Raw genomic sequence first — 56864 nt, 5'->3', positions numbered from 1 at the left:
CGAGCCCAGATGCAGCAGCCCGAAGCTGACCGGCGCGTTGATGCGCAAAGTCCCGCGCGGTGCTGACTGCAACGCGCTGACGGTCTCTTCCGCCTCACGCAGGGCTTCCAGCAATGTGCCCGCCTGCTCGAAGTAGGAGCGGCCCGCTTCGGTCAGGCTCAGCTTGCGGGTCGTGCGATGCAGCAGGCGACTGCCCAGACGCGTCTCCAGGGCCTGCACATGCTTGCTGACCATGGCACGGGACATGCCAAGATCCCTGGCCGCGGCTGCAAAGCTGCCCTGGGCCGCCACGCGCAGGAAGACTTCAATACTCGTCAGACGATCCATGCTTCACGATATACCTGCGTCGCTCGCCGACGAAAGCCTTTCCCTCGCCGTGCGTTCAGGCCTGTGCCGTGGCGGCGTCCACCTTCAGGGACAACGGCGGCGGTTGATTCAGAGTCTGGAAGACGACGCAGTAGCGCTCGGTCAGCTTGGTCAGGGTCGCGATGCGCTCGGCCGGCTCGGGCGTGTCGAGATCGAACGTCAGCCGGATGGCGGAGAAGCCCACCGGTGCGTCCTTGGCAACGCCCAGGGTGCCGCGGAAATCCAGGTCGCCTTCCGCCGTGACCTTGCCGCCGCGCAGGTCAAACTCCAGCGCCGTGGCCACGGCCTTCAGGGTGACACCCGCGCAGGCCACCAGGGCTTCCAGCAGCATGTCACCGGAGCAAGCCTGGCTGCCGCTGCCCCCGGTCGCAGGGTGCAGACCCGCTTCGACGAGGGCCCGGCCGGTGTCGACCTTGCAGGCGATGCCTTCCGCAATGTTGCCTTCGGCCGAGAGCGTGACGACTGCGGCATTCGGCTCGTCCTTGTAGCGGCTCTTCAGGGGGGCTTGCAGGGATTTCAGGTCTTCAGCGTTCATGTCGTTACGCACCTTCTCGAAAATCGGAACTCAGGACAGATCGAGGCTGGCGATGATCTCTTCTTTCAGTCGCTGCACCTCGATCGCCGTGCGCGAACGCGGTCGGGGAAGATCGACTTCCACGCTGCGGTGGATCCGCCCTGGGTGCCCGCGCAGCACCACCACGCGATCCGAGAGCACCACCGCCTCCTCGACATCGTGTGTGACCAGAATGAGGGTGAAACCTTCCCGTTCCCACAGTTCCACGAGATGATCCTGGAGTTTCAGCCGCGTGAAGCTGTCCAGCGCGGAAAAGGGCTCGTCCAGCAGCAGAACCGAGGGCTGGCGCACCAGTGCACGCGCGATGGCGACCCGTTGTGCCATCCCGCCGGAAAGCTGTCGCGGCAGGGCCGAAGCGAAGTCCGCGAGCCCTACCTTCTCCAAGGCATCCGCTATGCGCCGCTCCTGTTCGCGGCGCGGCAGGTCCAGCAGGGCCAGGCGCACGTTCTCGGTCACCGACAGCCAGGGCATCAGCCGCGGCTCCTGGAACACCATGCCCACATTGGGCGAGGGCCCGGTCACCGGCCGGCCTTCGAGGCGAATATCGCCGCCGGTGGGTCGGTCCAGACCACAGACGAGCCGCAACAGGGTGGATTTACCGCAGCCGGAAGTGCCAACCAGGCTCACGATCTCCCTGTCGCCGATGCGAAGGTCCACCCCTTCCAGGGCCGTGTGGGTCAGGCCACCGCCATCGGCGAAGGTCTTGCTGAGTTGCGAGATATCAAGCACGACCGGCCTCCTGGCTGGCGCCATAGCCATCCTGCCAGGCGGTCAGGCGTTTTGCCGTGGCAGCGATCAGTGCGTCGGAGAGCTTCCCGGCCACGGCAAAGAGCAGCAGGGCACCGATGATGATGGCGGGCCGGCCCGTCATCTGGCCGTCGATCATCAGGAAGCCGAGCCCCTGGCTGGCCCCCATCAGTTCCGCTGCGATCACGAACATCCACCCCAGCGCCAGGCCGGAGCGCAGCCCGGTGAGATAGCTGGGCAGCGTGGCTGGAATGAGGATGCGCCGGATCAGGTCGAATCGGCCCAGCCCATTGACCCGGGCCACCTCCACCAGCTTGCGATCGGTCGATTGGATGCCGCTCATCAGATTCAGATACACGGGGAAGAAGACACCGACGCCGATGAGCGTGATCTTGGAGGCCTCGAAGATGCCGAACCAGAGAATGAAGAGCGGCACCCAGGCGAGCGAGGGCACCGCCTTGAGTGCCTGCAGGGTTGGGTCGAGATAGGCGCGCGCGTTGCTTGAGTAGCCGGTCAGAGCCCCGAGAAGCGTCGCGGCAAGTGCACCGGCAGCGAATCCCACCGCAACCCGCCAAACGGTAATAGCAATGTGCTCGGCCAAGACACCGCCGGCGGCAAGCGCCAGCAACTCATTGGCCACGGCAGCCGGCGCTGGCAGCAGATAGTCGGGGAAGACGCCGGCACTGGTCAGGCTCTGCCACAGGAGCAGCAACACCGCCGGAAGAGCGAAAGCACGCAGGCGTGCCAAGCGAGGCAGAGGGACGCGCGGCGTCGCCCTGCCCTGCACGCCGGGCGGAAGATCTGCCCGGCGCTCCAAGGTGATTACGGACATGCGCGGTGCCTCACTGCGTCTCGACGACGGCGTTGAGGAAACGCTCGTCAATCAGTTCGTCGACAAGCACGGCAATGTCCGTGCCCTCGTCGATCACGCCGATCTTCTGCAGCACTTCCCCGGCCGCGATGAAGGTTTCGCGGTGCGGCTGTCCGATCGCCGGGGTACTGAGATCCGTGCGCTCGTCGAGCTGTTTCTGAGCCACCTCCGGTGTGATCTTGGCCGCTTCGACCAGTGCGGCCTGCAGTTCGTCAGGGTGGTCGAGTGCATAGCGCCGGGCCCGTTCATAAACTTCCAGCACCCGCTCCACCGTCTCGGGATGGGCTTCCGCAAAGGATTCCCGCACGTTCAGGATGCCGTAGGTGTTGAGATCGGGGGCGCGGTGGAAGAGGCGGACGCCCGATTCCAGTTCACCCGCCGCCATGTGGGGATCGAGCCCGGCCCAGGCATCCACCTGGCGCCCGACGAGAGCCCGGTAGCCGTCGGGATGCTGCAGGAGTACGGGACGAATGTCGTCTTCGCTCAGCCCGGCAGAGTCCAGGGCACGCAGCAGGAAGATGTGCGGGTCGGTGCCCCGGGTGACCGCTACCGACTTGCCCTTCAGGTCCTCGACACTCTCGATACCGGAATCGGCACGGGTGACCAGGGCGGTCCATTCGGGCTTGGAGTAGACGTAAATGGACTTGATCGGCAGCCCGCCAGCCTTGCCGATCACGGCCGCAGCGCCGGCGGTGGAGCCAAAATCAATGGAGCTGCCCCGCAGGAACTCGAGCGCCTTGTTGGAGCCGAGGGACAGAACCCAGCGGACTTCGACGTCCTCTTCGGCAAAGGCTTCTTCCAGCCAACCCTTGTTCTTCAGCAGGATGCTGACGGGGTTGTAGTAGGCCCAGTCGATGTTGATGCGGTCCGGGGGCGACGCCGCCTGAAGCGGCGCAGGCGAAGCGGCGAGGAGGCCGCCGGCGAGAAACGCGGCCCCAATTGACAGAAAGTAACGCTTGGTAACGGGGAACATGATTTACTCCTCCCTCTTGCGACGCCATGGGCGCCTCTTGCACGAGCGAGGCTCCACGACATCGGGTAAGGAGAAGTCCGCCAGGATCCGGGCAATAAAAAACCCGCCGATCCTGAGCGGCGGGTTCCAAACCCGCTCGCTTTAGCTGGAATTTATATAGCGCCCCGCAAGCTGAGCCTCAAAGCGGCGCTGTGAAATCTTCCTAAGGCCATTCGCCTATGCAGGTCAAATAAAAAATGCGCGGGAGTGCAAATTCCTCCTCCGGGCTGAGCAACTCCCCACTTATTGTTTCCTGTGCAAAAACAAACTGTGGCGAACTTCCCAGATTATCATTTCAGGCGTTGCATGGCATGCCTTACCTCAACGCGGCCCGATCGTGGCCGCCCCGCCACCCAATCTCACAACGAAGGGGATAAGAACCATGCTTTCGCCGACCGCGCCGCTGGGCGCCTTCCTGCTCCGCCTGACCCTCGGGGTCGCCTTCCTGGCCCACGGCCTGATGAAGGTATTCACGTTCACCGTCCCCGGCACCGTGGCCTACTTCGAGAGTATCGGCTATCCGGGAAGTTTCGCCTACCTCGTCATCCTGGCAGAGATCGGCGGCGGCTTGTTCCTCATCCTGGGCGTTCAAGTTAGGTTGATCGCGCTTCTGCTGCTGCCAACGATGATTGGCGCGCTGCTTGAACACACCGGCAATGGCTGGGTGTTCAGTGCCGAAGGCGGCGGGTGGGAGTATCCAGTGTTCTGGACCATTGCCCTACTCGCCCAAGCCCTGATGGGCCCCGGCGCCTATGCGCTGCGTGTTCCCGCGTTGCGTCCCCTGGAGGCCCGCGGCTGGGTCTGACCCTTCAGCCGGGCCGCCTCATGCGCCGCGGCGCAGAAGCAACGTGCTCCAGTTGCCGATGCGCCAGCGGCGTTCGAGCTTGAGGCCGACGGCACGATGACGGGCCAGAACCTGTCGTTCCTGCCGACGGATCAAACCCGACAGCACCACCCGACCGCCCGGCGCCAGGTGCCGGGCGGTATCGGTCGCCATGGCACAGAGTGGGCCGGCAAGGATGTTCGCGAGGATGAGGTCGTAGGGAGCGCGGCGGCTGATCGCGTGCGCCCGATAGCCCCGGCTTTCCACCAGCGTGACCCGCGTCGCAACCCGATTGAGTTTCGCATTGTCGCGCGCCACGGACACCGAGGGCGCATCAAGGTCGCTGCCCAGCACGCGCAGATGGGGCCAGAGCCGCGCTGCCCCAAACGCGAGGATGCCCGAGCCACACCCCAGATCGAGGGCGCGCTTGGGTTTGCGCCGCCGGTCCTTTGCCAATGCCTCCAGGGCGAGCAGGCAACCGCGTGTAGTTTCGTGCCTTCCGGTCCCGAAAGCGACATTGGCATCTATCAGCAGCGGGATTGATCCCCACGGTGGAGGGGTCTCCACGTGGCTGCCATAGACCCAGAAACGACCGGCGGTCAGTGCCGGCAAGGAGGCGCGGCTTTCGGCAACCCAATCGATCTCCGGCATGAGTTCCAGCGTGAAATTCGGAACATCACAGCCGGTCACCATCGCTGCCACGGACAATTGGGCATAGACCGCTGCCCGTCCCGGATCCTCGCCGAGGTAGAGCTGCAGCGGCACCAGCCCCTTGTCGTCGGGCCCACCCACATCAAGAGCGCCGCCCAGGGGCTCCAGCGCGGTCTCGAACATCGCCACGCTGCCCTCCGGCACCCGAAGCGACAGCAGATAGATGGGCAACATCTTGGCCACGCTGTTCAAGACCTTTCACTTGTGAGACTGCAGCATCGGCGCTGTAGCGTGTCAGAGATGGCGTTCATACGCGACGCCATGTGGTGCCTTCCGGACCGTCTTCGAGCAGAATGCCGCGCGCCGCAAGTGCGTCACGGATGCGATCGGCCTCGGCGAAATCACGCGCCTTCCGCGCCGCCTGACGATCGGCAATGGCCGCCTCGATAGCAGCGGCATCGCCCCCACCCACCTGGAACCAGACTTCAGGATCCTGCTGCAGGAAGCCCAGCAGTGCCCCACCCGCGCGCAGCACGACAGCGGCCCGCGCCCTCTCTTCCCCGGTGGCTTTATTGACCGCATGTGCGGCCTCATGAAGCTTTGCCAACGCCAGAGGCGTGTTCAGGTCGTCACACAGCGCGGCGACCAGCCCCTCGGGTGGCTCCGCAGCGTCATCCAGTGGCATGCCGCGCAGAGCGCCATAGAGCCCATCGAGCTGCGCCCGCGCCTCGGCCAGCTTTTCACGGGTGATGTCGAGCGGCTGGCGGTAGTGGCCGGACAGGAGCGCCAGGCGAATGGCCTCGCCCGGAACCCCCTCCTCGAGCAGCTGCCGCACCGTGAGGAAGTTGCCCAGAGACTTGGACATCTTCTCCCCGCCCACAACCACATAGCCGTTGTGCATCCACAGCCGCGCCATGTGGGCCGTGCCGTGCGCACAGCGGCTCTGGGCAATCTCGTTCTCATGGTGGGGAAAGATCAGGTCGAGACCGCCGCCGTGAATGTCGAAGGTCTCCCCCAAATGCGTGGCCGACATGGCCGAGCATTCGATGTGCCAGCCCGGCCGCCCCCGCCCCCAGGGACTGTCCCAACCCGGCTCTTCGGGCGCAGCCGGCTTCCAGAGGATGAAATCGGCCGGATCGCGCTTGTAGGGCGCCACCTCGACCCGCGCGCCGGCAATCAACTCCTCGCGGTCGCGTCGCGACAGCGCGCCGTAGTCCGCCATGGTGCCCACGGCAAACAGCACATGCCCTTCCGCCTCGTAGGCATGGCCCTGCTCGATCAGGCGCTCGATCATCGCGATCATCTCCGCGATGTGCCCGGTGGCCCGCGGCTCGATGCTGGGCGGCAGCGCGCCCAGGGCGGCCACGTCGGCGTGAAAGGCCTCGGTCGTACCCACGGTCACCGTTTCGATCGGAACGCCCCGTTCCTTGGCAGCGGCGATGATCTTGTCATCCACGTCGGTGATGTTGCGCGCGTAGGTGACATGCTCCGCGCCATAGAGGTGGCGCAGCAGGCGGAAAAGCACGTCAAAGACCACCACGGGTCGCGCATTGCCGATGTGCGCGAAATCATAAACCGTGGGCCCGCAGACATAGAGCCGGACATTCTCCGGGTTCTCCGGCTGAAACAGCTCCCGGCTGCGGGTCAGGGTGTTGTGCAGGTGCAGTTCACTCATGGACTTGCTTTCTGCCTCACGCAGCGCTGCGCAGGCGGCTGACGAACTCCGTCAGACCGACCTGGCGCTCGCGCCGCAGGCGTTCGGCGGTGAGAATGGCCTTCACCTCCGTCACCGACCGTTCGACCTGCCGGTTGACGATGATGTAGTCGTAGGCGTCCCAGTGGCTCATCTCGTCGGCCGCCTTGGCCATGCGTTCCTGAACCACCTCTTCCGGGTCCAGCGCGCGCGTGCGCAGCCGGCGCTCCAGTTCCGCGTGGGAAGGCGGCAGGATGAAGATGCGCACAAGGTCGCGTGGCATCCGCGAAGAGACCTGCTGCGTGCCTTGCCAATCGATGTCGAACAGCACGTCCCGCCCGGCCTCCAGGGCATCTTCCACCGGGGCGCGGGGCGTTCCATAGCGATTGCCGAAGACCAGCGCATGCTCGAGCATTTCATTGGCCTCTACCATGGCCTCGAAACGCGAGTGGTCGACGAAATAGTAATCCACGCCATCGCGTTCGCCCGGCCGCTTGGGTCGGGTCGTGGCTGAAATGGAAAGCGTAAGATTGGTTTCCTCGGCCAGCAGTGCGCGGGAAATGGTGGTCTTGCCCGCACCGGACGGAGAGGAAAGCACCAGCATCAAGCCCCGGCGCTTCACTTCTGTCGGCGTATCCTTGGCGGCGTCCGTCAACTCTGCCTACTCCAGATTCTGCACCTGTTCGCGCAGCTGCTCGATGACCGCTTTCAGCTGCAGGCCAATGGCCGTCAACTCCACGTCCGCCGACTTCGAGCAGAGCGTGTTGGCCTCACGGTTGAACTCCTGACAGAGGAAATCCAGCCGCCGTCCCACGGCGCCGCCTTCGGACAGCAGCTTGCGGGCCGCCTGGATGTGAGCACGCAGGCGATCCAGTTCCTCACGCACATCGGCCTTGCCCACCAGCAGCGCCGCCTCTTGAGCCAGTCGCTCTTCCGGCAAGGCCGGCGAGGCTTGCAGCAGTTCTTCCACCAGTGTGCGAAGGCGGGCGCGGATTGCGTCGGGCTGCGTGGCTGCATGGGCCGAAGCCTGCGCAACACAGTCTTCTATCTCACCCAAGTGACCCTCGAGCAGGTTGCCGAGGTGGGCCCCTTCCGCCCGCCGCATTGCCAAGAGCTGTTCCAACGCCTCATCCAGGTCGCCGAGCAGCGCGCCGTCGCGGTTGTTGAGCTGCACTTCATCCTCGTCGGCGTTTTCCTCGACCGGCTCCAGCACACCGCGCAGGCTCAGCAAACCATCCGCGCTGGCAGATACGGCGGCGCCGTCCTCATGCAGTTCGCGCGCAACCTCCGACAACTCGGACAGAAGCGCACGATTGACCCTTATGGGAGCGGCCTCAGCCGTCTGACGAAGCGTCAAGCCGATCTGAAGATTGCCGCGCTGCAGCTTGCCCTGGACCCGCTGGCGAAGTGGATGGTCGAGCCTGTCCCAGCCCTGAGGCAGGCGTGTGCGCATATCCAGGCCCCGGCCGTTCACGCTGCGAATTTCCCAGCTCCAGGCATAGCGCTCGTCGCCGCCCTGGGCGCGGGCATAGGCGGTCATGGATCGCAGGTCGGCGGACATGGCATCTCTCTGGCGGGAATGGACGGCGCCCTTATAGCGGCCCGGGAGGTCAGCGCCAAGCGATGTGCCTGTGCAAGGCTCGCGAATCCTTTAGGGTTTCCGCTCGGCAAACCAGGAGACGAGATGAGGCGACAGTCCTACAGCAACCCCCGGCATGTCCTGATCACCGGCGCTACCAGTGGAATCGGCGCTGCCCTGGCGCAGGCCTATGCGGAACCAAACCGTCGTCTCTCCCTTACGGGGCGCGACACCAGCCGTCTGGAGGCCATCGCGCAATCCTGTCGTGAAGCCGGGGCCGAGGTGGCCGCGACCGTTCTCGACGTGTGCGATAGGGAAAATCTTGCCGGGTGGCTCGCCGAGATGCACCACCGGCAGCCACTTGATCTCCTCATCGCCAATGCCGGTATATCCGCCGGAACCGGGGGTGATGGCGAAACGGAGGAGCAAGTGCGTCGCATCTTTGCCGTCAACGGCGACGGTGTGGTCAACAGCGTGATGCCCGCCATCGACCTGATGCGCCAGCAAGGGCACGGCCAGATCGCCCTCATGTCATCTCTGGCTGCCGTTCGCGGTTTTCCCGGCGCCCCGGCTTACTGTGCCTCCAAGGCGATGGTGCGAGTGTGGGGCGAAGCCTTGCGTGGCGTGCTTGCCGCTGACGGCATTGGGGTTTCGGTCATCTGCCCCGGCTACATCGACACGCCCATGACGCGGGTCAATCGCTTTCCCATGCCGCTGCTGATGTCGTCCGAGCGGGCAGCGCGCATCTGCAAACGCGGGCTGGCGCGCAACCGGGCGCGCATCGCTTTTCCCTTCCCCACCTACTTCGCCGCCTGGCTGCTCGGGACGCTTTCGCCCGGCCTTACCGACCCGCTGCTGCGGCGTTTGCCGGCCAAGGAATGATTGCGCCCCGCGCCTTTCCGTGCCACTCGATGGTCCTGCTCGCGATACAGTCAGTCAGGGAGAAGTGTCTCATGCGTCGATTGATCAGCGGTGTGCTCTTGGCCGCGTTCCTGGCCGCTCCGGCGGCGCTGGCCCATCACGCCGGGGAAAGCTATGCGGCGCGCGACGTCGTCGTGAGTCATGCCTGGACGCACGAGAACGCCCCCAGTGCCCATGCCAACGCCGTCTTCCTGACCATCGTGAATGACGGCGATGAGCCCGACCGCCTGACCGGTGTCACCGGCGACTTCTTCAGCCATGCCGAGATCCAGGTGCCGGTGCTGGATGACGCGGGCGTGCTGCACACGCGGACGGTCACGTCGCTCGAGATCGCCCCGGGCCAGAGCCTGACGCTGCAGCCAGGCGGTGTACAGATCCAGCTCATCGGCCTGCAAAGCACCCACTTCCCCGGCGATCACTTCGACCTGACCCTGCGGTTCGAAAACGCCGGCGCCATCACTGTGGAGGTGGAGGTCGAGCCGTTGCGCCGCGACGATCAGGACGATCCGGATTCGAACGTGTAAGCGGAGCCGAAGCCTCAGGCAGAGACGCGCTCCGCGTCTTGGCTTCCCGTGATCTCAGTCTGGGTCAAGGCGGTTTCGGCGATCCAGCCGCCGCCCAGGACCCGGCTGCCCGAATAGCAGACGGCGGCTTGCCCCGGCGAAACGCCATAGGCCGGATCATCGAGTTGAATTTCGGCACCATCCATTCCGCAAGAACGGACAAGCGCCGGCACCGGGTCCTGCGCTGAGCGCAGCTTCACCGCGACCCGCGCACCCTCCGGCGGCAGAGTGCCGTCGAGCCAATTCATCTCTCGCAGCAGCACGCGGTCACGGGCCAAGGCCCGCCTGGGGCCGACCACGACGCGGCGGCTCTCCGGCTCCAGCCGGACCACGTAGAGCGGTTCTTCCGTTCCGCCGACGCCGATGCCGCGACGCTGGCCCACAGTGAAACCGATGATGCCCTGGTGTTGCCCCAGCACCTGCCCTTCCAGATCAACGATATCGCCGGGGTCAATTGCCCCGGGGCGCAGCTTCTCCACCACCCGGGCATAGGAGCCATTGGGCACGAAGCAGATGTCCTGGCTGTCCGGCTTGTCGGCCACAGCGAGGCCAAAGCGCTCCGCCAGTGCCCGAACCTCGCGCTTGGGCAGATCGCCCAGGGGAAAGCGCAGGAAATCGAGCTGCTCGCGGGTGGTGGCGAAAAGGAAGTAGCTCTGGTCGCGATCCGCGTCCTCCGCCACATGCATCTCCGGTCCCTGCGGCCCCATCCTGCGGCGCACGTAGTGTCCCGTCGCCAGAGCCTCCGCTCCAAGGTCACGTGCCGTCCCCAGCAGGTCGCGAAACTTCACCGACTGGTTGCAGCGCACGCAGGGAATTGGCGTTTCCCCCCGCAAATAGGAATCGGCAAACTCCTCCATCACGCTGTCACGAAAGCGGCTTTCGTAATCGAGCACGTAATGAGGAAATCCCAACGTCTCGGCCACACGCCTAGCGTCGTGAATGTCCTGACCGGCGCAGCAGGCGCCCTTCTTGGCGATCGCAGCGCCGTGATCATAGAGCTGCAGCGTGATGCCAACCACGTCATAGCCTTCTGCCTGAAGCAGCGCGGCCGTGACGGAACTGTCCACGCCGCCGGACATGGCAACGACAACGCGGGTCTGCGCGGGGAGCTTATCGAAACCGAGAGAGTTCATGGCCGGGAATATGCGTCCGGACGGCCCTGGCTGCAATGACTGCTCGTGTTCATTCCCATTGTAACAGCCTTCTAACAAACAGTTGCAGTTCCCGGCGGAGCATCGATAGTTTGCCATCAGGCAGATCGAATGATCGCCAGACGTTCAAAAGGGAGGAATAGGATGTCTTACAAGGTGGTGCCCGGCACCGGCTACATCAGCTACGCGATCGCGGCCGCATTCGGTTTTGCCGCAGTCCTGGCCATGGCCCCCGCACAGGCGGAGGAATGCCCCAATCGCGGCGATCTCGACCAGGCCTATTGCGATGCCGACGGCGACCTAGTCGCCGACCCGCCCAGCAATCCGGATGACTTCGTCAACCCCGGCACCCTGGTCTTCGCCTATACGCCGGTGGAAGATCCCGCGATCTATGAGGACATCTGGCAACCCTTCATCGATCACCTCGAGGAGGTGACCGGCAAGGATGTTCAGTTCTTCGCCGTGCAGTCCAACTCGGCCGAGGTGGAAGCCATGCGCAGCGGCCGTCTGCACATCGCGGGCTTCTCTACCGGCCCGACGCCCTTTGCGGTCAATCTGGCCGGCGCTGTGCCCTTCGCCCTGATGGGTGGTGATGACGGCCGTTTTGGCTACACGCTACAGGTCTACACCCGAACCGATAGCGGCATCGACACGATGGAGGACCTGAAGGGCAAGCGGATTGCCCACACCTCGCCGACCTCCAATTCCGGCAATCAGGCACCGCGCGCCCTCTTCCCGGATCTCGGTGTGGTGCCGGACGAGGACTATGAGGTGAACTATTCCGGCTCCCACGACCAGTCGATGCTGGGTGTCGTCGCCGGCGATTACGATGCAGCGCCGGTGGCCTCCGAGGTGGTCGACCGCATGGCCGAGCGCGGGCTCTATGATCCGGAAGAGGTTAAGATCGTCTGGGAATCGCCAGCCTTCCCGACGACCTCCTACACCCATGCCCACAACCTCGATCCGGAGCTGGTCGAGAGTATCAAGGAAGCCTTCTTCTCCTTCGAGTTTGAAGGCACCGCGCTGGGCGAGGAGTTCTCGGGCGTCAGTAAGTTCATCCCCATTTCCTACGAGGATGACTGGGCGGTTATCCGGCAGATTCAGGCAGCCAACGGCGTAAACTACACGCCGCAGGATCTCGCCAACGAGTAAGCTGCGATGCGTTGCGGGCCGCAGTCTGGATGGCTGCGGCCCGCGTCTTTTGGAGCCCCATCCTGCATGTTGAAGATTTCGAAACTGGTGAAGCGCTACGGCAACGGCGATCCTGTGCTCAAGGATCTCGATCTGACCGTGGAGAGCGAGAGCATCGTTGCCATCATCGGGGCTTCGGGCGCGGGCAAGAGCACGCTGCTGCGCTGTATCAACCGTCTGGTCGAGCCGACAGCAGGCAAGATCGAGCTGAACGGTGTCGACCTCACCGCATTGCGCGGCGCCCAACTGCGCCATGCGCGCCGGCGCATCGGCATGATTTTCCAGGGCTTCAATCTGGTCGACCGCTTGACCGTGATGGAGAACGTGCAGTCGGGACGCCTGGGATACATCCCGCTCTGGCGCGCCGTCATGCGGCGCTACCCCAAGCAGGACATTCGTCGTGCCTACGAACTGATGGAGCGGGTGGGCATCGCCCATTACGCAAACAAGCGGGCGGATGCCCTCTCAGGCGGCGAGCGTCAGCGCGTCGGCGTGGTGCGAGCGCTGATGCAGGAACCCGAGATTCTGCTCGCCGACGAACCGACCGCCTCACTGGACCCCAAGACCTCCGAGCAGATCATGGTACTGCTGGGCTCGCTGTCGCGCGAGTTCTCGCTGCCTGTGCTGATCAACATCCACAACGTGGTCGAAGCCAAGACCTACGCCGATCGCATCGTCGGCATGCGTTACGGCCGCATCACTTTCGATGCAGAGCCGGCCGCCCTGGACGCCGCGGCCATGGATGAAATCTACGCCGGCACCCCCGCCGAGGAGCGCGCAGAAGCCGGTGCCGCCGAGACAATCCAAGCGCAAACGGCATGAGCGACGCTCGCGACACCTGGCGCAAGCCGCCGATGATTGCCAATCCGCTGCTGCGCTACGGGCTGGCAGTGGCGATCCTGATCTACGTGGTCTGGGCGATCAGCATGCTGCCCATCGATTGGGCCCGGGTGAGTGAAGGGATCACCCGCGCCCAGCGGATCTTCAGTGGCGCCTTTCCCCCCAGCTTCGAGCGCAGCGGCTTGTTGATCAAAGGCTTTTCCGAAAGTCTCAAGATCGCCATCCTGGCCACTGTCGGCGGCGTCTTGCTCTCCATTCCCATCGCCTTCATGGCGGCCCGGAATTTGGCGCCGATGCCGATCTATCTGCTGGGACGTGCCATCATCATCGTCGCCCGCAGCTTTCACCCTGTGATCGTGGCGATCGTCTTCGTCAAGGCAGTGGGCTTCGGGCCCTTTGCTGGCGTTTTGACCCTTATCGTCTACTCCATCGGCTTTGTGGCAAAGATGCTCGCGGAGCGCATCGAGGAGATCGACTGGGGACAGGTCGAGGCCACGCGCGCGGCTGGGGCCGGCTACATGGCCACCCTCTACTACGCCGTATTCCCACAGATCATGCCGCGGCAGATCGGGCTCAGCATCTATCAGCTGGACTCCAACCTGCGCGCGTCTGCAGTGGTCGGAATCGTCGGTGCAGGCGGTATCGGCTCGACCCTTGCCAACGCCTTCGGTCGCTATGACTACGACTTCGCTTTGGCCATCACCATGGTCATCGTCGGCGTCATCCTCATCAGCGAGGCAATCAGCGGCCAGATCAGGAAACGGCTATGGTAGACATGGAATCGACCCCTGAAAGCTGGGCCCGCTACACGCCGCAACAGCGGCTGCAGCGCTTCCTGATCTACCTGTTCAGCATTGTGGCGATCGTCTGGGCCTTGACCAGCATCGACGTCATCTGGGCCTGGGTCTGGGATGCACCGGAACAGATGGGTGATCTCTTCGGCCGCATGGTGCCGCCCGATACCACCAACCTGGGCACCATTCTGTGGGTGCTGCTCGAGACGGTGAACATTGCCACAATCGCGACCGCCGTTGCCGTGGTGGTCTCCCTGCCGGTCGCCTACATCGCCGCTCAAAACACCACACCCAACATTGCCACACTGTGGCTGGGCCGCTTCATACTGGTCTCCAGCCGCTCGGTGAACACCATTATCTGGGCTTTGCTTTTCGTGGCGATCTTCGGACCGGGCATCGTCGCCGGCATCCTGGCGATCATGTTCCGATCCATTGGGTTCATCGGCAAACTTCTGGGCGAGGCCATTGAGGAGATCGACCGGCGGCCCGTGGAAGCGCTGGAGGCCACCGGTGCTTCACGCATGAAGGTCATTCTCTATGCCATCGTGCCGCAGGTTATGCCGGTGTTCTGGGCGGTCAGCATTCTGCGCTGGGACATCAATCTGCGGGAATCCACGGTGCTCGGCCTCGTGGGAGCCGGCGGCATTGGCCTGATCCTGCAGGGCGCCATCGACACCTTCAACTGGCAGGAAGCCGCCACCGTCCTCCTCGCCATCCTGGCCCTGGTGATCATAGGCGAGTTCGTGGCAATGGCCCTGCGGCGACGGATCATCTGATCCCAACGTGAGCGGGTGTCAGATAGTTCGGGGGTCAGCGTTGCGAAGGGTGCTGTCCTTGCCCTGTGCCCTTTGTCGGGCCACACCCTCCCGACTCGCCGGCTAAGCGGCTATATAGGGCGCATGACTCTCCCGAATGAAAGCTCTGCCCCTTACCTTCAGGGGCTGAATGATGCCCAGCTGGCGGCCGTTGAAGCGCTGGATGGTGCCGTGCTCCTGCTGGCCGGCGCTGGGACCGGCAAGACCCGGGCACTGACCACGCGCCTGGCTCACCTTCTCTGGAGCGGCCGTGCCCGTCCTGCCGAGATTCTGGCCGTGACCTTCACCAACAAGGCGGCGCGCGAGATGAAGGAGCGGGTTGCGGCCTTGCTCGGCCGGCCCTCGGTGGAAGGCTGGTGGCTGGGCACCTTTCACGCCCTGGCCGCCCGCATCCTGCGCCAGGAAGCGGAAGCGGTCGGATTGAAATCCAACTTCACGATCCTGGACAGCGACGACCAACTGCGCCTGATCAAACAGGTCATGGCCGCCGAAGGTGTGAGCGAAAAGTCATGGCCGGCCAAGAGCCTGCGCCACCAGATCGAGCGCTGGAAGGACAAGGGCTTCACGCCGGACAAGGTGCCAAGCCAGGAAGTCGGGGACTTCGCTCAGGGTCGCAGTGTGGCGCTCTACGCCGCCTATCAGGAGCGTTTGCGCACCCTGAATGCTTGCGACTTCGGCGACCTGCTGCTGCACAATCTCACGCTGTTCCAGACCAGGCCGGATGTGGCCCAACGCTGGCAGCAGCGCTTTCGCTACCTCCTGGTCGACGAGTACCAGGATACCAACGTGGCGCAGTATCTCTGGCTGCGCCTGCTCGCCCTGCCGGAGAACAACATCTGCTGCGTTGGCGATGACGATCAGTCGATCTATGGCTGGCGGGGCGCACAGGTCGAAAACATCCTGCGTTTCGAAAGCGATTTTCTCGACGCCAAGGTTATCCGGTTGGAGCGCAACTATCGCTCCACACCGGCCATCCTCGGCGCCGCGTCCGGGCTGATCGCGCGAAACGAAGGTCGGCTGGGAAAGACGCTCTGGACTGAAGGCGACCCGGGCGAGCCGGTGCGGGTGCGCGGACTCTGGGACGGTGAGGCGGAGGCCCGCTTCGTGGGGCAGGAAATCGAAGCGTTGCAGCGCGAGGGCCACTCCATGGGCGAGATCGCGATTCTGGTCCGAACCAGTGCGCAGACGCGCGAGTTCGAGGAGCGATTCATCTCGCTCGGCCTGCCCTACCGCGTGATCGGTGGTGCGCGCTTCTATGAGCGCCTGGAGGTACGCGACGCCCTCGCCTATCTGCGCCTGCTGCAATCGCCCGACGACGATCTGGCCTTCGAGCGGATCTGCAACAAGCCACGCCGCGGTCTGGGGGAGGCGGCATTGCGCAAACTCCATTCGGCGGCCCGCAGTGGCGGGGTATCCCTGTACATCGCCGCGCACCAAATGGTGGGGACGGACGAGCTGCGCGCGCAAACCCGGCGGCCGCTCAAACAGTTCGTCGAAAGCATCGAGCGATGGCGCGACGAGCTGCGCACCACCCCGCATCCGGAACTGGCCGAACGCGTGCTCGAGGAGTCCGGCTACCTCGAGATGTGGCGGGAGGACCGCTCAATCGAGGCGCCCGGCCGCCTCGAGAACCTCAAGGCCCTGATCGAAGCCTTGGCAGAGTTCGAGACCCTGGCCGGGTTCCTGGAGCATGTCTCGCTTGTGATGGAGAACCTGGAAGAGCCCGAGAGCGCGCAGGTCACCCTCATGACCTTGCATGCCGCCAAGGGACTGGAGTTCGACACGGTCTTCCTGCCGGGCTGGGAGGAAGGTCTCTTTCCCAACCAGAGAGCGCTGGATGAGCAGGGCAACCGCGGCCTTGAGGAGGAGCGCCGCCTCGCCTACGTGGGGCTCACCCGCGCCCGCAAGCGCGCCATCGTGAGCTTCGCTGCCAATCGGCGGCTCTACGGATCCTGGGCTGCAGCGATCCCGTCACGCTTCATCGACGAACTGCCGGAAGAGCACTGCGAGCAGGAAAGTGACCGGGGCCTCTATGGGGCGGCGCATCAGGCCTGGGGCGGAGGAAACTTCGGTGGCTTTCAGTCGTGGGGCGACACGCGCTACTCCCCTGGGATGGAACGTGCCCGGGCGCGGCGCGAGCGCGCGGAAGCAGCAACACCGCCTGTCATCGATGCCCAGGCCCAACTGGTGGAAAGCACGCCCCGGCGCGACTCGCGCTATCGTCCGGGAAGTCGGGTGTTTCATCAGAAATTCGGCTACGGTACGGTATCTCTCGTTGAAGGAGAGCGCCTTACCATCGCCTTCGACCATAGCGGTGAGAAAAAGGTTGTCGCCGGCTTCGTGACCGCTGCTGAAGACGCGAACTGATCTCCATCTTGAGGGGAGGGTCTGGCGCCTTGCGAATGCTGGCTCCCGTTGCGGCATTGCTGCTGAGTGCGACCATTCTGCTTGCAGGCAACGGCCTGCAGACAACCCTTCTGCCTGTCCGCGCCGAGATGGAGATCTTTCCCGCCTTCTCCATCGGTTTGATGGGCTCGGCCTACTTCCTGGGCTTTGTCGCCGGCTGCCTGCTGACCAGCAATCTTGTGCGGCGCGTTGGTCACATCCGCGTGTTCACTGCCATGGTGGCCGGTGCGTCGGCCATGCCACTGGTCCACATCCTGGTGATCGATCCCGTCGCCTGGTGGGTGCTGCGTGCGGTTACCGGCTTCTGTATTGCCGCGCTCTTCCTGGTGATCGAGAGCTGGCTCAACGAGCGCGCGGACAATCATACCCGCGGTGCAATCTTTTCCATCTACACCACGCTGAACTATGCGGCGATCACCGTCGGACAGCTGATGATCATGTTCTATGATCCAAGGCTGTTCCCGCTCTTTGCCATTGCATCGGTGCTGGTCTCGGTTGCGGCGATCCCCGTGGCGCTGACCACCTCGGCAGCCCCGGCCCCTTTGTCCAACGTGCGCATGCGCCCGCTCCATCTCCTGCGGATCTCACCGGTGGGTGTGGTGGGCTGTGCGGCCATCGGCATGTGCAACGGCGCCTTCTGGTCTCTCGGGCCGGCCTATGCCGTGGGAATTGGCTTCAACACCACCCAGATCGCGCTCTTCATGAGCGTGACGGTGATCGGCGGTGCGCTCTCGCAGTGGCCCTTCGGCCGCCTGTCCGACCGCCTCGACCGCCGTATGGTGATCATTGGCGTCGGCGTACTCTCAGCGATGAGCGGGCTGGGACTTTTCCTGGTCACCGGACGTTGGCCGGCTGCCATTGCACCCCTGGCTTTCGCCTTCGGCGCCTTCTCCTTCCCGGTCTACGCGCTCTCGGTCGCCCACGTGAACGACTTGATCACCAATGAGAGTTTCGTCGAAGTTTCGAGCGGCCTGCTGCTGGTCAATGGCCTCGCCGCGGTGATCGGCCCGCTGTTGGCGGCCACGGCCATGGGGTACGCGGGGCCGGCCGCCCTCTTCCTTTTCATTGCAATCATCTATCTGGTGCTGTCCGCCTTTGCCTTCCTGCGCATGCGGATCCGCCCGCTGCCGGCCGAGACCCACGGCGCGGAGTTCGTCGTGGTGGCCGAGACCGTGGCCACCAATCCGGTCGCGCTCGACCCGCGTGCGGACGACGCCAGCAGCGACGAGGAAGTGGCCGAAGGGGTGGAAATGCAAGCCGAACCAGCGGACGTACCGGAACCGGGTACCCCTGCAGAAGCCCAGCCGCACCCCGAGGGAGCGACAGCGCAGCGGTCGGACCACCGTGCAGACCAGCTCGAAGAAGGCCGGGAAGAAACGGGCCCGCCCCGGAAGACCGACGACTGAGATCGGCCTTCGTCGCCTGTGTCAGCGCTACAGAACGCCGGCCAGTCGCAACTCCTCGTCGCGGCCGAGCCGACCGATGGCCTCGGCAAGATCGGGCCGCTCAGCGGCCTGGAAGCGATAGTGCTCGGCCAGGGCCTTCTCGAGGCGCCCCTCGCGCCCCATCAGCCCATCGGCGTAACGGATCATCAGCAGGTTGGGCCACGCCTGGGGGCGCACCTGGCGAACGAAATCGAAGAGTTCTGCCTCCGGCCCGCGGTGTCGCGCGGCGAGCATGATGGTCAGTGCCGCGGTGGAGCGGGAAATTCCCATGTAGCAGTGGATCAGCAAACAGCCGGAGCCGGTCTCGACGGCACGGGCATCGGGAAACGCCCGCTCGCCGATGCCCAGCAGTGCTTCGACGTCGGCCTCGGTCGGCGGTCGATCCACGCGTGTGGGGTCGATCACATCGTGGAAATCGAACTGATGGATCTCCGTTGCGGCGAAGCCATCGAGATGCGGACTGCGTTCTGTGCCCGGGTCCAGGATGGAGACCAGATGCGAGGGCCGGTCGGCGCAGTGGCCTTCCAGTTCATGCAATCCGCAAACCCGCAGCAAACGGCCGGTGATCAAGTCTTCCATACCCGCACATCCGATCTGAGTTGTTCCTGGAATGCTCCAGGATGCCACGACCGGCCCGCAGGGTCATGGGCCATGTGAACTGGCGAAGGTTCGCCACAGGCCCTGCCCTACGGCGGCAGGCCGGCTATGCCCGGCCCGGACGCGCACCACTCACGGAAGAAGGCGCGTCAGCCGCGCCCCAGAGTCTTTGCACGGGCCTGAAGCACACCGCCCTCGGCCTGCGGCGAGTAGGCCAGGGATTTGCGCAGGAAGGCGTCGTGGGACTCCCGAACGCGGGCGAACACCTCATCCTCGGCCGAGAACTCGTCCAGCACGTTTTCGAGTTCGCGCGCGATCGCCTCGTTCACATCATCAGGGAAGGAGCGCATCTCCACGTCGGTCTCCGCCAGCATGTCGGCGAAGCTCTCGGTGTTGTGGTAGATGAAATCGGCATAGGTTTCATAGGCCGTGGCGTGGGCTGCAGTCTTGACCGCTTCCTGCAGGTCTTCCGGCAACGACTCCCACACACCCTGATTGATCATGATCTCCAGGCCCGGACCCGGCTCCATGACGCCGGGCGCGTAGTAGTAGCGCGCCATACGTTCCAGCCCGAAGGCCATATCGTTCCAGGGACCGATCCACTCCACCGCGTCCACCGCACCGGACGCCAAGGCGACGGGGATCTCGCCGGGCGGCGTCATGACCGGTGAGACGCCCAGCCGTCGCATGACTTCACCGCCCAGGCCGGCAATGCGGAAGCGCAGGCCGTGCAAATCGTCCAGGCTGTTGATCTCCTTGTTGAACCAGCCACCGAACTGCGTACCACTCGACCCAGCATAGAAGGCCTTGACGCCGAAGGGGGCATAGACCTCGTCCCATAGCGCCTGCCCGCCGCCGAACTCAAGCCAGGCGGCGCACTCGGTGGCGGTCAGGCCGAAAGGAATGCCGGTGAAGAAGTGCAGGGCCTGGGAACTGCCTGCCCAGTAGTAGGGGCTCGAATGCGCCAGATCCGCGGTTCCGCCACTGACCGCGTCCAGCACCTCGAAGGGCGGCACCAGTTCACCGGCACCAAAGAAGCGCACCGCCAAGCGTCCGCCCGAAAGACGCTCGAGGCGGCGTGCAAAGCGTTCGGCATTGACGCCCACACCCGGCGCCCCCTTGGGCCAAGAGGTCACCATGTTGAGTTCACGCACGTCCTGGGCGATGGCCGGCGCCGACAATCCGGTTGAAGCCACCGCGGCGGCACCGACGATCGCGCCACCACCCGCCGTAATGAAATTCCGCCGGTCCCGACTGATATCCTGGCTCATTGACCCCTCTCCCTCTTGGTTCGAACCGCCCACGCTACACGCGCAGAACAAAAGTATAACTCGCCGCGAGGAGCATGTACCCCACGCAGCGACAGAGCAATTCAGGCGGTGAAATCCACCGCGCTCGTGTTGGCACCGCACAGCAGAACGGCCACGCGTTCGCCGGGCTCCGCCCGATAGGCGCCGGACAGCAGGGCAGCCATTGCCGCAGCACCGCCGGGTTCGGCAACGACGCGCAGCTCTTGCCAGAGCGCGTTCTGAGCCTGCCGGATGGCATCATCGCTCACCAGGACTGTCTGGGCGACGAACCGCTGTGCCAGGGTAAAGCCGAGCGACCCGATCCGCTTGGGTGCCAGGGAATCCGCCGCCAAACCCTCCGCCGGGGCATCCACTGGCTCGCCGGCCTCCAAAGCTCGGGTCAAGGTGGGCGCCCCTTCCGGCTCGACACCCACCAACTTCACGGCGCCGCGATACCACCCGGCCAGACCGCCGATCAGGCCCCCTCCCCCAACAGCAACCAGCAGCGTATCGATGTCCGGGGCCTGTTGTTCCAGTTCACAGCCAAGCGTGCCCTGCCCCAGGAGCGTTTCCACCTGATCGTAGGCATGGATTGCCAGCGCACCGCTCTGTGCTTGCCAGTCTTCGCTGGCGCTGAGCGCATCGGCGTAGCGTTCGCCTCCCACGACGAGCCTGGCGCCGAAACTGCGGATAAGTGCCAGCTTGGCCTCTGATGCGATGGTTGGCACGAAGATGCTGGCCGGCACCTGCAAAGCCTGTGCGGCGCAGGCCACTGCGGCACCGTGATTGCCACCGGAAGCGGCCACGACGCCGGCATCAGGGAGAGGTCGCAGGAGCAGGCTCGCAAAGGCGCCGCGTGCCTTGAAGGAGCCGGAGCGCTGCAGGAACTCGAGCTTGAAGCAGAGCTTTTCCGTCTCGAGGCCGAAATCGGCGCCGCTGACCTCGATCACCGGCGTCCGGCGCAGGTGTGGTGCAATGCGCTTGGCTGCATCGGCGATGGCCTCTCGTGTTACGGCGCTGCTATCGGCCACGTTCTCATCCTGTCGCTATCTCAAGAGTTCAGCGGGCGCAGGGTAAGGCGGTTCAACGCGTCCCGAAAGTCTCTATAACGGGACGAGCACCGACAGTCCGTCACCAGGAGGCCGCGCGCATGTTCGCCCGTTTACAGGCGTTGTGGGAGCAGATCACCACGGGCCTCTGGTTTGTTCCGGGGTTGATGCTGCTCGGTGCGCTGCTGCTTGCGTGGCTGAGCATGGCGTTGTCGATCACCGGCTTCGATCCCGACAGCCATTGGTGGCTGAGCAGTGGCGATCGCGAGTCGGTGGCGGCATTGCTCTCCACCTTGCTCACGTCGATGATTACCCTCGCGACGCTCGCACTTTCTATCACCATGGTGGTGCTGACTCTGGCCGCCGGCCAACTGGGCCCGCGCCTGATTCGCAGCTTCATGGCCGACAAAAGCACGCAGCTCATGCTGGGATTCTTCCTGGCCACCATCGTCTATCTCGTTGTGGTTCTGCGTGGCGTGAATGCGGATTTGGGCACGGAAGAGAGTCATCACGTTGTCGCCACCGTCGGTGCCGCTCTGTCGCTGGGCTGCGTCGTTTTGTTGTTGTTCTTCGTGCACCATCTGGGGCGTTCAATCGTTGCCGACACGGTCATCGAACGTGTCGGACTGCAGCTCGACGCCACCATCGAGGAGACGCTGCCCAAGTCGGAGCGCGCTCCGCCCGAGCCCACTCCCGACTCGCATGCCCAGGAAGACGGCGCAGTCTTTAGCCTGGTTCGTGGTGGCTATGTCCAGGCGGTGGATTATGACGCCCTCGTGGAATGTGCCACGGAGTCCCAGTGCCGGGTCCTGCTCGATTTTCGCCCGGGCCAGTTTCTTATTCCCCACGGCGCGCACGGCAGGGTGTACCCCGTCTCGAACTGCTCCGAAAGATTGATTCAGGAGGTCCGCAACGCCATCGCCATGGGGGGGCAACGCAGCGCGACCCAGGATCTTGAATACGCCATTCGCCAGCTTGTCGAAATGGCTCTGCGTGCGCTGTCGCCCGGCATTAATGATCCCTTTACGGCCATCGTGGTGATCGATCGTCTCGGGTTGTGTCTGGCCGAGGTCATGCGCCGCGATCCGCCCCAGGCGATCTGGCAGGATGATGAAGGCTGCACCAGGGTGGTCGGCCAGCCCATCACCTTTGCCGGCCTGACCGATGCGGCCTTCAATCAGATTCGCCAGTCGGGGGAGCGGCCGGCGATCCTGATCCAGATGATGGCCATCCTGGAACAGCTGGCCGAACAGGCGCGCACCCAGGAGCATCGACAGGCGCTTGATGAGCAGGTAGGGCTGGTGCTCGAAGCTGGAGAACGCTGCATCGCGGCCGAGTACGACCGCAGGCCGTTGGAAGCGCGTGCCGCGGACGCGAGACGGCATCTGGCTGCCATGGAGCCCGCCGCGCGGGCTTGATGGACTGCGACCGCCCGGCTATTGTTCCCTTTATGTTCCGGGTGACAGGCGGCCATTCTCTGCTAGATTTGGTCGCCGCGCCGATCGCACCCGCTATATTTAGCGCACAGGGCGGATAATCCACAGCCTTGGGAAAAATGGAGACAGTCATGGATGGCTCGACGATTCTGCAGGAGAACGGCCCTGCCCGCGCCTATCCGGAGGCTGTGGATAAGGCTGTGGACAGCGAGCGGACAAACGAACCCGCGATGGCCGATCTGCTGCCGAGCGGTGAATTCCGGGACCGCTTTCAAAACGAGCGCGGCATCATGGTGCATATGCAACGAGAGCGCGATGCCAGGTTGACCCGCTTCGGCAAGGCGACCCTCGATGACCGCTATCTGCTGGAAGGCGAGTCCTATCAGGACCTCTTTGCGCGCGTGGCTGCCCACTTCGCGGACGACAGCGCGCATGCGCAGCGGCTCTACGACTACATCTCGAAGCTCTGGTTCATGCCCGCCACGCCCGTCCTGTCCAATGGTGGCACAAAGCGGGGCCTGCCGATCTCCTGTTTCCTGAACGAGGCCAACGACAGCCTGGAAGGCATCGTCGATCTCTGGAACGAGAATGTCTGGTTGGCGGCCCGCGGCGGCGGCATTGGCAGCTACTGGGGCAATCTCCGCTCGATCGGCGAGAAGGTGGGGATGAATGGCAAGACGAGCGGCGTCATCCCCTTCATCCGGGTGATGGACTCGCTGACGCTCGCGATCAGCCAGGGCTCATTGCGCCGCGGCTCGGCCGCCGTCTACCTGCCCATCGATCATCCGGAGATCGAGGAGTTCATCGAACTGCGCCGGCCCACTGGCGGTGACCCCAACCGCAAGGCACTCAACCTCCACCACGGTGTTGTGGTTTCCGATGCCTTCATGCGCGCCGTGGTGGACGATGATGAATGGGCGCTGAAGAGCCCGAAGGACCAGTCCGTGGTGCGCAAGGTGACCGCACGCAGCCTGTGGATTCGCCTACTCACCTCGCGCATCGAGACAGGCGAGCCCTACATCATTTTTGGCGATCACGTGAACCGGGCGATGCCGGAGCACCACAAGCTTTCCGGCCTCACGGTCAAGATGTCCAATCTCTGCAGCGAAATCACCTTGCCCACCGGCATCGACCATCGTGGTCGCGATCGCACGGCGGTCTGCTGCCTCTCCTCGCTCAATCTGGAGACCTGGGAGGAGTGGCACGACCATCCCGACTTCGTCGAAGATGTCATGCGCTTCCTCGACAATGTGCTTTCCGACTTCATCGCCAACGCGCCGGAATCCATGGACCGCGCCAAGTATGCCGCCATGCGCGAACGCTCGGTCGGTCTCGGCGTCATGGGCTTCCACTCCTTCCTGCAGAAGCAGCGCATTCCCTTCGAAAGCGTCATGGCGAAGGTCTGGAACAACCGCATGTTCAAGCAGATCCGCGAGCAGGCGGACGCCGCTTCGCGGGTTCTGGCGGAAGAGCGTGGCCCCTGCCCCGACGCGGCTGAGCACGGCATCATGGAGCGCTTTTCCCACAAGCTGGCGATCGCTCCGACCGCCTCCATCTCCATTATCTGCGGTGGCACCTCGCCGGGCATTGAGCCTTTGGCCGGCAACGCTTTCACCCACAAGACGCTGTCCGGCTCCTTCGCGGTGCGCAATCCTTATCTTGAGAAACTACTGGAGGAAAAGGGTCGAAACGACGAGGAAACCTGGACTTCCATCACCATCAATGAAGGTTCGGTGCAGCACCTCGATTGTCTCGACGAGGATGAGAAGGCTGTCTTCAAGACTGCCTTCGAACTGGATCAGCGCTGGCTGATCGAGCACGCCGGAGATCGCAGCCCGTACATCTGCCAGGCACAATCGCTCAACCTCTTCCTGCCGGCCAATGTGCATAAGCGCGATCTGCATCAGATCCATCTGCTGGCCTGGAAGAACGGCGTGAAGAGCCTCTATTACTGCCGCTCTCGTTCGTTGCAGCGGGCGGAATCGGTACTGGCCGCCGGCCTCGGCGTCGTGCCGATGCTGGGCAAGGTGAACAGCCAGGATGAGCCCGCGGTCGCCACACTGGATTACGAGGAATGCCTCGCCTGTCAGTGAGCCCCCGACCTTGAGCCCTGCCCGTGAGCCTGTGCCACAGGGCCGCCATCACGACACTTTCGTATCAGTGAAAGCCTCTGTTCATGTCCCTTCTCGAGTCCGATCCCATCTACAAGCCCTTCCGCTATCCCTGGGCCTATGATGCCTGGCTGCAGCAACAGCGCATCCACTGGCTGCCGGAAGAAGTACCGCTGGCGGACGACGTGAAGGACTGGCAGCGCGTGCTCAGCGAAGGCGAGCGCAACCTGCTGACCCAGATCTTCCGCTTCTTCACGCAGTCCGACGTGGAAGTGAACAACTGCTACATGAAGCACTATTCGCGGGTCTTCAAACCCACGGAAGTGCAGATGATGCTGGCGGCCTTCTCCAACATGGAGACTGTGCACATCGCCGCCTACAGCCACCTGCTCGACACGCTGGGGATGCCGGAAGCCGAGTACAGCGCCTTCCTCCACTACAAGGAGATGAAGGACAAGTACGACTACATGCAGGCCTTCGGCGTCGAGACGAAGCGCGACATTGCGCTGACCATGGCGGTGTTCGGTGCCTTCACCGAGGGACTGCAGCTTTTCGCCAGTTTCGCCATCCTGCTCAACTTCCCGCGCTTCAACAAAATGAAGGGGATGGGGCAGATCATTTCCTGGTCGGTGCGCGATGAAAGCCTGCACACGGCCTCGATCATCCGCCTGTTCCGCACCTTCATGGACGAGAATCCGGAGGTCTGGAGCGAGGAGTTGGAGCGGGAACTCTATCGCGCCTGCGAGACCATCGTGACCCACGAGGACGCCTTCATCGACCTCGCCTTCGAGATGGAAGGAGTCGAGGGCCTGACGGCCGAGGATGTGAAGCTCTACATCCGCTACATCGCCGACCGGCGTCTGACGCAGCTCGGCCTGCAGCCCAGCTATCGGATCGAGCGCAATCCCCTGCCCTGGCTGGACGCCATGCTGAACGGCATGGAGCACACCAATTTCTTCGAGAACCGCTCGACCGAGTATTCAAAGGCCGCAACCCAGGGAAGTTGGGAAGCGGCATTCGAATAAGGGCGGCAGGCGAGAGGCTTCCGGTTTCGCGTAAGCGCCACGAGCGCCTCGCTACGACCCCGAAATTCGCACCCCCGCAGCGCGCGATCTGCGGACTGCGCACCCCTAAGGACCACACCGCGGAGGGAACTGCGGTGGCAGACCCACTCAGTGGCCGCGGCGCTCCAGAAGACGCAGACGCAGGGCGTTGAGCTTGATGAAGCCCTCGGCATCGCGCTGGTCGTAGACCGTGTCTTCCTCGAAGGTCACATGCGCTTCGCTGTAAAGGCTGCGCGGGCTCTTGCGCCCCACGACGTTGACCGAGCCCTTGTAGAGCTTGAGGCGCGCCGTGCCCTCCACATGCTCCTGGCTCTTGTCGATGGCTGCCTGCAGCATCTCGCGCTCCGGCGCGAACCAGAAGCCGTTATAGACCAGCTCCGCGTAGCGCGGCATCAGCTCGTCCTTCAGGTGCATGGCGCCCCGGTCTAGCGTGAGCTGCTCGATGCCGCGATGGGCCTGCAGCAGGACAGTGCCGCCCGGCGTCTCGTAGATGCCGCGGCTCTTCATGCCGACGAAGCGGTTCTCAACCAGGTCAAGCCGGCCGATGCCGTTCTCCCCGCCCAGCCGGTTGAGTTCGGTCAGCAGTGTCGCGGGGCTCATGCGCTTGCCGTCGATGGCAACGGGATCGCCCTTCTCGAACTCGACTTCGATGTAGGTGGGCTTGTCCGGTGCCTGCTCCGGTGCAACGCTACGGGAGTAGACGTACTCCTGCGCCTCCTCCCAGGGATCCTCCAGCACCTTCCCCTCGGCGGAGATGTGCAGCAGGTTGGCGTCCACGGAGAAGGGAGCCTCGCCGCGCTTGTCCTTGGCGATGGGAATCTGGTGCTTTTCGGCGAAGTCGATCAGCTTGGTGCGGCTGTTCAGGTCCCATTCGCGCCAGGGCGCGATCACCTTGATGCCCGGCTCCAGGGCGTAGTAGCCCAGCTCGAAACGTATCTGGTCGTTGCCCTTGCCCGTGGCGCCGTGGGAGACGGCGTCCGCCCCGGTCTCGCGGGCAATCTCGATCTGGCGCTTGGCGATCAGCGGCCGAGCGATCGAGGTGCCCAGCAGGTAGAGTCCCTCGTAGAGCGCATTGGCGCGGAACATCGGGAAGACGAAATCCCGCACGAACTCTTCGCGCAGGTCCTCGATGAAGATGTTCTCCGACTTGATGCCGAGCAGTTCAGCCTTCTTACGCGCCGGCTCCAGCTCCTCACCCTGTCCCAGGTCGGCGGTGAAGGTCACCACCTCGCAGTCGTAGGTTTCCTGCAGCCACTTGAGGATGACAGAGGTGTCGAGGCCGCCGGAATAGGCGAGAACCACTTTCTTGACGTCGCGCATGGGGAAGTCCGTGAGGCTGGTGTAAGCGAGGATCGTGTTTGGCGCGGCAGTATAGGGCAAAGGCTCCGCCCCGCAAGCAGTGCGGGAAGCGGGATGTCGGCCTTGGCAGCACCGCCTTGGACGGGCTAGAAGCGCCTCTGCTGCACGGTGACGGAACGCATGCGCACACTGATCATCGACAACCACGATTCCTTCACGTTCAACCTCTTCCACCTGCTGGGAGAGGTGAATGGCGAAGCGCCGCTGGTGGTGTCGCAGGATGCCTGTACCTGGGCGGATATCCAGGCATTGTCCTTCGACAACATCCTCATATCGCCTGGCCCCGGCACGCCGGCGCGCGCGCACGATCTGGGACTTTCGGCAGAGGCGGTGCGCCATGCCCAGGTGCCCTTGCTGGGCGTGTGCCTGGGGCATCAGGCAATGGTGCAACTCGCCGGCGGCTCTGTTCGGCACGCGCCGGAGCCGATGCATGGGCGCCTCGACCGGATCACGCACGAAGGATTGGAGCTCTTTGCCAATCTGCCGAACCCGTTGCAGGTCGTGCGCTATCACTCGCTGCTGGCTTATGATCCCTTGCCGGCCGGCCTGCGTGTGACGGCCCGCAACGCCAGTGGCCTGATCATGGCGCTGTCGGATGAGCGGCAGGCACGCTGGGGTGTACAGTTTCACCCTGAATCGATCTGCTCGGAATCCGGCGGCGCGCTGATCCGGAACTTTCGGGACCTCAGCCGAAAAGCGCTGCCGCGAACTCAAACGGGGTACCGCAAGCCGCCCGTGGCCGAAGCGCCCAAGGCAGTCAGACAAGAGGACGCGCAACCTCCACGCCGCTACCGCATGCATCTTCGTGAACTGCCCACAGCACCCGAAGCAGAAACTGCCTTCCTGTCCTGCTTTGACGGAGAGCCGAATGCCTTCTGGCTGGACAGCGCGAAGGTGGTCCGGGGCTTGTCGCGCTGGTCCTTCCTCGGCACGGGCCGGCCTGGCCCCCGCAGTCTGGAAGAACTGGACGACTCTCTCGCCTCGGTCAGTCTCGAGGGCCAGGAAGCGCCTTTTCCGTTCCATGGTGGATGGGTTGGCTGGATCGGCTATGAAGCGAAGGACCAGTGCGGCTACCCGCGCGCCTTCGCATCCACGTTGCCTGAGGTGGGCTTCCTCTTCGTCGACCGCTTTCTTGCAATCGACCACCGCGACGGGCGGGCCTGGCTGGTCTTCGCTGCGTCAGAGACGATGCCGGCCGACGAGATCGAGGCCTGGTTTGACCAGGTGCAGGAACAGCTCTCGGCCCAGACTCAAGTTGCGCCCTTGGCGGCACACTCTCCGGGTCCGGGCGCGACGTCCCTGCTCGTGGAGGCAAAGCACGAGGCCGATGCCTATCTTGACCGAATCAGGCGGGCGCAGGTCGCGATCCGGGACGGCGAATCCTATGAAGTCTGTCTCACCAACCGCCTGGAAGTCTGGGCCGCGGTCGATCCCGTCACGGTGTATCGCCACCTGCGCCGGCTCAATCCCGCCCCCCATGCCGCCTACCTGCGTCTTGGCGGAATCACGCTCGCCAGTTCCTCCCCGGAGCGATTCCTGTCAGCGACGGCCGATGGCCAACTGCAAGCCAAGCCGATCAAGGGGACGGTCCGGCGCGATGAAGATCCCGCGCGCGATGCGGCCCTGGCCGAGGCCTTGCGCAGCGGTGAAAAGGACCGGGCCGAAAACCTGATGATCGTCGACCTGTTGCGTCACGACCTCGGACGGGTGGCGCGGCTGGGCAGCGTGCGCGTGCCGGCCCTGATGCAGGTGGAAAGCTATGCCACGGTCCACCAGTTGGTCTCCACCATCGAGGCGCAGCTGGCTCCGAATCATACGCTGGTCGACGCGATCCGAGCCGCCTTCCCACCCGGCTCCATGACCGGGGCCCCGAAGCGTCGGACCCTGGAGATCATCGATAGCCTGGAAGAGGGACCGCGCGGCGCCTATTCCGGTGCGCTTGGGTGGATCGGCATGGATGGTGCAGCGGATCTCTCGGTGGTGATTCGCACCCTGGTGCAGGAAAAGTCGCACCGCTGGAGCCTGGGTGTAGGCGGGGCCATCACTGCACTCTCGGAACCCCAGGCGGAATTGGATGAGATGTATCTCAAGGCTCAGGCGCCGCTAGCGGCGCTGGCCCTCGCCGTCACAGGCGACGCGTCGGCCTGGCGCTATCGCACGCACAACGGCGAGGCTGCTGAGTAGCGTCCGATTCGGGGCGACGGGGCTGTCTCGCAGCTCAAGTCTTCTTTCGGAACCGATCGAGGGTGACCACTTTCTCGCCTTCGTCGACTGGCGCCGCCTCAGGCTCTTCCGCGTCGTTCTCGCCCTCATCCGGGCCGGCAGTCGCTTCCGTGCCGTCACCCTCTTCGTCGCTGTCCTGAAGCATCGACAGCGCACCGAACTGCAAACCGAAACGGACGCTGGGGTCGGCAAATCCGGTCAGGGCATCGAAGGGAATGACCAGATTCTCGGCAATGTCGCCAAAGGTCAGCGTCACCTCGAAGTGCTCTTCCTCGACCTTGAGGTCCCAGAAGCGGTGCTGCAGCACAATGGTCATCTCGTCCGGATAGCGCGCACGCAGTCGATCGGCGATCTGCACGCCCGGGTGCGTGGTCCGGAAGGTAATATAAAAATGGTGTTCGCCCGGAAGGCCTTCCGCCACCACCTGTTGCAACGCCACGCGAACGACACCGCGCAGGGCGTCCTCAACCATCAGGTCGTAGCGCAAGACCTCATCACTCATAAGAACCGTCCCTTGTCAGCCACTGAGATAGCAGCGCGGCACCCATATTGCGCGCTTGGCCGAAGCGATCAAGCAATGCGTGGAAAGAAAGCGGGGCGCTTCTGTTGCCAGGTGCGCCCCAAACCCCGCCTCAGGGGCTGAACCCTGAGGACTTAAATCGGTTCACCCGACCGCTTACGCGGCGAGGCGAGCCTCAGCATAGTTGTCATTCGCAACTATATTTTGGCCCGATAACGGCGGTACCATGCCGAGCGCCCAACACTTCTTTACCACGCGTGTCGATCCTGTTTCGCCCCCATGAAGCCGCCGCGCCTTGAGCTGCGGCGGCGAAATTGGTGGAGGCGCCGGGTACTGCCCCCGGGTCCACTGCGCTTATGCCAAGTGCCAGTTTAGCGCCATAACCGGTTGCCCGGTACGCAATGATATAGGACGTCTGCGCGCGCCATGAAAGGGGGCAAATGTACCGCAACACTCACTGATGAGCAGGTAAGCGGCTGGGGCGTGTTGTAGTGCCAAAAATGGCCGCGCGTCCGACTTTGGACGGGAAGACTCGGCGCGCCTGCGTTAGTCTGCCCCGCCCCCATTTTCGAAGGAGTGTGGAGCATGCCGCTGACGTCCGAGCAGCAGGCCGAGGTCGAGCGCCTGCGCGACGAAACGCAACCCACCCGCCGTGCAACAGTGCCGGCGCTGGAAGAGATTCTTTACCAGGCGCTGCCGGTGCTCGACCACGGGTTCGTGCGCATTATCGACTACATGGGTGACGATGCGGCCGTGGTTCAGGCGGCCAGGGTATCCTATGGCCGGGGCACGAAGCGGGTGCAGGAGGATCGAGGGCTGATCCGCTACCTGCTGCGGCACCGCCACACCACGCCCTTCGAGATGTGCGAGATCAAGCTGCACGTAAAGCTGCCGATCTTTGTCGCTCGGCAGTGGATCCGGCACCGCACGGCGAATGTGAACGAGTACTCCGGCCGCTACTCCATCATGGACCGGGAGTTCTACATCCCAGCCCCGGAACATCTGGCAGCGCAATCACGCAGCAACCGGCAAGGGCGCGGCAATTTGCTCGAAGGCGAGGAAGCCGCGGAGGTCCTGGAGCTGCTCAAGCGCGATGCCGCGCAGAGCTATGCCGACTATCAGAGCATGCTGAACGAGACCGATTCCGGGGAGATCATCGACCCCGGCCGCAAGGGTCTCGCCCGCGAACTGGCGCGCATGAACCTGCCGGTGAACTTCTATACCCAGTGGTACTGGAAGACCGACCTGCACAATCTGCTGCACTTCCTCTCCCTCCGCGCCGACCCCCACGCACAGTATGAGATTCGGGCCTACGCCGAAGCCATGCTGGAAGCGGCTAAGCGCTGGGTGCCGCTCACCTTTGAAGCCTACGAGGACTATATCGCCGGGGGGGCACAGCTCTCGCGCCAGGGGCTGGACGTGACACGGCGCCTTTTGGCCGGCGAACAAGTCGAACAGGAAGACAGCGGGATGTCTCCACGCGAGTGGCGTGAGCTCATGGGGTTACTGGGGCGCGGCCAGTCCTGACTTCCGCGCCGGTCGATCAGATCTGCATGACCTTGTGGACCATTGAACGCGCCGGCCGGCGCAGCGACAGGGGCGTGCGGGCATAGAGCCGTCTCGAAAGCGGCATGACACCTCTGACGATCAGATCGGCGTAGAGCATACCTCGGAAGGTGCAAGCGCGTATCCACTCGTTCTCGGTTGCAAAATGTGTGGCCCAGGCGCGCTTGTACGCGCTGTCGGAGGGAAGAAGGTCGAAGACCTTGATGCCTCTGTCGAAACACCACCGCAGTGTCTCCAGAAGCTGAAGGTGCCCCGGGCTATAATGCGCATAGTCAGCGTCCATCGCGCCAAGGAACGAATAGTAGTGATCCTTGCTGATGAACCCGATCTCCAGGGCAGTCGGATAGCCGTCCAGGCTCAGCTCCGAGACGCAGCCACCGGACTCCTCGCATTCAAGAAAGTCGAGTAACGCGGCCAAGCAGCCGGGATCCGCGAAGACGCGGCTGATCTTGCCGTGCGTTTCCATCCATTCGACCTTCAGATCGATCGCACGCCGGCCCAGGTTCCTGGCCTGTTTGCCGCCCTCATGGACGGCGAACCGAAGTGTGCCCCGCTCTTCCAGTCGGCGGCGCTTGCGGCGATAGCTCTTGAGTGCGCTTTTGCTGAGTGTGGCAAGGTAGTCTTCGAACGCGCCAAAGGATGCCAGATCGACATAGGGGCCCCGTTTCTCGGCCAATGGCACGGCCTTGAAGTCGCCGATGAAGGGCATCACCGCAGCGTCTCTGCGGGTCTTAGGCAGGTGGATCACATCGATCTGGTCGCCGTCACGGCGCAGATGGTCGACGATCCTGTTCATGAGCGCCCGGATGTCGCAGTCGTCCCGGGCCACCACGTCCCCGTAGGCGGCCAGCGGTTCCCCAAGCCACTGCAGCACGCCAACCCCATTACGCTCCACGAAGGCCAAGGGCGCTATCAGCAGGGGCTCCCCCTGATCGAAGGCGGCCACCACGCGCGCCCGCTCCTGGCGGCCGCGATACTGCTGTCGCATCAGCGCCAGTATCCATTCAGGAGTTTGGAAGGTGCTCACATGGCGTTGCTGAGTACCCACGAGAGCCCGCCAAGCCGGCATCAGGGCTTTGGCCTCGGCTGAGGTCTTGAGCACTTGGATGTGCGGCTCCATCGCATCCCCCACCCCGTGAAGATCGCACCCTTTTGGCGCAACAGGCTCTGGCCAGAGCGACTCAAAGTTTAGGTGAAGGGGTCGCTGAACCGGGTCACTTTTCGGTCAGCCGTGAAGGGGAATGGCGGTAGGGAGAATCCATGGGCGAATCTCCGCTGCCACTTTGGGGCGTAGCCGAGGGGAGAACCACAGCCCTTTACTGCGACACTATCTTCTTTTCGCGTGGAAGAAATCTCTCAACAGCCCGGCCGCGGCAGCTTCCATCACTCCGCCGATCACCTCCGGCTTGTGATGACAGGTGGTACGTTCGAACACTCTGGCACCGTGCTCCACGCCACCGCCCTTGGGATCATATGCTCCGAAGACCAATCGCCGGATGCGTGCAAAGGCAATGGCCTGAGCACACATGGCGCAGGGTTCCAGAGTGACATAGAGATCGCAATCCACCAGCCTCGGACTTTGGATCGCTGCGGCAGCGGCGCGGATCGCCAGAAGCTCGGCATGCGCCGTCGGATCACTGTCCCGCTCCACGAGATTGTGTGCCGTGGCCAGAATGCGCCCACTCCCTCCCTCGACCACGACCGCGCCAACCGGTACCTCTCCGGCCCTGGCAGCCTGTTCAGCCTGCGCCAGGGCAAGCTGCATGGGGGAGCTGTCGTTTGCGTGCATGGCTTGAGACTGCACCGCCGTTGCGCTGGGTCAAGGATCACGCTACCCCTTTTCCTCTAACCGTCGGTAACCCTTGGCACCAATCACAAGCATCCATTCGGGAGCCGCCATGCTTCAGATGAACCCCGACAAGGTCTGCTTCATCGTCCTGCGCGCGCGTGAACTGCAGGAAGAGGATCTGATCGAGAATCCGGAACAAGACGACGAGGAGGATTTCGATCTCGCCCATGAGGAGGCTTTCGACGAGTTGGAAGGGCATGACCCGCAGGAAACCAACCCCTTGCACGAGGAGCTGGAAGGCTTCATCGACGCCATGAGCGAAGACGAGCAGGTCGAGTTGGTGGCGCTGGCCTGGCTCGGGCGGGGCGACTACGACAAGACCGAATGGGGTGACGCACTGGAAGCGGCGGCGGACCGGCGCAATCAGCGCACGGCCGAGTATCTGTTAGGAATGCCCATGGTGGCCGACTACCTTGAGGAAGGCCTGGACACCTTCGGCCTGTCCTGCGCCGACTTCGACGAAGCGAGGATGTAGCCCAGCCATGGCGCGACGCCCAGTCATCGGCCTGACACTCGATTCCGAGGAAGCCGGCGGCTACTCGGGAATGCCCTGGTATGCTTTGCGCCGGAATTATTTCTCCGCCGTCGTGCGTGCCGGCGGCCTGCCACTGGCGCTGCCCCACGAGCCAGAGCTTGCGGCAGCCTATCTCAATCTGCTGGATGGCCTGATCGTCACCGGCGGCGCATTCGATATCGACCCTGCCCTGTTCGGCGAGGCAGAACGCCATCCCAGCGTCACCATGAAGCAGGCGCGCACGGCCTTCGAGTTGGAAGCTGCACGCCTTGCGGTCAAACGCGACCTGCCGCTCTTCGGCATCTGCGGCGGCGCCCAGCTTCTCAATGTGGTGTTCGGCGGTACCCTGATTCAGCACATTCCCGACAGTGTCGAAGCCGCCCTGGCCCACGAGCAACCCGGCCCGCGCGACCGCCCCGGACATGCTGTGAGCATCGTCGCGGGCACCCGCCTCGAACGCGTGTGTGGCGCCGGGGAACTGCAGGTCAACTCCGCCCATCATCAGGCGGTGGCTGATCTGGGGAGCGGGCTGATCATCAATGCCCGTGCCCCGGACGGAGTCATCGAGGGAATCGAGCACCCTGAGTTGGGCTTCTGCATCGGCGTACAGTGGCATCCCGAGTATGAAATCTCGGCTGCCGACCACGCCCTTTTCCATTCCTTTGTCGAGGCAGCACGTGGCTGAAATCGAAAGCGGCGAACGTATTGCCAAGGTCATCGCACGCTCGGGCCTCTGTTCCAGGCGAGAGGCGGAAGTTCTGATCGAGCAGGGGCGCGTCGACCTGGACGGACAGACTGTGCAGGAACCGGGAACCAAGGTCGCGCCCGGACAGCGCGTTACCGTGGACGGCGAAGCCCTGGCCGCGGCCGAACCGCCGCGCCTCTGGCGCTTCCACAAGCCCAAAGGCTTGCTGACCACTGAGCGCGACCCGCAGAGCCGGCCAACGATCTATGACCGCCTGCCGGGAGGCCTGCCCCGCGTCATGCCTGTGGGGCGCCTGGATCTCAACTCCGAGGGCCTGCTGCTGCTCACCAACGATGGTGGCCTGAAACGGCGCCTCGAATTGCCGGCCACCGGCTGGCTGCGGCGCTACCGGGTGCGGGTCTTTGGCCGAGTGCAGCAGAGCGACCTCGACAGGCTGGCCCACGGCGTGACCATTGATGGCGTCGTCTATGGCGCGGTGCAGGCGCGTCTCGACTCACAGAGCGGCAGCAACGCGTGGCTTACCTTCCGGCTGCGCGAAGGCAAGAATCGAGAAGTCCGTAAGCTTTGCGATTATCTCGGTTATCGCGTGAACCGGTTGTTGCGGGTTGCCTATGGACCTTTCCAGCTCGGCGCCCTGCCCGAGGGGGAACTGGAGGAGGTGCCCCCCAAGGTCCTGCGTGAGCAACTGGGCACGGCCTCGACACCGGCCCCGGGCAAGATTGATAGCGGCGGGCATGCGCGTCGTCGCCGGTAGATACCGGGGGCGTCGGCTCGAGGCACCGCAGGGCCGCAGCCTGCGCCCCACGTCGGAACGCAGCCGGGAAGCCCTTTTCAGCATTCTGGAATCCGGCCGCCTCAGTGATGGTCACAGGCTGCCGCAAGGCGCCCGAGTGCTCGACGCCTTCGCTGGCACAGGAGCACTTGGCATCGAAGCCTTCTCTCGGGGGGCGGCAAGTGTGACCTTCCTCGAGAACGCTACCGAAGCCCTCGCCTGCCTGCGCCGCAACCTCAAGGGTTTGGAACCCTCCGAAGCGCTGCAGATCAAGCGCGCGGATGTCTTGCAACCGCCTGCAGCATCCGCGCCATGCGATCTGCTGCTGATGGATCCGCCCTACGACCGTGATCTCGCCGCCCCGGCCCTCACTGCCCTGGCCGACGCCGGCTGGATCGGGCCGGAAACCCTGATCGTCGTGGAAAGCTCCAACCGGGAACTGGAGCACGCCCCAACGGGCTTCACCCTGCTGGACCAGAGGCGCTATGGACGTGCCCGCCTGTCCTTTCTTCACAGGGACCGCGACAGCCTCACTGGCTGACGAGACGCTGCGACTCAGTGATCCCAAGCAAAGGCCGCCATCGAGAGGCTGCCGTAGGTGAAGCCGCGGTGCAGCAGCCGGCCGGCGCCCTGCCCCGCTCCCATGGAGAAGAAGAGCGGCAGGAAATGCTCGTCCGTCGGCTGGGCCTGGCGCGCATCGCCGCGGTCCTGCCAGGCAAGCAGTTCATCACGACAATCTCCTGTCACGCTGTCCACCAGCCAATCCTCGAAGGCCTGCGCCCAGGGCGCGGGGCGATCGCTATGACTCAGTGCGCGCAGATTGTGGACGGCTCCTCCGGAGCCGACCAGCAGCACGCCTTCCTCACGCAGTGGCGCAAGCAGGCGGCCGATCTCATGATGGTGGGTGGCTCCCTGCCCCCGCATCAGCGACAGCTGCACCACCGGGATATCGGCCTCGGGATACATCAACAGCAAGGGGACCCAGGCGCCGTGATCCAGACCCTGGTCCGCGACTGCTTGCGGCGTGAGCCCGCCCTCGGCAAGCAGAGCCGTCGCCCGCTCGCCCAGTTCGCGGCTGCCATGCGCCGGATAGCGCAGCCGGTAAAGGGCGTCAGGGAAGCCGTAGAAATCGTGGATGGTTTCAGGACGCTCCGCCATGCCTATGGAAGGCTCGGCGGCCTCCCAGTGGGCGGAGACGATCAGGATGGCTTCGGGCCGCGGCAGGTTCTGCCCGAGTGCCCGCAGGAAGGCAGGCGTCGCGCCCTCCTCGAGAGGAAGCGTTGGCGCGCCGTGGGACAGGAAAAGGCTGGGAAGGCTCTTGGTCATCGCGGGCACCTATCATCGATTGGACTGCGGCATCACCGACAGCGCGGCGACACCTCCTACGACTCAAGATAAGCCTTCACCGGATGCCGAATAAGAAACACCCGTGGCGAAGGACTGTTTCGCCACGGGTGATAATCTTGCCGTTTCGCGCGGCGGGCCAGGGCCGGAGCCATGGCCTGCGTCGCGTTAGCGCGAGTAGAACTCGATGACCAGGTTCGGTTCCATCTGCACCGGATAGGGCACGTCGGCCAGCTTCGGACCGCGCAGATAGGTGGCCTTCAGGCCGTTGTCCTCGATGTCGATGTAGTCCGGTGTGTCGCGTTCGCCGGAGCTCACGGCCTCCAACACCAGAACAAGCTCGCGGCTCTTCTGCTTCACTTCCACCACATCGCCGTCGCGCAGCTGGTAGGAGGGAATGTTCACCCGCTTGCCGTTCACCATCACATGGCCGTGATTCACGAACTGGCGGGCGGCGAACACCGTCGGCACGAACTTGGCGCGATAGACCACCGCGTCCAGGCGGCGCTCCAGCAGCTCAATGAGGTTCTCGCCCGTGTCGCCGCGGCGACGCGTGGCTTCCTCGTAGTACTTGCGGAACTGCTTCTCGCCGATGTTGCCGTAGTAGCCCTTCAGCTTCTGCTTCGCGGAGAGCTGGATACCGAAGTCGGACGGCTTGCGCCGGCGGCTCTGGCCATGCTGGCCCGGGCCATACTGGCGGCGATTGACGGGGCTCTTCGGCCGGCCCCAGAGGTTTTCGCCGAGACGGCGATTGATCTTGTACTTAGACTGAAGGCGCTTTGACATGCGCTGATCCTTCGCTTGAGCGGTTGCCTTTGTCCCGGTAGTCCAAAGCCGTAAGGCGATGGCGGGACGCACAACAAGGTGCACGCCCGCGTTCCCAGGAATGAGGCCGGCACTCTATCCGGCGGCGGGCAAAGGTCAAGTGCCAGCGTCGGTCCAGGCAACCGCCACCGGAAAGTCGCGCCACAGCCGATCCAGGGCTATACGACCGTCCGGCACGCGGCGGCCGCTGAGCATGCGCAAAACCGACCCGCTCGACAGGCAAAGAAACGTACGGGCAAAGGCACCGGGACTCCAGGCCAGTTGACCGGGCAGAAGGTGTCGCAGCACCAGCCGCGGCACCGCCACGACGAGCCTGCTATCGGGCAGGCTGCGCGAGAAGGCCAATACGTGCTGCGCTTCATCGCCCTCGACCCTGAGCGGCTCATAGCGCCCATCCTGGAACAGCGCCCGCCTCGCCTGGCGCAGGCCCAGAAGGCGCGTAAGCAACCAGAGCTTCGGCAAGCCTTCGCGCCAGCGTTCGATCACCTGCGTCGCCGTGAGTGCCTTGGCCTCCTCCAGCAGGTGCATCCGGCGGACAAAGTCGACGGGCCGGCGATTGTCCGGGTCGACCATGCTGAAATCATAGAGTTCTGTGCCCTGGTAGATGTCCGGGACACCGGGCAGCGTCAGCTTCAGGGTAAGCTGCGCCAGAGAGTTCACCACCCCGGCCGTTTCCGTCTGCGCGATGGTGGCCCGAATGTCCCGCAGCAGCGGACGCTGGGCCGGCGAAAACAGCCCTCTTACAAAGACTTCCACCCCCCGCTCGTAGGCACGATTCGGCGCGGTCCAGCTCGTATGCTCCTTGGCTTCACGCATCGCCTTGATCATGAAGCCCACGCTCCGCTCGGCCAGGTCCTGCAGGCCTGCCTCGTTGTCCAGGGCAAGTTCCGGGGGCCAGGCGCCGAGCAAGGCCTGGTAGAACAACCACTCGACCGACCGGTCCGGCAAGCCGGAGTCCCTCGGCGCCGGCCAGAGGGGTGATGCAGCAGCACGCCAGCGCTCGACCGCCTCGGCCCAAGCCGACGGCATCTCGCTCAACACGGCAAGGCGCGCACGGGCATCCTCTCCACGCTTGGTATCATGGGTCGCAGTGGCCGAAAGCGCGCCGGCTCCCTGAGCCTGGCGTCGGCGCATGGCTTCATGGAAGCGATCGCTGTCCAGCCCGAAGCGCACCGGCTCCGCCCCCACCTCATTGAGAGCAATGAGGCGATTGAAACGGTAGAAGTGGGTATCCTCCACCGCCTTGGCCATCAGGGGGCCGCTGGTCTGCTGAAAGCGTTGAATGAAGGTCCGGCGCACACCGCCATGCCAGGGATCCTCTTTCACCGGCTGCAGCAGCAGATCGACGATGAACCCCAGTGCGCGCCTGTCTTCTATCCGGCGATCGGACACCACCTCGCGGGCAGCCTGCAGCAGCAGCCGGCGATCGCGCTGCGAGGGGCCGCCGGTGTCGATATAGGTTCGGTAAACCGGCAGCGCGATCATCAGTTCGATGATGGCTTTGCGCAGGGAATCCGCAGGAAGGTCGCGGCTTGCCGTATCCTCGGCCGCGATCTGCGTCATCATACCCACGAGCGCCGTCAATTCCGCCGCAAGATTGTCGGTCAGGATCTGTCGCTTGGCGGCCCGAAGCGCCGCGGCATAGTCGGCCCCGGCTCCGGTGAAGCGACACCAGGCCTCGGTCAGAATGGGTTCACCCGCCGGATCGACTTGCAGGGCCGTCAGCATTGCCCCCATTTCGTAGCCCGTAGTGCCGGCACAGGCCCAATCTTCCGGCAAGCTTTCCTCGGGACCAAGGATCTTCTCCACAAGGGCAGAGTGGCGCCCACTCGCCTCTCGGAGACGAAAGAGATAGGTCTTCGGATCTGCCAGCCCGTCGATGTGGTCGATCCGCAAACGATCGACAGAGCCTTCCCGGAGCAGCCGCAACGGCAGGGCATGAACGGCTGCGAAAACACGCGGGTCCTCCACACGGACCCCAACGAGATCCGTGATCTCGAAGAAGCGGCGATAGCTCAGCGCCGCCCTCGCCAATCGCCAGTGGGCCAGGCGCCAGACCTGCGCTTCGTGTAGGGCGTGGAGTAGTTCAGGGTTACGATAGACCCGCTCCACTGCGGTGCGCCTGTCCAGGTTCGCACCGCACACCACACCCAGCGACGCCGGATGCAAAGGCAGGTGCAGGTCCCTATAGCGAAATTGCACCTCATCGCTCTGTTGATGCCACACCAGGGAAAAGTGACCCGCCGCCAGAGCCTCGCCATAGGGCTCCGCCAGCAGAGGCAGCAGCAGGCGCGGTGCCCGCCAGTCGATGTCGAAACAGTGTGCGTAGGCGCTGTCCTGTCCGTGGGTCAGCAGGTCGTGCCACCAGGGGTTCGCCGTGTGAGCGGCCATGTGATTGGGCACGATATCCAGCAGCAGCCCCAGGCCATGATCGCGCATGGCCTCTGAAAGCAGCCGGAAACCCTCCTCGCCTCCCAGACCGGGATCGAACTGCTGGTGGTCGACAACATCATAGCCGTGCGTCGAGCCGGGTACGGCGGCAAAGATCGGCGATGCATAGAGGTGGCTAACCCCCAGATCGGCCAGATAGGGCACAAGCTCCGCCGCCTTCGCGAAGGTCATGCCGCTGCGAAACTGCAGACGGTAGGTCGCAAGGAACTCGGTCATCGCGAGTATGCCGATTGGTGCGAATCTCGGTGCGAATCTCGCCGCGGCCGTAAGCCAGCGAGGGCTGCAAGCGTTGCGCCGAACAGCGGCCGTTCCTCCAGTGCCTCCAGCTCGCAGGGCATCCTCTGTTGCCAGTTGGGATGCTCATCGATGGTGCCGGGTAGATTGACCTGCTTGTCCACTCCCAGCAGGTCTTCAAGTTGCACGGCCATCAGGCGGCAGGGCGTGCGTGCCAGGAAGCAATGCAAGGCGACGGTGGGTGGCTCGCTTTCACCAAGCTCTCGCACTTCGATGCCCTCAGCGGCGAGTGCTTCCAGGACTTGCCACTTCTCCTCGGCCCGCTCGGCGTCAAGCGTGGCTGTGTCCTGTCGCTCCAGCAGTCCAAGTGCGCGACGCAAGCGCAGATCCTCACCACGCCACCACCCGGAGAAAGTTGGGGTATCGTGACTGCCCAGGCAGGCCAGCGCCGACCGGGGCCAGCGAGCCGGGGCCTTGAAGCCGCCGTGTCTCCCGCGCTCAAAGTAGAACAGCCGATAGCCGGCAATGCGCATGGATGTCATGGCTTCGCGAAAGCCTGCGGGAACCACGCCCAAGTCTTCGCCAACGATCACTGCGCTGGCTTGCTCCGATGCGTCAGCGAGGGCGCGCAGAATGCGATCCATGGGATAGAGCAGATAGGCTCCATCAGCCGGTGGGGCGCCTTGCGGAATCCAGAATTGTCGATAGACGCCCATCGCGTGGTCGATCCGCAAAGCGCCTGCCTGCCTCAGAACGCTGTCATAAGCCCGACGCAACGGTTTCAGATCACTCTGCAACAGCGCTGTCGGCGACAAGGGCGCGAGGCCCCAGTTCTGTCCGGCGGGATTGAAGTGATCCGGCGGCGCACCAACAGTCGCGCCAACAACCGTCAAACCGCGATCAGCCCAGGTAGCAGCGCCATCCGGGGCCGTGCCGATCGCCAGGTCGAGATAGAGGCCGATCCGCATACCGGCGCTCTTCAAGCGTCGCCTGGCTGCGGACAGCTGCTCTTCTGCAAGCCATTGCAGCCAGATGTGATATTTCACTTCACCCGCATACTCTCGCGCGAAGCGGGAAACGGCCTGGCTTTCGGGGTGGTCATAGGCTGCGGGCCAGCTTGTCCAGCCGGCACCGAAGCCCTCAGCCACCATGAAGCAACTCAGCGCCTCGAACAGCGCAAAGCGCCGCAGTTCCTCCCCACCCCTCTCAACGAAGGCGTCCGGCACGCTGGGATGCTGCCGCTCCCAGAGTCGTCGCAGGGCGCGCAGCTTGATTGCGCTGACGGCACGATAGTCCAGCAGCGGCTTGGCGCGAAGCGTGGCAAGGGCCGCAGCGTTGTCCTCCTCGGCCGCATTGAAGCCGCTGATTCTATCTACCGCGATGTAGAGTGGATTGAGAAAGCCGCGGTCACTCGGGAAAAAGGGACTGTTGCGCTCCGGCGCCGCGGTGAACAGTGCATGAAGCGGGTTGATGCCAAGGAAGTCGGCTTCCCAGGCTGCCGCAGCTTCTCCCAGACGCGCCAGATCCTCAAAATCGCCAATGCCCCAGTTGCGCCGGGAACGCAAAGCGTAAAGCTGACAGGTCATCCCCCACACCCGTCCGCGACCCAGGAAGGCGGGCAAGTAGCACCTGACGCCCTCGGGTGCCCGAGGCGGCGGGGGCCAAGACTCCTCCGGCACCGGCAAGCCTTCCAGCGGAGCGTAGCTGTGGCCGAGAATGTCGAGCAGTGACGTCACGCTGGCGTCCGGCGTATGCCGAAGACGTCCGTCGACCCCCCGGTAGCGGGTCAGGATGCCGTAGGCTGCCGCCAGCCGGTCCAGCTCAGAGGCCATTCTCCTGCCTCCCTGCCCTTTCCAGGGTAAAGATCAGGCTATGCCCCGGCAATTGACCCTGACGGAGCGCGGACAAGCTGCCGCCTCGGCTCTCGTACAGCAATCGCGCGGTTCCTCTGCCAGGTATGGCAACGCAGCTTGCCGCGCCAAGATTGAGGTGAAGCGAGAGCAGTTCATCGTGCACTTGCCAGCACACGTACAGCGCCTCCGGTGCCAAACGGGCCATGCGTCCCTGAAAGGAACGCATGTGGGGCAAGAGGGGGCTGATCTCTCGTTTGCGAATGGCGAGCAGTTCGCGCACCAGTTCCGCCCGCGCTTTCCCCTCCGGCATCGAGGCTTTGGCCCAATCCAGACGGCAGGCTTCAAAGGTCGCCGGAGCGTTCGGGTCCGGGATCGCGGCAGCCTTCTCGTCACTGAACTCGGGAAATGCCTTGAACTCTCGCCTTCGCCCCTCGCGCACCGCATGTGCCAGATCACCGTGGAAATCGGTGAAGAAGAGGAAGGGCCTGGTCTCGCCATACTCCTCTCCCATGAACAGAAGCGGCACCTGGGGATTGAGCAGAAGGACGGCCAGCAGCAGTTCATAAGTCTGGGGATCGGTCAGGCGCGTCAAGCGCTCACCGAAAGCCCGATTGCCGATCTGATCGTGATTCTGCAGGAAGACAACGAAGGCCTGCGGCGGTTGCCCGCTGCTGGCGACGCCCCGTGCCTTGCCGTCCCATGGCGCGTAGGGCTCGCCCTGGTAGACAAAGCCCTTTGCCAAGCTTTTGCCCAGCCTTTCCAAAGGATCATCGGCAAAGGCGGCGTAGTACCCGCCCGTTTCACCCGTCGCCAGGCAGTGGGCGGCATGGTGGAAATCGTCGTTCCATTCGGCGGTGTGCAGCAGCGGCCGATTGCGCTCGTCGTAGGGATGGAGTTCCACGATGTTCCGCTCATCCTCGGTCATTAAATGAATGTGACGATCGGGAATGCTTTCGCGGATGCGCGCGGCCATCTCCTCCAGGAGGAACGGCTCACTTTGATCGATAACATGATCGATGGCATCGAAGCGCAGGCCGTCCAGGCGAAACTCCGCGAGCCAGTACAGCGCGTTATCGAGAAAAAACGCACGAACAGCCGGCTCCGAATAGTGAATCCCTGCCCCCCAGGGGGTCTGCCGCTCGGGGTCAAAAAAGTCCGGCGCGTAGCGTGGGAGGTGGTTTCCTTCCGGGCCGAAGTGATTGTAGACCACGTCCAGGAAGACCATCAGGCCACGCTGATGCGCTGCATCCACGAGGCGTTTCATGCCCTGCACGCCGCCATACGCCCTGTGCGGGCAATAGAGCAGCACCCCGTCATAACCCCAACCACGCTCGCCGGCGAACTGTGATACCGGCATAAGCTCGATTGCCGTGATACCGAGGTCGGCGAGGTGATCCAGCTGTTCGATGATGCCCGCAAAAGTCCCGTCGGCAGTGAACGTCCCCGGGTGCAGTTCGTAAATCACGGCCTCTTCCCAGGGGCGGCCGACCCACGTCTGACATTGCCAGTCAAAAGCGCTCGAGGTCAGCAGGCTGGGTCCGTTCACGTCGGACAGCTGCGCACGCGCCGCCGGATCCGGCACGCACTGACCGTCGGGCAAGCGGAAGGAGTAGGACACGCCCTCAGCCAGTCCATTGACGCCGAGTTCGAACCAGCCGCCCCCCACTGCCGCCATGGGCAATCTTTCCCCGGACCCCAACTCCAGTTCCAGCGTCTCCACAGCCGGTGCCCAAAGGCAAAAGTGGGCATGTCCGTCCGTGCCTAGATGCGCGCCCCAGTGGGGTTTGAAGCTTCCCCCGCTCATTGCAGGCGGCTTTCCAACAGGGTGAGCGAACGCGCCGTTACAACGACATGGCCGCGGTGACGCCGTTCCTCCCAGCCACCTCCGGCGCCGCTGTCCGTGTGCATCACCAGATGCCAATGGTGGCGGTCTTCGAGTGCTGGCAAGTGAAACTCGATGTCATCGGCCGCGGCGTTGATCAGGATGAGCAGGCAATCGCCATCACGCACACAGTGCATCAGCGCCAGACTGCGCAGTTCAGCCTGTTCCCAATCCTCTGGGGACAGAGGCTCACCGGAAGGCGCAAGCCAAGTCACATCACGATAACGCGCATCCACCGGTTGGCCGTGGAGGAAGTGTGGAATGCGTAATCGCTCGTACCTGTAGCGCAGAGCGACCAGCTTGGCGACGAAGGCGCAGAACGCCAGTTCATCTTCCTCCAGGCCCTCCCACGTGAGCCAGTTGATTTCCGTGTCCTGGCAGTAGGCGTTGTTGTTGCCCTGCTGCGAGCGGCCGATCTCGTCGCCCATGAGCAGCATCGGCGTTCCCTGAGAGAGCAGCAGGGTGCTGATGACATTGCGCCGCATCCGCGCCCTCAGGTGAAGGATCTCCGGGTCGTCGCTCGGGCCTTCGACGCCGCAGTTCCAACTGCGGTTGTCGCTGTGCCCATCGTGATTGTCCTCCAGGTTCGCCTCATTGTGCCGCTCGTCGTATGCGTAAAGGTCGGCCAGCGTGAAACCGTCGTGCGCCGTGACGAAGTTGACGCTGGCCCAGGGCTTGCGCCCCCGGCGATCGAAGGTCTCCGCGCTGCCGAGCAGGCTGGAAGCCAGCCCAGGGGCAAGGTGTTCATCGCCCCGCCAGAAGGAGCGCACCTGGTCGCGATACGCCCCGTTCCACTCGGCCCAACCCGGCGGGAAGTTGCCCAACTGATAGCCGTCCGGCCCCAAATCCCACGGCTCGGCGATCAGCTTGACGCGCGAGAGCACCGGATCCTGGTGCACCGTGTCGAAGAAGATCGAGGAGGGTTCGAAGTTGTCCCTTTCCCGCCCCAGGGCGGTTGCCAGATCGAAGCGGAAGCCGTCCACGTGGCATTCCTCGACCCAATACCGCAGGGAATCCATCACCATCTGCAGCACCCGCGGGTGCTTCAAGTTCAGCGTGTTGCCGCAGCCGGTGGTGTCGTAGTAGTAGCGCGGATCGTCGCCGAGGATGTAGTAGCTGGCATTGTCCAGTCCGCGAAAGGACAGCGTCGGGCCGAGCTCGTTCCCCTCGGCAGTGTGGTTGTAGACCACGTCCAGGATCACCTCGATCCCCGCGGCGTGCAGCTTGCGCACCATCCGCTTGAACTCGTGCACGCCGCCGTGCGGTGAGATGTAGCGTGGCGCGGCGGCGAAGAAGGCTATGGTGTTGTAGCCCCAGTAGTTGACGAGCCGCTTCTCCACCAGATAGCGGTCGTCGAAGAAGGCCTGCACGGGCATCAACTCGACGGCGGTGACGCCGAGCTTGACCAGATGCTCGATCACGCGGGGATGCGCCAGCCCTGCAAAGGTGCCGCGCAGCTGTTCGGGAAGGTCATCCAGCCGTGCGGTCATGCCTTTCACATGCGCTTCATAGATGACCGTATCCGACCAGGAATGCTGGGGCCGCACGTCCTCGCCCCAGGTCATGGCCGTGTCGCTGATCACGCATTTCGGCATGACGAAAGCAGAATCTCGTCGATCAATCGAGAGGTCCTGTCGCGGCGAGCCCACGCGATAGCCGAAACAGGCATCGTGCCAACGTAGGTTGCCCATCAACAGCTTGGCATGAGGATCGATCAGCAGCTTTGCGGGATTGAAGCGATGCCCCTGACCCGGATCGTAGGGGCCATGCGCCCTCAGGCCGTAGACTTGGCCGGGAAAGAGGTCGGGAAAGTAGCCGTGCCAGACTTCATGGGTGTGCTCAGGCAGGGCGACACGCTGTCGCTCGCGACTGCCGCGATGGTCGAACAGGCAAAGCTCAAGCTTCTCGGCATGGGCAGAAAAGACCGCAACATTGACGCCGGCGCCATCCCAGGTCGCACCGAGGGGATAAGGCAGTCCAGGTTCAATGCGCATGCCGAGATCCTCATGCCGGTGCCAGAATCACGCCACCGAGCGGCGGCAGACGCAACAAAATGGAGGCGGGTCGGCCATGCCACGGTTGCTCTTCCGCGCGAAGAACGCCGTTCACCACGCCTGACCCGCCATAACGGCTGTCATCACTGTTCAGGAGCTCGGTCCATGCACCGCCATGCGGCACGCCAATCCGGAAGTTCTCGTGGACCAGGGGCGTGAAGTTACACGCGACGACCAGTGGCCGGCTGCCGTCCCCTCCCCTGCGCAGAAAGATGTAGGTCCCGAGGTCAGGCGCCGAGGCATCAATCCACTCGAAACCTTCAGGCTCGCAATCCAGTTCGTGAAGCGCGGGTTCCCGGCGATAAAGCTGATTCAGCTCTTTTACGAGAGCCTGCATGCCCCGGTGCAGCGGTTGCTCCAGCAAAGGCCAGTCGAGCTCGCTGTCATGATCCCACTCACGGATCTGGGCGAACTCCCCGCCCATGAACAGCAGCTTCTTGCCGGGATGGGTCCACATGAATGTGAAGTACGCGCGGAGGTTCGCAAAGCGCTGCCAGGTGTCACCCGGCATGCGCCCCAGAAGCGAGCCCTTGCCATGCACAACCTCGTCGTGGCTGAGCGGCAGGACGAAGTTCTCCGAGAAGCCGTAGTGCAGGCCGAAGGTCATGCGGTCATGGTGGTGATGTCGGAAGAGCGGATCCCGGCCCATGTAGTCCAGGGTGTCGTGCATCCAGCCCATGTTCCACTTGAAGCCGAACCCCAGCCCCCCGGCATAGACCGGTCGAGAGACACCAGGATAAGCGGTGGATTCTTCGGCGATGGAGGTGGCACCGGGGTGTTCGGCGAAGAGCGCTGTGTTCGTTTCCTGGAGAAAGGAAATGGCTTCGAGGTTTTCCCGGCCACCGTGAACGTTGGGCAGCCACTCGCCGGGGTCGCGACTGTAATCCAGGTAGAGCATGGAGGCGACCGCATCGACCCGAAGGGCGTCGATGTGAAAGCGATCGAGCCAGTAGAGCGCGTTGGCCAGCAGGAAGTTTGCCACCTCCTGCCGGCCGAAGTTGTAGATCAGCGTGTTCCAGTCGCGATGGAAACCAAGGCGGGGGTCGGCATGCTCATAGAGCGCCGTGCCGTCGAAGGTGGCGAGCCCATGGGCATCTGACGGAAAGTGGGCCGGAACCCAATCGAGGATCACACCGATCCCCTCACCGTGGGCCCGATCCACGAAAGCAGCGAAGTCCTCCGGTGTACCGAACCGGCTTGTCGGCGCGTAAAGCCCGATGGGCTGATAGCCCCAGGAGCCTGAAAAGGGGTGTTCGCTGATCGGCAGGCACTCGATGTGCGTGAAACCGAGGTCCTTCACGTAGGGGAGCAGGCTCTCGGCCAGTTCATCATAGCTGAGATAGTTCCCGTCGCTCTGCCGGCGCCAGGATCCGAGATGCACTTCATAGACGGAGATCGGCGCTTTGCAGTCCTGTAGTCCATGGCGCTGCTCCATCCAGGCCTCGTCGCGCCACTGCCGCTCGGGCAGACCGGCAACGATGGAGGCCGTGGCCGGCGGCACTTCACTGCGGAAGGCGCAGGGATCGGCCTTGAGCGGAAGCATCTCGCCCTGGCTGCCGAGGAGTTCGAACTTGTAGAGCGCGCCCGGTGCCACGGCCGGCACAAAGAGTTCCCAGAGGCCCTGGGCCGGATGGGGCCGCATGGGGTGGCGGCGACCGTCCCACTGATTGAAGGCGCCGACGACGCTGACGCGGCTCGCATTGGGCGCCCAGACGGCAAAGCGGGTGCCCGCGACGCCCTCACACGTGAGTGGATGGGCGCCCAGGACTTCGTAGAGCTGATGATGGCGACCTTCCCCCAGAAGATGAAGATCCAACTCTCCCAAGGTCGAAGGAAAGCGGTAGCAGTCCTCTTCCTCCCAGACCTCGCCCTTCTGCTGGCACCGCAGTCGATAGCCTCGACCGGCGGGCGCATCGACCAGCAATCCTTCGAAGAAGCCGCGGGCGTGGCGCCGGTCCAGTTCCGCAAGGACGTCACCCTCGCCCGGTTCGATCGCGAAGACCTTTTCGACATCAGGCCGCAACACACGGATCACCAGGCCCTCCGCCACAGCATGCGGGCCAAGCAATGCGAAAGGGTCGCCGTGTCGCCCTGCAACGAGCGCCGCCACCGCGTGGGTGTCGGACAGTCGCCAGGGCTCCGCTGCCGCCGACGTCATTCTGGTGTGCCTTCGATCAGTTCAAGCAGGCCCATGATCGGAATGCCCACCCAGTCGGGACGGTTGGAAAGGTCATAGCTGACCTCGTAGGAACCCTTCTGAAGGAGAAAGAGTTCCAAGAGACCGGCGCGCAAATCGTCACTTTCTGGCTGGTTCGCTGCGCCCTGAACCGCCGGACCGTAGCCGGCAAGAAACCGCTCGATCATGAGTTCCCGCCAGTGGCGGGCCAAGGGAGCCATCTCGCCGATCTGGTCAGGCAAGCGCGCCGCGATCTGACGCACCGCGGTCCAGGCAGCATAGTCGAAGGACCGGAGCATGCCGGCGACATCGCGCAGCGGCAGCGTCTTCTGCCGCCGCTCCTCCAGCGGACGTTGGGGCTCTCCCTCGAAGTCGATGATGACGAAATCCTGTTTCGAAACGAGCACCTGTCCGAGGTGGAAATCGCCGTGGATCCGAGACTTCATTCCCGATGGCGGCAAACCTGCCAGGCTTTTCAGCCGCTGCTTTACCGAATCCTCCGCAGCGAACAGCCGCCCCAAGGCGGGTTGCAGATGTGCAGGCAGATGGGTTTCGGCGCGCCGAAGCGCGGCCAGAGCCTGAAGAAACTCCTGTTCCGCTTCCTTAGCCCAGCGACGACAATCCTGGGCGGTAACGGCTTCGCATCGGAAGGCCGGATCGCTGGTCTCGCAGGCGAGCGCGCAATGCAGCTCGCCGCTGCGCTGTCCCAGACGTTCCAGCAGGTCGAGGGGATAGGCCAGCGCCGGCGCCCCCTCCCCTTGCGTCTCTTCGCTGCCGGCCCGCAGGATCGTGTCCTCGATGATCCGCTCCAGCGCATGCACGAAAACGCCCCAGGCATCGCCCTGGTTCTCCACGAAGGCCGTGAGGCTGGCCATGACGGTCCTGGCACCGCCGTCCTCTTCCAACTCCATCATGCCGAGATGTGCCGGTGTGGAGCGAAACTCCGCCACTTCCGTCAAGAAGCGCGGGACCTCTACATCCGGCTGCTCGCCCGCGCGCAGGCGGCGGTAGAGCTTGAGGAGGGCCTGCCGACCGAAGGCAATGGAGAGGTTGCTCTGCTCCACGCCCAGGGGCTTGGGCGGTTCATCGAGCGTCATCTCCGCCAGCGCCTCCGTGCCATGATAGCGCAGCAGACCCGAGGCCACCGGCTGGTGCGCCTGCTGCCGCATGCAGTTCACCAGATGCAGGGCAAAGCGCTCATCGAAGGCAGCATCGATAAGTGCCCCCAACATGCTGCCTTTCCGAACCCGGGCCAAAGTCACGGGAAGCAGGGGTGCACCTGACTGCACCTGATCCTCGCCCCAGACGCTGTTCAAGGGCAGCAGGTATCGCTGCTTCTCCGCCTCCTTGAAGGCCACTTCCACCAGACTGAGCAGCCCCGCCTCGGCTTCGAGTACGGCAATGGCCTGCAGGCGGGTGTTGCGTATGGTTTCCGCCTTTGCGGCAAACCAGCGCTGACGTGGCAGGAAGGCCGGCAGGACGTCTGCTTCCAGCAAGTGCTTTTCCCGGCCCTCGAGAAGGCGCTCCAGTCGCCCACCCCGCAGGGCCAGGGTGACAAGCTCCGGCATGGCTTCACTCACAGGCGCATGGCCCTCGGGAAGCTGAGCCGGGTGCGCGAGCAGGAACCAGTAGGTCCCATAGCCAGCCAGCGTGAGCATGTAGGGTAGATCGCCCACCGGCGGGAAGACGGATTGCGCGATCATCTCGATGGGGACAGTGCCGCGAAAGTCCGAAAGATCCAGTTCCACCGCCTGGGCCGAGCGCGACAGGTTGGCGACACAGAGGATCGTCGTGTCGTCCAGACTGCGGGTGTAGACCAGAATCCGACGGTTCGCCGGGTAGTGCAGCGTGAAGTCCCCATGCCCGAAGGCGGCGTGCTGCTTGCGCACCCCGATCATCCGCCGCATCCAGTTCAGCAGCGACGAGGGGTCTGCCTCCTGCGCCTCGACGTTGATGGTCTGGTAGCCGTAGACCGGATCCATGATCGGCGGCAGGTAGAGAGCCTGCGGGTTGGCGCGGGAGAAGCCGCCGTTGCGGTCCATGGACCACTGCATCGGCGTGCGCACCCCGTCGCGGTCGCCCAGGAAGATGTTGTCGCCCATGCCCAGTTCGTCGCCGTAGTAGATGACCGGCGTACCCGGCATGGAGAGCAGCAGGCTGTTCATCAGCTCCATCTTGCGCCGGTCGTTCTGCATCAAGGGTGCAAGCCGCCGGCGGATGCCGAGATTGATCCGGGCGCGCCTGTCCTCGGCATAGACCCGCCAGAGATAATCCCGCTCCCGGTCGGTCACCATCTCCAGGGTTAGTTCGTCGTGATTGCGCAGGAAAATCGCCCACTGGCAGCCCTCGGGGATATCGGGCGTCTGGCGCATGATGTCGGTGATGGGGTGTCGGTCCTCCTGGGCCAGTGCCATGTAGATCCGCGGCATCAGCGGAAAGTGGAAGGCCATGTGGCACTCGTCGCCCTCGCCGAAGTAGGGCCGGGTGTCCTCAGGCCACTGGTTGGCTTCGGCCAGCAGCATGCGATCGGGATAGGCGTCATCCAGCGCAGCGCGGATGCGTTTCAGGACATCATGGGTTTCCGGCAGGTTCTCGTTATTGGTGCCCTCGCGCTCCACCAGGTAGGGAATGGCATCCAGCCGCAAGCCGTCCACTCCCAGCGACAGCCAGAAACCCATCACGCGAATGACCTCCTTCAACACCCGTGGATTGTCGAAGTTCAGGTCCGGCTGATGTGAGTAGAAGCGATGCCAGAAGAACTGGCCGGCCACCGGGTCCCAGGTCCAGTTCGAGGTTTCGGTGTCCAGGAAGATTATGCGCGTTCCGGTATAGCGCTCATCGTCGTCGCTCCAGACATAGAAGCGCCGCGCCGCAGAGTCGCGCTTGGCATGGCGGGCACGCTGGAACCAGGGATGCTGGTCGGAGGTGTGGTTGATCACCAGTTCTGTGATGACCCGCAGGCCGCGCCGGTGCGCCTCGGCGACGAAGCGGCGGAAGTCACGCATCGTGCCGTAGGAGGGGTTGATCGCCCGGTAGTCCGCAATGTCGTAGCCGTCGTCGCGCAGCGGCGAGGGATAGAAGGGCAGCAACCAGATTGTCGTCACGCCCAGGCGTTCGATGTAATCCAGCCGCTCGATCAGGCCCTGAAAATCACCGATGCCGTCGCCATTGGCATCGCAGAAGGCCTTGATGTGGAGTTGATAGATCAGCGCGTCCTTGTACCACGCCGCCGCCGGCGCGACCTGGTCCACCGCCGGCATCACCGCCGGACCTCGGGCGCAATCAGACGCCAGGCCATGTAGGGGCGCTGCTTCGGGTCTAGAAACATGTGCTGCACCTTGCCGCTCCAGCGGAAGGGCTGTTCGAGCACCAGGTCCTCGGCCTCCATAGAGGCATCATCGGGCAGGCCGAACTCCCACAGCGGGATCTCGAAGTATGCGGACTGGTCGTTGTGGGGGTCGAGGTTGACGGCGAAGAGCAGGAAATCACTCAGGTCGTCGGTAAAGCGGCCGTAGTAGAGGATGGCGTCATTCCAGGCGTTGTAGAAGCGCAGGTTGGTGAAGCTCTTGAGCGCCGGGTGCCGCCGGCGCAGCCCATTGATGAACGCGATATCGCCTTTGATGTGCCCCGGCCTGTCCCAGTCCCAGGCCCGGATTTCGTACTTCTCGGAGTGAAGGTACTCCTCCTTGCCGGGGATCGCCTGGGCCTCGCCTAGTTCGTAGCCGCTGTAGATCCCGTAGTTCCCGGCAAGCGTGGCGGCCAGGATCAGGCGCGCCTGAAAGCCCGCCCGGCCGCTGCTCTGCAGGTAGTAGGGATTGATGTCGGGGGTGTTGGTAAAGAAGTTCGGCCGCATGTAGTGGCGACACTCTTCTGTCGTGAGCTCCGTGAGGTAGTCCGTCAGCTCCTGCTTGCTGTTGCGCCAGGTGAAGTAGGAGTAGGACTGGGTGAAGCCGATCTTGGCCAAGCGCTTCATCATCTTGGGCCGCGTGAAGGCCTCTGAGAGAAAGATCACCCCCGGATCGACCTCGCGCACCTCCTCGATCACCCATTCCCAGAACGGCAGGGGTTTGGTGTGCGGATTGTCGACCCGGAAGATGCGCACGCCCCTTGCCTGCCAGAAGAGCAGAATGTCGCGCAGTGCGTGCCACACGCCGGGGAAGGCATCCCGGTAGAAGTGCAGGTTGACGATATCCTCGTACTTCTTGGGCGGGTTCTCGGCGTACTTGATGGTGCCGTCCGGCCGCCAGTCGAACCACTCCGGGTGCTGCTTGATCCAGGGATGATCCGGTGAGCACTGGATCGCAAAATCGAGCGCAATCTCCAGTCCATGCTCGCGGGCGGCCTTCAACAGCCGCTCGAAATCCTCGAAGGTGCCCAGTTCGGGATGAATGGCGTCGTGTCCGCCCTCCTCCGCGCCGATGGCGTAGGGGCTGCCGGGATCGCCCGGACCGGCCTCAAGCGTGTTGTTCCGCCCCTTCCTGTGCGTTCGGCCGATCGGGTGGATCGGCGGAAAATAGAGCACGTCGAAGCCGAGATCCCGGACGTAGGGCAGCCGCGCAATGACGTCGTCGAACGTGCCATGCCGGTCGACCTGCCCGGATTGGGAGCGGGGCATGAGTTCGTACCAGGCGCTGAAGGCCGCCTTGGGCCGGTCCACGAAAAGCGGATAACTGAACTCGCTGACCGTCAGGTTGATGCGAGCGGCGCAGTGGGCCATGGCAACAGCCGTCTGTTCGCCCAGCAAGGCCGTCGCCAGCAGGTCGGGATCGCGTGCATCGACCAGTTCTTCCAGCGTCGCTCCCAGGCTTTGGCGGTCGGCCGGACCGCCAGCCCGCGGACTGCTAACCGCAGAGTCGATCAGCCGGCGTCCCTCCTCGAGTTCGAGGGCGATGTCCTGGCCGGCAGCCTGCTTTTTCATTGTGTCCGCACGCCAGGTGGCAAAGAGATCGCGCCAGGCGAGGATGCGGAAGACATGGTGCCCCGGTTCGTCGAAGGTCACCTGGGTGCGCCAGCGATCGTTGACCAGCAGGCGCATCGGCTTCTCCTGCCACGTCTTCGCGCTACGCAGCCGGTGCTCGACCGCTACGGCGATGACTTCGTGGCCATCGCAGAAGACATCCGCCTCGATGCTGACGGGCTCGTTGATGACCGCTTTGGCCGGGAAGCGGCCGTGATCGACTGCCGGTTCGACCGTTTCGATGGCGATGCGACGGGCCGCCAAGTCTCTCAGCTGTGCATCGCCTGCGCGATTCATGCCTGCCACCCTGTTCTGCCTCCTCTTGTCGATCAGAACGCGGCCGGCATATCGGGGTTCCCGCAACGGGATAGCTCGCCTGTGCGGCGCCAGGGGTTGCGATTGCGGGGCAAAATCGCAATCTTCTGAGCACCGACCCCGCCGGGCTTGGGGTATTCAATCGAGAAGGCAGATGCAGGACGAACTCAGCAGCATTGCGGGCCACGAGCGTAACCAGATCACGCTTCATGGCCCCGACGACTTCGAAGGTATGCGCCGGGCCGGCCGCTTGGCTGCGGAGACGCTGGACTTCATCACGCCTCACGTGAAGCCTGGCGTGACCACGGGAGAGTTGGACAAGCTCTGCCACGACTTCATTCTCGAGCATGGCGCCACGCCGGCGCCCTTGAACTATCGGGGCTTTCCCCGGTCGATCTGCACCTCGATCAATCATGTCGTGTGCCATGGGATTCCCAGCGAGCAGAAGAAGCTCGCCAACGGCGACATCATGAACATCGACATCACCGTCATCCTCGACGGCTGGCATGGCGACACCAGCCGCATGTTCCTGCTCGGCGACAAGGTGCCGGTAAAGGCGCGGCGCCTGGTGGAAGTGACCCACGAATCCATGATGCGCGGCATCGAAGCCGTGCGCCCCGGCGCCACGCTGGGCGACATCGGTCACGCCATCCAGTCCTACGTGGAAGCGCAGCGTTTTTCCGTCGTGCGTGACTTCTGCGGGCACGGGCTGGGGCGTATCTTTCACGAGCCTCCCTCCGTGCTGCACTACGGCAAGCCGGGCACCGGTGTGGAACTGCGTGAAGGGATGTTCTTCACCATCGAGCCGATGGTGAATGCCGGTCGCTACGACGTGAAGATCCTCGAGGACGGCTGGACCGCAGTAACCCGTGATCGGTCGCTCTCGGCCCAGTTCGAGCATTCCCTGGCCGTCACCGCGGACGGCTACGAGATCTTCACCCGCTCACCCAAGGGCTGGCACTTCCCTCCCTACAACGAATAGGATAATCTCCGGCGATAATTTACGCTGGGAGATTGCAGTGCCGGAGGATGCCCCGGCGCCTCACCGAGGCCATCGCAGCCGTTTGCGTGCCCGCCTGCTCAGCGGTGGGCCCTTGGCGCTCGGCGATCACGAGATCGTTGAGATGCTGCTGTTCGCTGCCAAACCCCGGGTGGACACCAAGCCGCTCGCACGGGAGCTGCTGCTCCGCTTTGGCACCCTCGGCAGCCTCTTCAAAGCCAGCCCGGAGCAATTGGCCGCCATCCCGGGAATGGGCGAGAGTGCGGTCGGCACGATCAAGATCGTGCAGGCCGCATTGGAACGCACCACTCGGGAGGCCCTGCTCGAGGCGCCCGTAATCACCTCCTGGGACCGCCTGCTCGATTACTGCCGGGTGCACCTTGGCCACGATGCCGTTGAGAACTTCCACCTGCTCTTTCTGGACCGCAAGAACCGCCTGATCGCCGACGAACGTCAGCAAAGGGGCACCGTGGATCACACGCCGGTCTATCCCAGGGAAGTGGTCAAACGCGCCCTGGAACTGAGCGCTTCGGCCCTGATCCTGGTGCACAATCACCCCAGCGGCGACCCCACCCCCTCACGCGCCGACATCGACATGACCAAGGCCATCGCCCAGGCCGCGGGCCATCTCGGGATCACGGTGCACGATCACGTTGTCATCGGCCGCAGCGGGCACTACTCCTTCCGCAGCAACGGGTTGCTGTAGGTGATCTCCGCCCCTTACAGCAGTTCATCGCGCACACGCAGGCCAACATAGGCGCTGCGGAGATAGAACTTCCGCAGGGCTGGTATAGGGAAGGTCGGTGCGGACTGGCGCAGCGGGGCGGGCAGTTGTGGACCTCCTCCGGCGATCCGCTGCGCCACCGTCTTTCCCGTCCAGGTGGCAAGTGCCACGCCATTACCATGAAATGCAAAAGCCTGATGGGCCCCGGGCAGTCCTTCGATTGGCCCGATGTGCGGCAAGCGATCGGCGGCCAGGCAGGCGAGGCCGTTCCAGAAGTGGGTGAAGGGCACCGCACGCCAGGCCGGAAAGAAGCTGCGGAAGCGAGCCTCCATCCAGCGGCGCTGCCGGGCCGTTTCCCCCGGCCTGCCGCTCACCCCACCCCGCCCTCCGAAAAGAAAGCGGCCGTCCGGCAATAGACGGAAGTAGTGCAGCAGATCGCGGCTGTCGTAGGCGAGTGTCCTGGCCTGCCAGCCCTGCTCCCGGCGCTCCTCCGCGCTCAGCGGTCGGGTGACGAGAATGCTGGAGAGCACCGGCAGGCGCTGCCGTTCCTGCGCCGGCAAGAGCGTGCCCTGCTCATAGCCGTTGGTGGCGAGCAGGACCTGTGCGGCACGAAGGCTTCCCCGATCCGTGGCCAGGCGGTGCAGCCTCCCCTCTCGCGCCCAGCCAATGACTTGGCTGTGGCCGTGAAGCACAGCGCCATGCGCCAAGGCCGCGCGGGCCAGACCCCGCGCATAGTTCAGGGGGTGTAGCCCGAATCCCTGCGGCAGGAAGAGACCGCCGTGGAGGCTGCTGCGCAGGCCCTCCTCGGCCAAGGCCTCGCGGGAAAGCCAGCGGGCCTCGACGCCAAAATTGCGCGCAAGAAAGGCGCCCTCCTCCTGCAGCTCCTTCGCACGATTGGGCCGATGGGCCAGACAGACCTCGCCCTCCGCATCGCCTGCTGCCAGGTCGATGCCTTCGTCCAGGGCGATGGCGCGCACCAGATCGACGGCGGCGCGCTGCACGCCGAAGAAGGCCCGGGTCTCCTCCAGGCCGAAGCGGCGGATCATTGCCTGATAGGAGAGCTTGGCACCACCGATACAGCAAAAGCCGCCGTTGCGGCCCGAGGCACCCCAGCCCGGATAGCCGGCCTCGAGCACCCGAACGGACAGCCCGTGATCGCGCGCCAGATGCAGGGCGGCCGAGAGACCGGTGTAGCCGGCACCGATCACCGCAACATCGCAGGTCTCGTCGCCCTCGAGGGCGGGACAGGGCGGTGCAGGTTCGCTGGCGCTGGCGTGCCACCAGGAGGGCGTGGGCTGCGATGTGTCGTAATAGCTGGGAGGGTACAGGGGCATGGCGGTCGTCGTTGAATGAGACGTCGGCGAAGGCTAGTCTCCGCCCATCTTTCCAGCCGACAGCCGAAGGTACCAGCCTCCATGAAAGCGCGCGTGCACGTCACCCTCAAGAACGGTGTGCTCGACCCACAGGGCAAAGCCATCCAGCACGCGCTGGGCGCCCTGGGCTTCTCCGGCGTCGATGACGTGCGCCAGGGCAAGTACATCGAGCTCGACCT

General features: G+C 64.1%; 48 protein-coding genes and 1 other RNA gene (2 of these 49 running past the window's edge). 21 read left to right on the top strand and 28 right to left on the bottom strand.

Going from position 1 to position 56864, the window contains the following annotated elements; genetic code table 11:
- The 5 genes in view from ABZ720_RS14710 to ABZ720_RS14690 are tightly spaced (at most 55 nt apart) and all read right to left on the bottom strand, a layout consistent with a single transcriptional unit that may run on beyond the window.
- Window positions 1-327, bottom strand: partial view of a LysR family transcriptional regulator gene (locus ABZ720_RS14710; RefSeq protein ID WP_366556284.1) — the beginning only. 609 nt of this gene lie to the left of the window's left edge; the window shows 327 of its 936 coding nt (coding positions 1-327); its start codon is at window positions 325-327; its stop codon lies beyond the left edge, outside the window.
- A 55-nt stretch (window positions 328-382) separates the two neighbouring features.
- Window positions 383-901 carry an OsmC family protein gene (locus ABZ720_RS14705; protein ID WP_366556283.1) on the bottom strand — a complete coding sequence of 173 codons (519 nt, stop codon included), beginning with the start codon at window positions 899-901 and terminating at the stop codon, window positions 383-385.
- A gap of 30 nt (window positions 902-931) precedes the next feature.
- Window positions 932-1669, bottom strand: a complete 738-nt coding sequence (locus ABZ720_RS14700) for an ABC transporter ATP-binding protein (protein WP_366556282.1) — start codon at window positions 1667-1669, stop codon at window positions 932-934.
- Window positions 1662-2519, bottom strand: a complete 858-nt coding sequence (locus ABZ720_RS14695) for an ABC transporter permease (RefSeq protein WP_366556281.1) — start codon at window positions 2517-2519, stop codon at window positions 1662-1664. Before ABZ720_RS14695 ends, ABZ720_RS14700 begins: the two co-directional genes overlap by 8 nt.
- Before the next feature lie 10 nt (window positions 2520-2529).
- Window positions 2530-3531, bottom strand: a complete 1002-nt coding sequence (locus ABZ720_RS14690; RefSeq protein ID WP_366556280.1) for an aliphatic sulfonate ABC transporter substrate-binding protein — start codon at window positions 3529-3531, stop codon at window positions 2530-2532.
- Between the two features lie 421 nt (window positions 3532-3952).
- Here ABZ720_RS14690 and ABZ720_RS14685 point away from each other — a divergent pair, with 421 nt between their 5' ends.
- Window positions 3953-4375 (top strand): DoxX family protein, encoded by a 423-nt coding sequence (locus ABZ720_RS14685; protein WP_366556279.1) that lies wholly within the window; start codon window positions 3953-3955, stop codon window positions 4373-4375.
- Window positions 4376-4393: 18 nt separating this feature from the next.
- Here the strand turns inward: ABZ720_RS14685 and ABZ720_RS14680 are convergent, their stop codons facing one another.
- From ABZ720_RS14680 to ABZ720_RS14665, 4 genes are all read right to left on the bottom strand, one after another.
- A complete protein-coding gene (locus ABZ720_RS14680; RefSeq protein WP_366556329.1) occupies window positions 4394-5278 on the bottom strand; it encodes a 50S ribosomal protein L11 methyltransferase in 885 nt (294 codons plus the stop codon).
- 73 nt (window positions 5279-5351) lie between these two features.
- Entirely contained in the window at window positions 5352-6719 is a 1368-nt protein-coding gene (gene cysS / locus ABZ720_RS14675) for a cysteine--tRNA ligase (protein ID WP_366556278.1), read from the bottom strand.
- A 16-nt stretch (window positions 6720-6735) separates the two neighbouring features.
- A complete protein-coding gene (gmk, locus tag ABZ720_RS14670; RefSeq protein ID WP_366556328.1) occupies window positions 6736-7341 on the bottom strand; it encodes a guanylate kinase in 606 nt (201 codons plus the stop codon).
- A gap of 57 nt (window positions 7342-7398) precedes the next feature.
- Entirely contained in the window at window positions 7399-8298 is a 900-nt protein-coding gene (locus ABZ720_RS14665) for a YicC/YloC family endoribonuclease (protein WP_366556277.1), read from the bottom strand.
- 123 nt (window positions 8299-8421) lie between these two features.
- On the opposite strand from ABZ720_RS14665, the gene ABZ720_RS14660 reads away from it, so the two are divergent.
- Window positions 8422-9198 carry an SDR family NAD(P)-dependent oxidoreductase gene (locus tag ABZ720_RS14660; protein ID WP_366556276.1) on the top strand — a complete coding sequence of 259 codons (777 nt, stop codon included), beginning with the start codon at window positions 8422-8424 and terminating at the stop codon, window positions 9196-9198.
- Window positions 9199-9269: 71 nt separating this feature from the next.
- Window positions 9270-9761 (top strand): copper chaperone PCu(A)C, encoded by a 492-nt coding sequence (locus tag ABZ720_RS14655; RefSeq protein ID WP_366556275.1) that lies wholly within the window; start codon window positions 9270-9272, stop codon window positions 9759-9761.
- A 14-nt stretch (window positions 9762-9775) separates the two neighbouring features.
- On the opposite strand, the gene mnmA is transcribed toward ABZ720_RS14655, so the two are convergent.
- Window positions 9776-10933, bottom strand: coding sequence for a tRNA 2-thiouridine(34) synthase MnmA (mnmA, locus tag ABZ720_RS14650; RefSeq protein ID WP_366556274.1), 1158 nt, complete (start codon window positions 10931-10933; stop codon window positions 9776-9778).
- 162 nt (window positions 10934-11095) lie between these two features.
- On the opposite strand from mnmA, the gene phnD reads away from it, so the two are divergent.
- The 6 genes from phnD (at window position 11096) to ABZ720_RS14620 (ending at window position 18403) form a co-directional block, all read left to right on the top strand.
- The gene (phnD, locus tag ABZ720_RS14645; protein WP_366556273.1) at window positions 11096-12103 is read left to right on the top strand and encodes a phosphate/phosphite/phosphonate ABC transporter substrate-binding protein; all 1008 of its coding nucleotides are present in this window, start codon (window positions 11096-11098) and stop codon (window positions 12101-12103) included.
- A 66-nt stretch (window positions 12104-12169) separates the two neighbouring features.
- Window positions 12170-12964, top strand: coding sequence for a phosphonate ABC transporter ATP-binding protein (phnC, locus tag ABZ720_RS14640; protein WP_366556272.1), 795 nt, complete (start codon window positions 12170-12172; stop codon window positions 12962-12964).
- Window positions 12961-13755 (top strand): phosphonate ABC transporter, permease protein PhnE, encoded by a 795-nt coding sequence (gene phnE, locus ABZ720_RS14635; RefSeq protein WP_366556271.1) that lies wholly within the window; start codon window positions 12961-12963, stop codon window positions 13753-13755. Before phnC ends, phnE (ABZ720_RS14635) begins: the two co-directional genes overlap by 4 nt.
- Window positions 13749-14552: a phosphonate ABC transporter, permease protein PhnE gene (gene phnE, locus ABZ720_RS14630; protein WP_366556270.1), complete on the top strand. Its 804-nt coding sequence runs from the start codon at window positions 13749-13751 to the stop codon at window positions 14550-14552. The genes phnE (ABZ720_RS14635) and phnE (ABZ720_RS14630) overlap by 7 nt, the downstream gene beginning before the upstream one ends.
- A 123-nt stretch (window positions 14553-14675) precedes the next feature.
- A complete protein-coding gene (locus tag ABZ720_RS14625) occupies window positions 14676-16958 on the top strand; it encodes an ATP-dependent helicase (protein WP_366556269.1) in 2283 nt (760 codons plus the stop codon).
- A 35-nt stretch (window positions 16959-16993) separates the two neighbouring features.
- Window positions 16994-18403, top strand: a complete 1410-nt coding sequence (locus ABZ720_RS14620) for an MFS transporter (protein ID WP_366556268.1) — start codon at window positions 16994-16996, stop codon at window positions 18401-18403.
- A 27-nt stretch (window positions 18404-18430) separates the two neighbouring features.
- Here the strand turns inward: ABZ720_RS14620 and ABZ720_RS14615 are convergent, their stop codons facing one another.
- The 3 genes from ABZ720_RS14615 to ABZ720_RS14605 form a co-directional block, all read right to left on the bottom strand.
- Window positions 18431-19021: a tyrosine phosphatase family protein gene (locus tag ABZ720_RS14615; protein WP_366556267.1), complete on the bottom strand. Its 591-nt coding sequence runs from the start codon at window positions 19019-19021 to the stop codon at window positions 18431-18433.
- Window positions 19022-19188: 167 nt separating this feature from the next.
- Window positions 19189-20310, bottom strand: a complete 1122-nt coding sequence (locus ABZ720_RS14610; protein WP_366556266.1) for a TRAP transporter substrate-binding protein — start codon at window positions 20308-20310, stop codon at window positions 19189-19191.
- Between the two features lie 101 nt (window positions 20311-20411).
- Entirely contained in the window at window positions 20412-21359 is a 948-nt protein-coding gene (locus ABZ720_RS14605; RefSeq protein WP_366556265.1) for a threonine/serine dehydratase, read from the bottom strand.
- 119 nt (window positions 21360-21478) lie between these two features.
- On the opposite strand from ABZ720_RS14605, the gene ABZ720_RS14600 reads away from it, so the two are divergent.
- The 3 genes from ABZ720_RS14600 (at window position 21479) to ABZ720_RS14590 (ending at window position 25949) form a co-directional block, all read left to right on the top strand.
- The gene (locus ABZ720_RS14600) at window positions 21479-22795 is read left to right on the top strand and encodes a DUF2254 domain-containing protein (RefSeq protein ID WP_366556264.1); all 1317 of its coding nucleotides are present in this window, start codon (window positions 21479-21481) and stop codon (window positions 22793-22795) included.
- 308 nt (window positions 22796-23103) lie between these two features.
- Window positions 23104-24906 (top strand): ribonucleoside-diphosphate reductase subunit alpha, encoded by a 1803-nt coding sequence (locus ABZ720_RS14595; protein ID WP_438264110.1) that lies wholly within the window; start codon window positions 23104-23106, stop codon window positions 24904-24906.
- A gap of 83 nt (window positions 24907-24989) precedes the next feature.
- On the top strand, window positions 24990-25949 hold the full coding sequence (locus ABZ720_RS14590) for a ribonucleotide-diphosphate reductase subunit beta (protein ID WP_366556262.1): 960 nt from the start codon (window positions 24990-24992) through the stop codon (window positions 25947-25949).
- Between the two features lie 147 nt (window positions 25950-26096).
- On the opposite strand, the gene ABZ720_RS14585 is transcribed toward ABZ720_RS14590, so the two are convergent.
- Window positions 26097-27308 carry an argininosuccinate synthase gene (locus tag ABZ720_RS14585; RefSeq protein ID WP_366556261.1) on the bottom strand — a complete coding sequence of 404 codons (1212 nt, stop codon included), beginning with the start codon at window positions 27306-27308 and terminating at the stop codon, window positions 26097-26099.
- A gap of 159 nt (window positions 27309-27467) precedes the next feature.
- On the opposite strand from ABZ720_RS14585, the gene pabB reads away from it, so the two are divergent.
- Window positions 27468-29531 (top strand): aminodeoxychorismate synthase component I, encoded by a 2064-nt coding sequence (pabB, locus tag ABZ720_RS14580; protein WP_366556260.1) that lies wholly within the window; start codon window positions 27468-27470, stop codon window positions 29529-29531.
- 34 nt (window positions 29532-29565) lie between these two features.
- Here pabB and ABZ720_RS14575 read toward each other — a convergent pair whose 3' ends face one another.
- Window positions 29566-30072: an SspB family protein gene (locus ABZ720_RS14575; protein ID WP_366556259.1), complete on the bottom strand. Its 507-nt coding sequence runs from the start codon at window positions 30070-30072 to the stop codon at window positions 29566-29568.
- Window positions 30073-30161: 89 nt separating this feature from the next.
- Window positions 30162-30526, bottom strand: a transfer-messenger RNA (tmRNA) gene (gene ssrA / locus ABZ720_RS14570).
- Window positions 30527-30675: 149 nt separating this feature from the next.
- On the opposite strand from ssrA, the gene thyX reads away from it, so the two are divergent.
- Window positions 30676-31617 (top strand): FAD-dependent thymidylate synthase, encoded by a 942-nt coding sequence (gene thyX, locus ABZ720_RS14565; RefSeq protein WP_366556258.1) that lies wholly within the window; start codon window positions 30676-30678, stop codon window positions 31615-31617.
- A 16-nt stretch (window positions 31618-31633) separates the two neighbouring features.
- Here the strand turns inward: thyX and ABZ720_RS14560 are convergent, their stop codons facing one another.
- Both ABZ720_RS14560 and ABZ720_RS14555 read right to left on the bottom strand, forming a co-directional pair.
- Window positions 31634-32644: a GNAT family N-acetyltransferase gene (locus ABZ720_RS14560; protein WP_366556257.1), complete on the bottom strand. Its 1011-nt coding sequence runs from the start codon at window positions 32642-32644 to the stop codon at window positions 31634-31636.
- Between the two features lie 339 nt (window positions 32645-32983).
- Entirely contained in the window at window positions 32984-33445 is a 462-nt protein-coding gene (locus ABZ720_RS14555) for a nucleoside deaminase (protein ID WP_366556256.1), read from the bottom strand.
- A 109-nt stretch (window positions 33446-33554) separates the two neighbouring features.
- Between ABZ720_RS14555 and ABZ720_RS14550 the strand changes: the two genes are divergently transcribed.
- Genes ABZ720_RS14550 through rsmD form a run of 4 tightly spaced genes read left to right on the top strand, consistent with a single transcriptional unit; the run spans window position 33555 to window position 36038 of the window.
- Window positions 33555-33980, top strand: a complete 426-nt coding sequence (locus ABZ720_RS14550; RefSeq protein WP_366556255.1) for a DUF3775 domain-containing protein — start codon at window positions 33555-33557, stop codon at window positions 33978-33980.
- A gap of 7 nt (window positions 33981-33987) precedes the next feature.
- Window positions 33988-34704 (top strand): gamma-glutamyl-gamma-aminobutyrate hydrolase family protein, encoded by a 717-nt coding sequence (locus ABZ720_RS14545; RefSeq protein ID WP_366556254.1) that lies wholly within the window; start codon window positions 33988-33990, stop codon window positions 34702-34704.
- Window positions 34697-35479, top strand: a complete 783-nt coding sequence (locus ABZ720_RS14540; protein WP_366556253.1) for a pseudouridine synthase — start codon at window positions 34697-34699, stop codon at window positions 35477-35479. Before ABZ720_RS14545 ends, ABZ720_RS14540 begins: the two co-directional genes overlap by 8 nt.
- Entirely contained in the window at window positions 35460-36038 is a 579-nt protein-coding gene (rsmD, locus tag ABZ720_RS14535; RefSeq protein WP_366556252.1) for a 16S rRNA (guanine(966)-N(2))-methyltransferase RsmD, read from the top strand. Before ABZ720_RS14540 ends, rsmD begins: the two co-directional genes overlap by 20 nt.
- Before the next feature lie 14 nt (window positions 36039-36052).
- Here the strand turns inward: rsmD and ABZ720_RS14530 are convergent, their stop codons facing one another.
- The 9 genes from ABZ720_RS14530 to ABZ720_RS14490 form a co-directional block, all read right to left on the bottom strand.
- Complete coding sequence (locus ABZ720_RS14530; RefSeq protein ID WP_366556251.1) at window positions 36053-36823, bottom strand: DODA-type extradiol aromatic ring-opening family dioxygenase; 771 nt, start codon at window positions 36821-36823, stop codon at window positions 36053-36055.
- Between the two features lie 186 nt (window positions 36824-37009).
- Window positions 37010-37627: a 30S ribosomal protein S4 gene (gene rpsD, locus ABZ720_RS14525; protein WP_366556250.1), complete on the bottom strand. Its 618-nt coding sequence runs from the start codon at window positions 37625-37627 to the stop codon at window positions 37010-37012.
- Window positions 37628-37762: 135 nt separating this feature from the next.
- Complete coding sequence (gene treY, locus ABZ720_RS14520) at window positions 37763-40333, bottom strand: malto-oligosyltrehalose synthase (RefSeq protein ID WP_366556249.1); 2571 nt, start codon at window positions 40331-40333, stop codon at window positions 37763-37765.
- Entirely contained in the window at window positions 40330-42183 is a 1854-nt protein-coding gene (gene malQ, locus ABZ720_RS14515) for a 4-alpha-glucanotransferase (RefSeq protein WP_366556248.1), read from the bottom strand. Before malQ ends, treY begins: the two co-directional genes overlap by 4 nt.
- Complete coding sequence (gene treZ, locus ABZ720_RS14510) at window positions 42173-44008, bottom strand: malto-oligosyltrehalose trehalohydrolase (RefSeq protein WP_366556247.1); 1836 nt, start codon at window positions 44006-44008, stop codon at window positions 42173-42175. Before treZ ends, malQ begins: the two co-directional genes overlap by 11 nt.
- Complete coding sequence (glgX, locus tag ABZ720_RS14505; RefSeq protein ID WP_366556246.1) at window positions 44005-46080, bottom strand: glycogen debranching protein GlgX; 2076 nt, start codon at window positions 46078-46080, stop codon at window positions 44005-44007. Before glgX ends, treZ begins: the two co-directional genes overlap by 4 nt.
- 10 nt (window positions 46081-46090) lie before the next feature.
- Window positions 46091-48298, bottom strand: a complete 2208-nt coding sequence (gene glgB / locus ABZ720_RS14500; protein WP_366556245.1) for a 1,4-alpha-glucan branching protein GlgB — start codon at window positions 48296-48298, stop codon at window positions 46091-46093.
- Window positions 48295-51576 carry a maltose alpha-D-glucosyltransferase gene (gene treS / locus ABZ720_RS14495; RefSeq protein WP_366556244.1) on the bottom strand — a complete coding sequence of 1094 codons (3282 nt, stop codon included), beginning with the start codon at window positions 51574-51576 and terminating at the stop codon, window positions 48295-48297. Before treS ends, glgB begins: the two co-directional genes overlap by 4 nt.
- The gene (locus ABZ720_RS14490; protein ID WP_366556243.1) at window positions 51576-53570 is read right to left on the bottom strand and encodes an alpha-1,4-glucan--maltose-1-phosphate maltosyltransferase; all 1995 of its coding nucleotides are present in this window, start codon (window positions 53568-53570) and stop codon (window positions 51576-51578) included. The genes treS and ABZ720_RS14490 overlap by 1 nt, the downstream gene beginning before the upstream one ends.
- Window positions 53571-53742: 172 nt before the next feature.
- Between ABZ720_RS14490 and map the strand changes: the two genes are divergently transcribed.
- Together map and radC are read left to right on the top strand one after the other, a co-directional pair.
- Window positions 53743-54570, top strand: a complete 828-nt coding sequence (gene map / locus ABZ720_RS14485; protein WP_366556242.1) for a type I methionyl aminopeptidase — start codon at window positions 53743-53745, stop codon at window positions 54568-54570.
- 37 nt (window positions 54571-54607) lie between these two features.
- The gene (gene radC / locus ABZ720_RS14480; protein WP_366556241.1) at window positions 54608-55294 is read left to right on the top strand and encodes a RadC family protein; all 687 of its coding nucleotides are present in this window, start codon (window positions 54608-54610) and stop codon (window positions 55292-55294) included.
- Window positions 55295-55308: 14 nt separating this feature from the next.
- Here the strand turns inward: radC and ABZ720_RS14475 are convergent, their stop codons facing one another.
- Window positions 55309-56646: an NAD(P)/FAD-dependent oxidoreductase gene (locus ABZ720_RS14475; RefSeq protein ID WP_366556240.1), complete on the bottom strand. Its 1338-nt coding sequence runs from the start codon at window positions 56644-56646 to the stop codon at window positions 55309-55311.
- A gap of 81 nt (window positions 56647-56727) precedes the next feature.
- Here ABZ720_RS14475 and purS point away from each other — a divergent pair, with 81 nt between their 5' ends.
- Window positions 56728-56864, top strand: the 5' portion of a protein-coding gene (purS, locus tag ABZ720_RS14470) for a phosphoribosylformylglycinamidine synthase subunit PurS (protein WP_275822580.1). 106 nt of this gene lie beyond the right edge of the window; the window shows 137 of its 243 coding nt (coding positions 1-137); it begins with the start codon at window positions 56728-56730; its stop codon lies beyond the right edge, outside the window.

Source organism: Aquibaculum sediminis, assembly GCF_040712085.1.
GTDB classification, from domain to species: domain Bacteria; phylum Pseudomonadota; class Alphaproteobacteria; order Kiloniellales; family DSM-21159; genus Aquibaculum; species Aquibaculum sediminis.
This window is presented reverse-complemented; position numbering and strand designations above follow the sequence as displayed.

Bases quoted from the DNA above. Each gene is read 5' to 3' on its own strand.
- ABZ720_RS14660 (WP_366556276.1), top strand. From the start codon at position 8,422: ATGAGGCGACAGTCCTACAGCAACCCCCGGCATGTCCTGATCACCGGC.
- ABZ720_RS14560 (WP_366556257.1), bottom strand. From the start codon at position 32,644: ATGCGACAGCAGTATCGCGGCCGCCAGGAGCGGGCGCGCGTGGTGGCC.
- ABZ720_RS14595 (WP_438264110.1), top strand. From the start codon at position 23,104: ATGGTGCATATGCAACGAGAGCGCGATGCCAGGTTGACCCGCTTCGGC.
- glgB (WP_366556245.1), bottom strand. From the start codon at position 48,298: ATGACGTCGGCGGCAGCGGAGCCCTGGCGACTGTCCGACACCCACGCG.
- rpsD (WP_366556250.1), bottom strand. From the start codon at position 37,627: ATGTCAAAGCGCCTTCAGTCTAAGTACAAGATCAATCGCCGTCTCGGC.
- malQ (WP_366556248.1), bottom strand. From the start codon at position 42,183: ATGGCCTCTGAGCTGGACCGGCTGGCGGCAGCCTACGGCATCCTGACC.
- treY (WP_366556249.1), bottom strand. From the start codon at position 40,333: ATGACCGAGTTCCTTGCGACCTACCGTCTGCAGTTTCGCAGCGGCATG.
- ABZ720_RS14680 (WP_366556329.1), bottom strand. From the start codon at position 5,278: ATGTTGCCCATCTATCTGCTGTCGCTTCGGGTGCCGGAGGGCAGCGTG.
- phnC (WP_366556272.1), top strand. From the start codon at position 12,170: ATGTTGAAGATTTCGAAACTGGTGAAGCGCTACGGCAACGGCGATCCT.
- phnE (WP_366556270.1), top strand. From the start codon at position 13,749: ATGGTAGACATGGAATCGACCCCTGAAAGCTGGGCCCGCTACACGCCG.
- ABZ720_RS14705 (WP_366556283.1), bottom strand. From the start codon at position 901: ATGAACGCTGAAGACCTGAAATCCCTGCAAGCCCCCCTGAAGAGCCGC.
- ABZ720_RS14475 (WP_366556240.1), bottom strand. From the start codon at position 56,646: ATGCCCCTGTACCCTCCCAGCTATTACGACACATCGCAGCCCACGCCC.
- treZ (WP_366556247.1), bottom strand. From the start codon at position 44,008: ATGAGCGGGGGAAGCTTCAAACCCCACTGGGGCGCGCATCTAGGCACG.
- thyX (WP_366556258.1), top strand. From the start codon at position 30,676: ATGCCGCTGACGTCCGAGCAGCAGGCCGAGGTCGAGCGCCTGCGCGAC.
- pabB (WP_366556260.1), top strand. From the start codon at position 27,468: ATGCGCACACTGATCATCGACAACCACGATTCCTTCACGTTCAACCTC.
- phnD (WP_366556273.1), top strand. From the start codon at position 11,096: ATGTCTTACAAGGTGGTGCCCGGCACCGGCTACATCAGCTACGCGATC.
- ABZ720_RS14615 (WP_366556267.1), bottom strand. From the start codon at position 19,021: ATGGAAGACTTGATCACCGGCCGTTTGCTGCGGGTTTGCGGATTGCAT.
- glgX (WP_366556246.1), bottom strand. From the start codon at position 46,080: ATGCGCATTGAACCTGGACTGCCTTATCCCCTCGGTGCGACCTGGGAT.
- ABZ720_RS14655 (WP_366556275.1), top strand. From the start codon at position 9,270: ATGCGTCGATTGATCAGCGGTGTGCTCTTGGCCGCGTTCCTGGCCGCT.
- cysS (WP_366556278.1), bottom strand. From the start codon at position 6,719: ATGAGTGAACTGCACCTGCACAACACCCTGACCCGCAGCCGGGAGCTG.
- ABZ720_RS14690 (WP_366556280.1), bottom strand. From the start codon at position 3,531: ATGTTCCCCGTTACCAAGCGTTACTTTCTGTCAATTGGGGCCGCGTTT.
- ABZ720_RS14685 (WP_366556279.1), top strand. From the start codon at position 3,953: ATGCTTTCGCCGACCGCGCCGCTGGGCGCCTTCCTGCTCCGCCTGACC.
- ABZ720_RS14620 (WP_366556268.1), top strand. From the start codon at position 16,994: ATGCTGGCTCCCGTTGCGGCATTGCTGCTGAGTGCGACCATTCTGCTT.
- gmk (WP_366556328.1), bottom strand. From the start codon at position 7,341: ATGCTGGTGCTTTCCTCTCCGTCCGGTGCGGGCAAGACCACCATTTCC.
- ABZ720_RS14590 (WP_366556262.1), top strand. From the start codon at position 24,990: ATGTCCCTTCTCGAGTCCGATCCCATCTACAAGCCCTTCCGCTATCCC.
- ABZ720_RS14625 (WP_366556269.1), top strand. From the start codon at position 14,676: ATGACTCTCCCGAATGAAAGCTCTGCCCCTTACCTTCAGGGGCTGAAT.
- mnmA (WP_366556274.1), bottom strand. From the start codon at position 10,933: ATGAACTCTCTCGGTTTCGATAAGCTCCCCGCGCAGACCCGCGTTGTC.
- ABZ720_RS14490 (WP_366556243.1), bottom strand. From the start codon at position 53,570: ATGAATCGCGCAGGCGATGCACAGCTGAGAGACTTGGCGGCCCGTCGC.
- ABZ720_RS14555 (WP_366556256.1), bottom strand. From the start codon at position 33,445: ATGCACGCAAACGACAGCTCCCCCATGCAGCTTGCCCTGGCGCAGGCT.
- ABZ720_RS14530 (WP_366556251.1), bottom strand. From the start codon at position 36,823: ATGACCAAGAGCCTTCCCAGCCTTTTCCTGTCCCACGGCGCGCCAACG.
- ABZ720_RS14575 (WP_366556259.1), bottom strand. From the start codon at position 30,072: ATGAGTGATGAGGTCTTGCGCTACGACCTGATGGTTGAGGACGCCCTG.
- ABZ720_RS14550 (WP_366556255.1), top strand. From the start codon at position 33,555: ATGCTTCAGATGAACCCCGACAAGGTCTGCTTCATCGTCCTGCGCGCG.
- treS (WP_366556244.1), bottom strand. From the start codon at position 51,576: ATGCCGGCGGTGGACCAGGTCGCGCCGGCGGCGGCGTGGTACAAGGAC.
- ABZ720_RS14665 (WP_366556277.1), bottom strand. From the start codon at position 8,298: ATGTCCGCCGACCTGCGATCCATGACCGCCTATGCCCGCGCCCAGGGC.
- rsmD (WP_366556252.1), top strand. From the start codon at position 35,460: ATGCGCGTCGTCGCCGGTAGATACCGGGGGCGTCGGCTCGAGGCACCG.
- ABZ720_RS14585 (WP_366556261.1), bottom strand. From the start codon at position 27,308: ATGCGCGACGTCAAGAAAGTGGTTCTCGCCTATTCCGGCGGCCTCGAC.
- ABZ720_RS14545 (WP_366556254.1), top strand. From the start codon at position 33,988: ATGGCGCGACGCCCAGTCATCGGCCTGACACTCGATTCCGAGGAAGCC.
- ABZ720_RS14610 (WP_366556266.1), bottom strand. From the start codon at position 20,310: ATGAGCCAGGATATCAGTCGGGACCGGCGGAATTTCATTACGGCGGGT.
- map (WP_366556242.1), top strand. From the start codon at position 53,743: ATGCAGGACGAACTCAGCAGCATTGCGGGCCACGAGCGTAACCAGATC.
- ABZ720_RS14695 (WP_366556281.1), bottom strand. From the start codon at position 2,519: ATGTCCGTAATCACCTTGGAGCGCCGGGCAGATCTTCCGCCCGGCGTG.
- phnE (WP_366556271.1), top strand. From the start codon at position 12,961: ATGAGCGACGCTCGCGACACCTGGCGCAAGCCGCCGATGATTGCCAAT.
- ABZ720_RS14600 (WP_366556264.1), top strand. From the start codon at position 21,479: ATGTTCGCCCGTTTACAGGCGTTGTGGGAGCAGATCACCACGGGCCTC.